The sequence below is a fragment of the Paenibacillus sp. FSL R5-0810 genome (assembly GCF_038002285.1).
Lineage (GTDB): Bacteria > Bacillota > Bacilli > Paenibacillales > Paenibacillaceae > Paenibacillus_AQ > Paenibacillus_AQ lactis.
In genome coordinates this window covers 4,270,041-4,327,495 of the sequence record NZ_JBBOCF010000001.1, presented here as the reverse complement: position 1 = coordinate 4,327,495, position 57,455 = coordinate 4,270,041, and the positions used below count along the sequence as shown (strand labels likewise).

Annotated in this window: 54 protein-coding genes and 2 pseudogenes (2 of these 56 cut by a window edge); 34 read left to right on the top strand and 22 right to left on the bottom strand. The window is 54.0% G+C overall.

Going from position 1 to position 57,455, the window contains the following annotated elements; translation table 11 throughout:
* Position 1, top strand: partial view of a carbohydrate ABC transporter permease gene (locus tag MKX76_RS19245; protein ID WP_341034463.1) — a 1-nt sliver only. The gene continues 818 nt to the left of window position 1, outside the view; only 1 of the gene's 819 nt is visible here; the start codon falls outside the window, past its left edge; only part of the stop codon is in view: it crosses the left edge, with 1 base visible at position 1.
* 213 nt (positions 2–214) lie between these two features.
* On the opposite strand, the gene MKX76_RS19240 is transcribed toward MKX76_RS19245, so the two are convergent.
* Positions 215–1,678, bottom strand: coding sequence for a carboxylesterase/lipase family protein (locus MKX76_RS19240; protein WP_007132458.1), 1,464 nt, complete (start codon positions 1,676–1,678; stop codon positions 215–217).
* Positions 1,679–2,042: 364 nt separating this feature from the next.
* On the opposite strand from MKX76_RS19240, the gene MKX76_RS19235 reads away from it, so the two are divergent.
* The 4 genes from MKX76_RS19235 (at position 2,043) to MKX76_RS19220 (ending at position 5,605) form a co-directional block, all read left to right on the top strand.
* Entirely contained in the window at positions 2,043–3,041 is a 999-nt protein-coding gene (locus MKX76_RS19235) for a Gfo/Idh/MocA family protein (protein ID WP_007132457.1), read from the top strand.
* Positions 3,038–4,024: a Gfo/Idh/MocA family protein gene (locus MKX76_RS19230; RefSeq protein ID WP_341034462.1), complete on the top strand. Its 987-nt coding sequence runs from the start codon at positions 3,038–3,040 to the stop codon at positions 4,022–4,024. Before MKX76_RS19235 ends, MKX76_RS19230 begins: the two co-directional genes overlap by 4 nt.
* A gap of 232 nt (positions 4,025–4,256) precedes the next feature.
* Positions 4,257–5,162 carry an AraC family transcriptional regulator gene (locus MKX76_RS19225; protein ID WP_341034461.1) on the top strand — a complete coding sequence of 302 codons (906 nt, stop codon included), beginning with the start codon at positions 4,257–4,259 and terminating at the stop codon, positions 5,160–5,162.
* A 104-nt stretch (positions 5,163–5,266) separates the two neighbouring features.
* Complete coding sequence (locus MKX76_RS19220; protein WP_341034460.1) at positions 5,267–5,605, top strand: hypothetical protein; 339 nt, start codon at positions 5,267–5,269, stop codon at positions 5,603–5,605.
* Between the two features lie 512 nt (positions 5,606–6,117).
* Here the strand turns inward: MKX76_RS19220 and MKX76_RS19215 are convergent.
* The 8 genes and pseudogenes from MKX76_RS19215 to MKX76_RS19180 all read right to left on the bottom strand — a co-directional run bounded on the left by MKX76_RS19215 (position 6,118) and on the right by MKX76_RS19180 (position 14,644).
* Positions 6,118–6,960 carry an undecaprenyl-diphosphate phosphatase gene (locus tag MKX76_RS19215; protein ID WP_007132453.1) on the bottom strand — a complete coding sequence of 281 codons (843 nt, stop codon included), beginning with the start codon at positions 6,958–6,960 and terminating at the stop codon, positions 6,118–6,120.
* A 135-nt stretch (positions 6,961–7,095) separates the two neighbouring features.
* Positions 7,096–7,707, bottom strand: coding sequence for a DedA family protein (locus tag MKX76_RS19210; RefSeq protein ID WP_251535946.1), 612 nt, complete (start codon positions 7,705–7,707; stop codon positions 7,096–7,098).
* A gap of 55 nt (positions 7,708–7,762) precedes the next feature.
* Positions 7,763–9,700: an ABC transporter permease gene (locus MKX76_RS19205; RefSeq protein ID WP_144878033.1), complete on the bottom strand. Its 1,938-nt coding sequence runs from the start codon at positions 9,698–9,700 to the stop codon at positions 7,763–7,765.
* The gene (locus tag MKX76_RS19200; RefSeq protein ID WP_251535944.1) at positions 9,675–10,445 is read right to left on the bottom strand and encodes an ABC transporter ATP-binding protein; all 771 of its coding nucleotides are present in this window, start codon (positions 10,443–10,445) and stop codon (positions 9,675–9,677) included. Before MKX76_RS19200 ends, MKX76_RS19205 begins: the two co-directional genes overlap by 26 nt.
* Before the next feature lie 100 nt (positions 10,446–10,545).
* Positions 10,546–11,541: a HAMP domain-containing histidine kinase gene (locus MKX76_RS19195; protein WP_340897459.1), complete on the bottom strand. Its 996-nt coding sequence runs from the start codon at positions 11,539–11,541 to the stop codon at positions 10,546–10,548.
* Positions 11,538–12,229 (bottom strand): annotated as a pseudogene (locus MKX76_RS19190) (response regulator transcription factor). Before MKX76_RS19190 ends, MKX76_RS19195 begins: the two are co-directional and overlap by 4 nt.
* A 208-nt stretch (positions 12,230–12,437) precedes the next feature.
* Positions 12,438–13,994, bottom strand: a complete 1,557-nt coding sequence (locus tag MKX76_RS19185; protein WP_340897458.1) for a sensor histidine kinase — start codon at positions 13,992–13,994, stop codon at positions 12,438–12,440.
* Positions 13,991–14,644 carry a response regulator transcription factor gene (locus MKX76_RS19180; RefSeq protein WP_341034459.1) on the bottom strand — a complete coding sequence of 218 codons (654 nt, stop codon included), beginning with the start codon at positions 14,642–14,644 and terminating at the stop codon, positions 13,991–13,993. The genes MKX76_RS19185 and MKX76_RS19180 overlap by 4 nt, the downstream gene beginning before the upstream one ends.
* A gap of 241 nt (positions 14,645–14,885) precedes the next feature.
* Here MKX76_RS19180 and MKX76_RS19175 point away from each other — a divergent pair, with 241 nt between their 5' ends.
* The 4 genes from MKX76_RS19175 (at position 14,886) to MKX76_RS19160 (ending at position 18,111) form a co-directional block, all read left to right on the top strand.
* Positions 14,886–15,650 (top strand): pirin family protein, encoded by a 765-nt coding sequence (locus MKX76_RS19175; protein WP_007132445.1) that lies wholly within the window; start codon positions 14,886–14,888, stop codon positions 15,648–15,650.
* 345 nt (positions 15,651–15,995) lie between these two features.
* The gene (locus MKX76_RS19170) at positions 15,996–16,844 is read left to right on the top strand and encodes a C40 family peptidase (protein ID WP_144878039.1); all 849 of its coding nucleotides are present in this window, start codon (positions 15,996–15,998) and stop codon (positions 16,842–16,844) included.
* A gap of 209 nt (positions 16,845–17,053) precedes the next feature.
* Complete coding sequence (locus MKX76_RS19165) at positions 17,054–17,251, top strand: YwbE family protein (protein WP_007132443.1); 198 nt, start codon at positions 17,054–17,056, stop codon at positions 17,249–17,251.
* Between the two features lie 281 nt (positions 17,252–17,532).
* Positions 17,533–18,111 carry a hypothetical protein gene (locus MKX76_RS19160; RefSeq protein ID WP_144878040.1) on the top strand — a complete coding sequence of 193 codons (579 nt, stop codon included), beginning with the start codon at positions 17,533–17,535 and terminating at the stop codon, positions 18,109–18,111.
* 117 nt (positions 18,112–18,228) lie between these two features.
* On the opposite strand, the gene MKX76_RS19155 is transcribed toward MKX76_RS19160, so the two are convergent.
* Both MKX76_RS19155 and MKX76_RS19150 read right to left on the bottom strand, forming a co-directional pair.
* Entirely contained in the window at positions 18,229–18,573 is a 345-nt protein-coding gene (locus MKX76_RS19155) for a hypothetical protein (RefSeq protein ID WP_007132441.1), read from the bottom strand.
* A 76-nt stretch (positions 18,574–18,649) separates the two neighbouring features.
* Positions 18,650–19,135, bottom strand: coding sequence for a GAF domain-containing protein (locus MKX76_RS19150; RefSeq protein WP_007132440.1), 486 nt, complete (start codon positions 19,133–19,135; stop codon positions 18,650–18,652).
* Positions 19,136–19,321: 186 nt separating this feature from the next.
* Here MKX76_RS19150 and MKX76_RS19145 point away from each other — a divergent pair, with 186 nt between their 5' ends.
* A complete protein-coding gene (locus MKX76_RS19145; protein ID WP_007132439.1) occupies positions 19,322–19,627 on the top strand; it encodes a hypothetical protein in 306 nt (101 codons plus the stop codon).
* 110 nt (positions 19,628–19,737) lie between these two features.
* Here the strand turns inward: MKX76_RS19145 and MKX76_RS19140 are convergent, their stop codons facing one another.
* Positions 19,738–20,727, bottom strand: coding sequence for an alpha/beta fold hydrolase (locus MKX76_RS19140; protein ID WP_144867622.1), 990 nt, complete (start codon positions 20,725–20,727; stop codon positions 19,738–19,740).
* Between the two features lie 222 nt (positions 20,728–20,949).
* Here MKX76_RS19140 and MKX76_RS19135 point away from each other — a divergent pair, with 222 nt between their 5' ends.
* From MKX76_RS19135 to MKX76_RS19115, 5 genes are all read left to right on the top strand, one after another.
* Complete coding sequence (locus tag MKX76_RS19135) at positions 20,950–21,528, top strand: GNAT family N-acetyltransferase (RefSeq protein WP_144867620.1); 579 nt, start codon at positions 20,950–20,952, stop codon at positions 21,526–21,528.
* Between the two features lie 2 nt (positions 21,529–21,530).
* A complete protein-coding gene (locus tag MKX76_RS19130; protein ID WP_007132436.1) occupies positions 21,531–22,289 on the top strand; it encodes an energy-coupling factor transporter transmembrane component T family protein in 759 nt (252 codons plus the stop codon).
* Between the two features lie 265 nt (positions 22,290–22,554).
* The gene (locus tag MKX76_RS19125; protein WP_050954094.1) at positions 22,555–23,085 is read left to right on the top strand and encodes an ECF transporter S component; all 531 of its coding nucleotides are present in this window, start codon (positions 22,555–22,557) and stop codon (positions 23,083–23,085) included.
* Positions 23,082–24,749, top strand: a complete 1,668-nt coding sequence (locus MKX76_RS19120) for an ABC transporter ATP-binding protein (RefSeq protein ID WP_341035062.1) — start codon at positions 23,082–23,084, stop codon at positions 24,747–24,749. The genes MKX76_RS19125 and MKX76_RS19120 overlap by 4 nt, the downstream gene beginning before the upstream one ends.
* 155 nt (positions 24,750–24,904) lie before the next feature.
* On the top strand, positions 24,905–26,425 hold the full coding sequence (locus MKX76_RS19115) for an MDR family MFS transporter (protein ID WP_144878043.1): 1,521 nt from the start codon (positions 24,905–24,907) through the stop codon (positions 26,423–26,425).
* A 185-nt stretch (positions 26,426–26,610) separates the two neighbouring features.
* On the opposite strand, the gene MKX76_RS19110 is transcribed toward MKX76_RS19115, so the two are convergent.
* Positions 26,611–27,078, bottom strand: coding sequence for a MarR family winged helix-turn-helix transcriptional regulator (locus tag MKX76_RS19110; protein ID WP_007132432.1), 468 nt, complete (start codon positions 27,076–27,078; stop codon positions 26,611–26,613).
* 250 nt (positions 27,079–27,328) lie between these two features.
* On the opposite strand from MKX76_RS19110, the gene MKX76_RS19105 reads away from it, so the two are divergent.
* Positions 27,329–28,063 (top strand): ATP-binding cassette domain-containing protein, encoded by a 735-nt coding sequence (locus MKX76_RS19105; protein WP_028407416.1) that lies wholly within the window; start codon positions 27,329–27,331, stop codon positions 28,061–28,063.
* A 14-nt stretch (positions 28,064–28,077) separates the two neighbouring features.
* Entirely contained in the window at positions 28,078–29,373 is a 1,296-nt protein-coding gene (locus MKX76_RS19100; RefSeq protein ID WP_341034458.1) for an ABC transporter permease, read from the top strand.
* 167 nt (positions 29,374–29,540) lie between these two features.
* Here the strand turns inward: MKX76_RS19100 and MKX76_RS19095 are convergent, their stop codons facing one another.
* A complete protein-coding gene (locus MKX76_RS19095) occupies positions 29,541–30,809 on the bottom strand; it encodes a BaiN/RdsA family NAD(P)/FAD-dependent oxidoreductase (RefSeq protein WP_007132429.1) in 1,269 nt (422 codons plus the stop codon).
* 211 nt (positions 30,810–31,020) lie between these two features.
* Between MKX76_RS19095 and MKX76_RS19090 the strand changes: the two genes are divergently transcribed.
* The 5 genes from MKX76_RS19090 (at position 31,021) to MKX76_RS19070 (ending at position 36,018) form a co-directional block, all read left to right on the top strand.
* Complete coding sequence (locus tag MKX76_RS19090; protein WP_341034457.1) at positions 31,021–32,460, top strand: histidine kinase dimerization/phospho-acceptor domain-containing protein; 1,440 nt, start codon at positions 31,021–31,023, stop codon at positions 32,458–32,460.
* The gene (locus MKX76_RS19085; protein ID WP_341034456.1) at positions 32,418–32,747 is read left to right on the top strand and encodes a sensor histidine kinase; all 330 of its coding nucleotides are present in this window, start codon (positions 32,418–32,420) and stop codon (positions 32,745–32,747) included. The genes MKX76_RS19090 and MKX76_RS19085 overlap by 43 nt, the downstream gene beginning before the upstream one ends.
* A 322-nt stretch (positions 32,748–33,069) precedes the next feature.
* Positions 33,070–33,504, top strand: coding sequence for a BrxA/BrxB family bacilliredoxin (locus MKX76_RS19080; protein ID WP_007132426.1), 435 nt, complete (start codon positions 33,070–33,072; stop codon positions 33,502–33,504).
* Between the two features lie 111 nt (positions 33,505–33,615).
* Positions 33,616–34,425 (top strand): ammonia-dependent NAD(+) synthetase, encoded by an 810-nt coding sequence (gene nadE, locus MKX76_RS19075; RefSeq protein WP_007132425.1) that lies wholly within the window; start codon positions 33,616–33,618, stop codon positions 34,423–34,425.
* 384 nt (positions 34,426–34,809) lie between these two features.
* Positions 34,810–36,018 (top strand): IS4 family transposase, encoded by a 1,209-nt coding sequence (locus tag MKX76_RS19070; RefSeq protein WP_341034455.1) that lies wholly within the window; start codon positions 34,810–34,812, stop codon positions 36,016–36,018.
* Positions 36,019–36,528: 510 nt separating this feature from the next.
* Here MKX76_RS19070 and MKX76_RS19065 read toward each other — a convergent pair.
* On the bottom strand, positions 36,529–37,389 hold the full coding sequence (locus tag MKX76_RS19065; protein WP_341035061.1) for an IS3 family transposase: 861 nt from the start codon (positions 37,387–37,389) through the stop codon (positions 36,529–36,531).
* 11 nt (positions 37,390–37,400) lie between these two features.
* Positions 37,401–37,697 (bottom strand): transposase, encoded by a 297-nt coding sequence (locus tag MKX76_RS19060; protein ID WP_341034454.1) that lies wholly within the window; start codon positions 37,695–37,697, stop codon positions 37,401–37,403.
* 471 nt (positions 37,698–38,168) lie between these two features.
* Between MKX76_RS19060 and acpS the strand changes: the two genes are divergently transcribed.
* From acpS to MKX76_RS19045, 3 genes are read left to right on the top strand one after another with little or no spacing between them, the layout of a single operon-like run.
* Complete coding sequence (acpS, locus tag MKX76_RS19055) at positions 38,169–38,570, top strand: holo-ACP synthase (RefSeq protein ID WP_028406117.1); 402 nt, start codon at positions 38,169–38,171, stop codon at positions 38,568–38,570.
* Between the two features lie 19 nt (positions 38,571–38,589).
* Complete coding sequence (gene mutY / locus MKX76_RS19050) at positions 38,590–39,927, top strand: A/G-specific adenine glycosylase (protein ID WP_341034453.1); 1,338 nt, start codon at positions 38,590–38,592, stop codon at positions 39,925–39,927.
* Positions 39,928–39,958: 31 nt separating this feature from the next.
* Positions 39,959–41,191: an MFS transporter gene (locus MKX76_RS19045; RefSeq protein WP_144878047.1), complete on the top strand. Its 1,233-nt coding sequence runs from the start codon at positions 39,959–39,961 to the stop codon at positions 41,189–41,191.
* Positions 41,192–41,404: 213 nt separating this feature from the next.
* Here the strand turns inward: MKX76_RS19045 and MKX76_RS19040 are convergent, their stop codons facing one another.
* The gene (locus MKX76_RS19040) at positions 41,405–42,013 is read right to left on the bottom strand and encodes a superoxide dismutase (RefSeq protein ID WP_007133067.1); all 609 of its coding nucleotides are present in this window, start codon (positions 42,011–42,013) and stop codon (positions 41,405–41,407) included.
* Positions 42,014–42,296: 283 nt separating this feature from the next.
* Between MKX76_RS19040 and MKX76_RS19035 the strand changes: the two genes are divergently transcribed.
* The 4 genes and pseudogenes from MKX76_RS19035 (at position 42,297) to MKX76_RS19020 (ending at position 48,316) form a co-directional block, all read left to right on the top strand.
* The gene (locus tag MKX76_RS19035) at positions 42,297–44,870 is read left to right on the top strand and encodes a hypothetical protein (RefSeq protein WP_341034452.1); all 2,574 of its coding nucleotides are present in this window, start codon (positions 42,297–42,299) and stop codon (positions 44,868–44,870) included.
* Between the two features lie 36 nt (positions 44,871–44,906).
* Positions 44,907–45,599 (top strand): annotated as a pseudogene (locus MKX76_RS19030) (ABC transporter ATP-binding protein); the annotation flags it as partial.
* Between the two features lie 266 nt (positions 45,600–45,865).
* Positions 45,866–47,194 carry an ABC transporter permease gene (locus MKX76_RS19025; RefSeq protein WP_341034451.1) on the top strand — a complete coding sequence of 443 codons (1,329 nt, stop codon included), beginning with the start codon at positions 45,866–45,868 and terminating at the stop codon, positions 47,192–47,194.
* Between the two features lie 36 nt (positions 47,195–47,230).
* Complete coding sequence (locus MKX76_RS19020; protein ID WP_144878049.1) at positions 47,231–48,316, top strand: efflux RND transporter periplasmic adaptor subunit; 1,086 nt, start codon at positions 47,231–47,233, stop codon at positions 48,314–48,316.
* Positions 48,317–48,462: 146 nt separating this feature from the next.
* On the opposite strand, the gene MKX76_RS19015 is transcribed toward MKX76_RS19020, so the two are convergent.
* Positions 48,463–49,260: a nucleotidyltransferase domain-containing protein gene (locus tag MKX76_RS19015; protein WP_341034450.1), complete on the bottom strand. Its 798-nt coding sequence runs from the start codon at positions 49,258–49,260 to the stop codon at positions 48,463–48,465.
* 404 nt (positions 49,261–49,664) lie between these two features.
* Here MKX76_RS19015 and MKX76_RS19010 point away from each other — a divergent pair, with 404 nt between their 5' ends.
* The 5 genes from MKX76_RS19010 to folE all read left to right on the top strand — a co-directional run bounded on the left by MKX76_RS19010 (position 49,665) and on the right by folE (position 54,165).
* Positions 49,665–50,093 (top strand): GNAT family N-acetyltransferase, encoded by a 429-nt coding sequence (locus MKX76_RS19010; protein ID WP_007133060.1) that lies wholly within the window; start codon positions 49,665–49,667, stop codon positions 50,091–50,093.
* Positions 50,094–50,478: 385 nt separating this feature from the next.
* Positions 50,479–51,081, top strand: coding sequence for a signal peptidase I (gene lepB / locus MKX76_RS19005; protein ID WP_028406124.1), 603 nt, complete (start codon positions 50,479–50,481; stop codon positions 51,079–51,081).
* Between the two features lie 41 nt (positions 51,082–51,122).
* Entirely contained in the window at positions 51,123–52,991 is a 1,869-nt protein-coding gene (queG, locus tag MKX76_RS19000; RefSeq protein ID WP_144878051.1) for a tRNA epoxyqueuosine(34) reductase QueG, read from the top strand.
* A gap of 147 nt (positions 52,992–53,138) precedes the next feature.
* Entirely contained in the window at positions 53,139–53,375 is a 237-nt protein-coding gene (locus MKX76_RS18995; protein ID WP_007133057.1) for a YneF family protein, read from the top strand.
* A gap of 196 nt (positions 53,376–53,571) precedes the next feature.
* Positions 53,572–54,165: a GTP cyclohydrolase I FolE gene (gene folE, locus MKX76_RS18990; RefSeq protein ID WP_007133056.1), complete on the top strand. Its 594-nt coding sequence runs from the start codon at positions 53,572–53,574 to the stop codon at positions 54,163–54,165.
* A 176-nt stretch (positions 54,166–54,341) separates the two neighbouring features.
* Here folE and MKX76_RS18985 read toward each other — a convergent pair whose 3' ends face one another.
* The 4 genes from MKX76_RS18985 to MKX76_RS18970 form a co-directional block, all read right to left on the bottom strand.
* Positions 54,342–54,614, bottom strand: a complete 273-nt coding sequence (locus MKX76_RS18985; RefSeq protein WP_007133055.1) for a hypothetical protein — start codon at positions 54,612–54,614, stop codon at positions 54,342–54,344.
* A 35-nt stretch (positions 54,615–54,649) separates the two neighbouring features.
* Positions 54,650–55,924, bottom strand: coding sequence for a lipase family protein (locus MKX76_RS18980; RefSeq protein ID WP_341034448.1), 1,275 nt, complete (start codon positions 55,922–55,924; stop codon positions 54,650–54,652).
* Between the two features lie 23 nt (positions 55,925–55,947).
* A complete protein-coding gene (locus MKX76_RS18975; RefSeq protein WP_028406127.1) occupies positions 55,948–56,244 on the bottom strand; it encodes a hypothetical protein in 297 nt (98 codons plus the stop codon).
* A gap of 376 nt (positions 56,245–56,620) precedes the next feature.
* A protein-coding gene (locus tag MKX76_RS18970; RefSeq protein WP_341034447.1) for a Fe-Mn family superoxide dismutase crosses the window boundary here: on the bottom strand, positions 56,621–57,455 show its 3' portion. Its footprint extends 374 nt past the window's final position; only the last 835 of its 1,209 coding nucleotides appear in the window; its start codon lies beyond the right edge, outside the window — the gene reads right to left on this strand; its stop codon occupies positions 56,621–56,623.

The window sequence follows — 57,455 nt, the reverse complement described above, 5'->3', positions numbered from 1 at the left end:
GACGGAGAGATGGGATAATAAAAAATTAAATATGCTGTACGCCAAAAAAAGCTGTACGCCCTCGCGCTAAGTGGTTCATGCGCGGCGTACAGCTTTTGTTCGGTTAATCGATTGGAAAGCTTGTTCGAGATCCGGCTGCCCGAATGCTGTCTCGGTCCCGGTGCTTCTCAAATCGGGATTGACTAGGGAAATCATTCCGCCTTGCCCCGTAATTCTACAATCCCAGCATCATGCGCTTGTCCGAATCCGGATCGCTGGCAACCTCGCTGTGGCGGTTGAAAATCATCGTCGACCGTTCGCTCCGGTCGTACTGTGGCCAAGGCAGCGACGGCGTGTCCGGGGATCCGGTGCGGGCGAATGCGGCCCAGGCATCCTGCATCCGTTCTGCAAGCGACTGCGTGTCCCGGTCAACTTCAACGCCAATGTTGCGAAACAGTCGTACCGTGTTGAACACGAACGGGATTTCCAAAGCATGCATCGCTTTGCCGAGAACCGGATGCTCCGGGAGCGTCCAATCGAACCGGTACATCCAGACCGGAGCCTGCCCGCTGTGAGCTGCCGCGAATTGAACGGCAGAGCGCCAGAAATAGAGGTCGGTCATGATTTGGGCATGGCCATCAATGGTGTAAGGATATTGCTTCGTAAAGGCGCCCGCGTCCTGAATCCCGGTCATCGCTTCGACAGCATGCACCAGATGCTCTTCCTTGATCAGCGGCGAGTTAGGCCGGAAGAACAAAGCTCCCTCCTCGAGATTCGTTCCGATGAGCAGCGGCACGGATGCGGCTGACCCGGCCTGCACCGCCTGCAGCGGCTCTAGCGGCAGCGTGTCCGGCTCGACGACAGGCTGGAAGATCATGTTCACGCCGGGCCCGATCCGCTTCTTCAGTCGTTCCCCGGCCTCGAAAATCTGCTGCGCAGTCATGGCCTCCAGCTGATCCAGCCCATCGGCGGTTACGCCAAGCTCCTGGAGCAGGCCGTCGGCAATCTGCTGCGCCTGTCCCGAAGGCAGCGCCTGCGAAGCTCCACTCTGCATGATAGCTTGATGAAACAGCCCCTTGGCTGCCGGCATGGCGAGCAGCGCGGCAATGCTCATGCTGCCAGCCGACTCGCCGAAGACGGTAACCCGGTCAGGGTCCCCGCCGAATGCGGCGATATTGTCCTTAACCCACGTCAGCGCCGCAATCTGGTCCAGCAGACCGACATTGGAAGAGAGGGCTTCGTGAAAAGGGCTGAGATGGACAAAGCCGAACGGCCCCAGTCGGTAATTGATCGTGACCAGTATGACGTTTCCTCGCGTGGCGAAGGAATGGCCGTCATAAGTCGGCAGGCTGCCCGAGCCCGTTACAAATGCGCCGCCGTGAATCCATACCATGACCGGCAGCGGCTCCCCGGCTTGATGCCCGGGTGCCCATACATTCAGGTACAGGCAATCCTCGGACATCGTCTTCGTAACCGCACCGGTCATCATGCTGGAGGAGGATTCCACGGGCTGCGGGCACATTGGAGAGAACTGGCGTGCATCCAGAATCCCTTCCCAGGCTGCCGGCGGTACAGGAGGGCGGAAGCGAAGTTTGCCGATCGGCGGCTCTGCATAGGGGATGCCTCTCCATATGCGGACGCCGTTCTCCAAACGGCCTTCAATTCGTCCATACTTGGTTGATACAACGGGATTCGTCATATTGTTCTCTACACCCTTTCTCTCTTTCTTGTATCGGTAATTGTGTCTAAACATGAAGGATCCGGCAAGCGGCGCCCGAATTCGGAAGGAGGAACGGTAAAAGTCCGACGTGCATTGTTACTCCCCACCTCTTGCCCTGGATCGAAAATTCTGTGTTTATGGAAGCATCTATATACACTTTACCAAGTTAACGACCGGGTTTCAAAAAATGACATAATCCGTCTTCTTGAGCAGGAATGCGAAGAACGTTGAAGAATGTTATGTAGGTCAGCCATATTTTCAAAAGAAGGCACTACCGTCCTGGCCACCAACAAAAAAACGGTGCGAGGAGATCATCATTCAAGGATAATGGAGGTAATTTAACGTGAACATAGCGATCATAGGCTGTGGAACGATGGGAATGGCTTACGCGGGCAATCTTGCAGCCATGCCTGGAGTCAAGGTTACGGGTGTTGTAGACATTAACGCCGGGCGGGCGGAGAAGGCTGCAGCCGTGTCCGGTGCGAAGGCATATACGGATGTCGATACGCTCCTTCAGCAGGAAGAGTTGGAAACGGTTGCGATTTGCTTGCCGACCTATCTGCATAAACCGTTTGTCCTGAAGCTGGCGGAGAAGGGACTCCATATCATCTGCGAAAAACCTGCGGCGCTCACGCTAGAGGATGCGCTTGAAATGAAGGCTGCATGCGAGAAGCACGGCGTCCGGTTATTCATCGGGCATGTCGTGCGCTTCTTCCCGAATTATGCAAATGCTTACCGTCAAGCGCATTCGGGCGTGATCGGAACGGCGAAGATGGCCCACTTCAAGCGATACGGCTCCTATCCGAAGGGAATGGACGGCTGGTACAGCAATCATGATCAAAGCGGCGGTGTCATTCTGGATTTAATGATTCATGATATTGATTTTGCCTGCTGGTTGTTCGGCGAAGTAGAGTCCGTCTTCGCTTCCGTGATCAAACGGGAAGAGCCTGAGATGGAATATGCCCAGGTCACGCTTCGATTCAAAAGCAGCGCAATTGCGAACCTAACCGGATACTGGGGTTATCCCGGACCGTTTACAACCCAGTTTGAAATTGCGGGAGACCAGGGGATCATCCGGTTTGACAGCAATCAGGTGCAGTCGCTGGATATCAAGCTTGCCGCCGGACCGTCGGGAGAACAGGCAGCCGTTCAGATTCCTTCAAGCCCCAGCCTCCACGATCCGTATTATGATGAGGTGCAGCATTTCATCAAGTGCATTCAAGACGGCAGCGAACCTAGGGTCAGCGCGGCGGATGCCTGCTATGCGGTAGAAATCGCTTTGGCGGCAGAGCGTTCGGCCCGGACGGGACAGCCTGTGATTATGGGAGGGAATGCATCATGAACAAAATTAAAGTCGGATTTATCAGCTTTGCCCATATGCATGCGGTCAGCTATTTGAATTCCATGCAGAAACGGGAAGACGTTGAGGTGGTCGGCATTGCCGATGAGAATGCGGAGCGGGTACGCCCTTACTCGGTGGAGCGGGGCATTCCGTATTATGCGAATTACGATGAACTATTGGCACAAGATTTGGACGCCGTTGTGATCTGTTCCGAGAATGCCCGTCATGCGGAGATCACGAAGCGGGCGGCGGCTGCGGGCAAGCACGTTCTCTGCGAAAAGCCGCTCGGGCTGTCCGAATCCGAGATGCTGGATATGATTCAGACCTGCAAGGACAACGGCGTGCAGCTGATGACGGCTTTCCCGTGCCGGTTCATTACGTCGGTCCGGCAGGCGAAGGAAGCGATCGACGCCGGTCAGATCGGCGAGATCTTGGCGATGAAGGGAACCAACCGGGGCACCATGCCGGGGGGATGGTTTATCGAGCGCGAGCATTCCGGCGGCGGAGCGGTGCTGGACCATACCGTTCACGTAATGGATTTGATGCACTGGTTTACCGGCAGCGTCGCGGAGGAAGTGTACGCCCATGCGGAAACACTGTTTCATGAAACCGATATTGACGATGCCGGCATGGTCCATGTCAAATTTGCAAACGGCGTTGTGGCTGTTCTTGATCCAAGCTGGTCCCGAAACCGGACCTTCCCGACATGGGGGGATGTCACGCTGGAGATCATCGGTACCAAGGGCGTGATTAACATCGATTCGTTCGCCCAGAAGAACGATGTGTACAGCGATATCACGGGCAAAGCCGCCTGGAGCTTCTGGGGGGACGATATGGATGAAGGGCTCATTAACAGCTTCGTGGACAGCATTCGGGACGGCAAGCCGGTTGCGATTTCCGGTGAAGACGGATATTATTCGGCGCGGGTGGCGCTGGCGGCGTATGCATCGGCAAGCTCGAAACAAACGGTCCGCCTGAAGTAAGGGATTTCCCCGCACCTTCCGGTTCAGAAACCTAAAGTTCCAGCGGTATCTGTTCCGGGACTGCCTCAGTGGCAAATAGGCGAATCAACGGGTTTTAGCTGCATACCGCACCGCATACCCTAAAAATTCGAAGAAAGGCCTCTTTGATTGAAGAGGTCTTTCTTTTTTGGCAAAAAAGATCAAAAATGACGACGCTCGTTTTGTTATCCTTAGGGGCAAAGGAGGGCCCGCCTTGAACACGAAACAGATTATCCAAAAAAGCATTGCGTATATGGAGCAGCATCTGGAGCAGCCGCTGACGCTGGCGGATATCGCCTCGTATGCCGGATTTTCACCGCACCATTTTCACAGACTGTTCCGGCGAGAGGTCGGCTTGAATATTGCGGACTATTTGAGAAGACGCAGGCTGGCTTTGGCAGCGCAGCTATTGCTCCACACCGAGACGCCGATCATCGATATTTCGCTGCACTGCCACTTTGAGAGCCAGGAGTCTTTTACGCGAGCGTTTAAGAAAATGTACGGCATTCCGCCCGGACGCTACCGGAAAATCTTCTTGCTCCACGCGCAAAGCTCAATCCAAGCCAAGGGAGATGATAACATGAATCAACAAGCAAACAATCCATCCGCTCTAAAGGGCTGGTTCCTGAGCGGAAGCCACCCGCAGGATTATGAAATGGGAGTCGATCGGACCGTCGTGCACCAAGGTAGCGCATCCGGTTATTTACGCGCCCTGACGCCGATGGACCCCGGCGCTTTCGCCACGATGATGCAGCAGTTCAAAGCCGATAAATACAGGGGGAAGCGGATGAGATTCTCCGGCTTTGTCAAAACCGACAACGTCGCCGAGTATTGCGGCTTGTGGATGCGTATCGACAACCACGCCGAGGACGTGCTGCAGTTCGATAACATGCACGACCGCCGCATCACCGGAAGCACGAATTGGAACCATTACGCCATTGTGCTGGATGTACCGGAGGAGAGCGCCACGATCTCGATCGGCGTACTCCTGATGGGAGCGGGCCAGGTATGGGTGGACAGCTTCCGATTCGAAGAAGTGGACCTGAGTGTCCCAACCACCCATTTGGACGTACATTATGAGCTGTTGGACGAACCGTCCAACCTGTCATTTGAAGAGTAGGGCGATTGCGCCCATTGGCGCCAGCGAACCGGATCATTGGCACCGAAAAATTGGGGACTGACAAAATGCACTTAATCACCGTTGAGGAAAAGGAGAGCGCAGGCATGAAAGTCATTACATTATGCGGGTCGACCAGGTTCAAGCCTCAATTCCGGGAGGCTGAGGCGGCCCTGACGTTGAGCGGGCATATCGTGCTCAGCGTCGGTTTTTTCGAGCAGAGCGACGGCATCGACATCACGCCGGAGCAGGAGGCGCGGCTTAAGGAGCTGCACTTCCGTAAAATCGACATGTCGGACGAGATCTACGTCATCGATGTGAACGGATATATCGGTGAGAGCACCCGGGGCGAGATCGAATACGCAAGCTCGCAGGGGAAAGCGGTGTGCTACTATTCCAAGGAGCCGCTGATCCAGCCAGAGGGTGTAACCAATACGGATAGGTGAAGCCCTGCTAAACGGTGAGCAGACCGTAAGGGGCGTAACCAAACCGCATTGGGTGAAACTGGTCTTCGCTATAGGTGGAGCATACGATGCGGAAGCTTTCGGAGCGAATATGCGTGCGGAGACAAGAGAGAGAGAAGGGACTCCCCTTACGTACTGCCCTAAGTGCAGCTATTGACTTCCCCAAAGCCCTGGCACAACAAATAGCCTCCCTCGAAACGCTCATTAACAACAAAAAGGAGGGCAAGAGGTGAAATCTTGCCCTCCTTTATTTCCCCCAACATAGGCAGCGGGATGTTGCAGCTCTTCTTGTGCGCACCAGCGGAGCGGACGAATCGATTCCGTAGAAGCGTAGCGTTCGCCTGAAAGCTTTCCGAAGGAAAGCTCGCATCGGAAGCATAGGCTGTCGACGGATTTCCCCTATACCAATGACAATTCGAGAAATTCGTCGACAACAGCGATCGCAGGAACGATACGTACGCGAAGCGTCTCCGGCGCGTGATACTCTCGTATTCTTACAGATAAAGCACAAGCGCAATAACCGCTGCCAGCACAATACGGTAAATCGCAAACGGCACCAGCTTGATCCGGTTAATCAGCTTCAGGAAGAAGCGGATCGAGATCAGCGCGAACACGAAGGCCGCCAAGAACCCGGCGATGAAGAACGGCAGTGCATCCATCGTGAAATACTCCCAGTTTTTCAGCAAGGACAGCAGGCTTGCCCCGAACATGATCGGCACAGCCATGATGAATGTGAAGTCGGCCGCTGCGCGGTGGCTCATGCCGAGCATGACGCCTCCGGAGATGGTGGAGCCTGAACGGGAGAAGCCCGGCCAGAGCGATAGACATTGAATCAGGCCGACACTGAAAGCCTGCTTGTACGTAATTTGATCGACCGTTACGACCTTCGCTTCCTTGTTCGAACTCATTTTGTCAGCGAGGATCATAAAGATCGCCCCGAGAACAAGGCCGATCAGCACCGTTTCCGTCGAGAACAGATGCTCGTCGATGAAGTCTTCGAACAATACGCCCAGCACGCCAGCAGGAATCAAGCCGACGATCACTTGGCTCAGCTTCAGGCGGCCGGTACCGGCGGGAGCGCCAGCTTCGGGCTTTTTGCGCTTCAGGCCGAGAAGATCAAGAAAGCGATCTTTAAACACGACAACGACCGCGAGGATCGAGCCAAGCTGAATGACGACCTTAAAGGTGTTGGCTACGTATTTCGTAAGAAACTCTTCGGATTTCAGCCACATGTCGTCCACGATGATCATATGGCCGGTAGAGGAAACGGGAGCGAACTCGGTCAGTCCCTCGACGATTCCCAGAATGATTGCTTTGAGGATAGTTATAAAATCCATGACCTACAGTCTCTCCCTTACTAAAAAATAAAAATGTAAAAATGCAGCGCCGTTAATGATTTATCGCATGAAGAAGCCGGAGGTCGACCGGTCACGCGGACCTCACGTACCATAATTGTTCACATGATGCGATTATTAAGCGGATTTTCTCCGCTTGCGGAAAAAGATAATCAGGAATGCGATAACGGCCACAGCTATTACAGCATAAGCGATATTGGAGTATACGTCCATGAAGGCGACGATATCTTCCCAGGATTCGCCAAGCGCGGCGCCGACCGAGACCAGAATGACGTTCCAGATCAAGGTGCCGATCGTGGTGAAGAGGAGGAACATGCCGAATTTCATGTTGGACATGCCCGCCGGGATGGAAATCAGGCTCCGGATCAGCGGAATCATGCGGCAGAAGAGCACCGTCCAGTAGCCGTATTTATCGAACCATGCATCCGCTTTGCGGATATCTTCTTTTTTCACACGGAGAATATGTCCCCAGCGATCCACGATCTTCTCGAGCCGCTCCACGTCCAGCAGGCGGCCGATACCGTACAGGATGACGGCTCCGACGACGGAACCGATGGTCGCGGCGAGAATAACGCCGGGGACGCTAAGCTTGGTATAGGTGGTCATAAACCCACCGAAGGTGAGAATCACCTCGGACGGAATCGGAGGAAACACGTTTTCCAGGGCGATCATCAGGAATATCCCGACATAGCCGAATTGCTCCATAATATCCGTAATCCAGTTTTCCAAAAGTTACACCTCTTTCACATAGTTAAAGGCCTGGGAGCGTCGATCGCTGGTCCTCTTAGATCAGGGTCTGCTTCAGCTTGCGCAAATACTGGCTTCGAATAAAGTAGAAGTACAGGATCTGCATCATGAGGAAGCTCAGCAGCACGATACCCATTTCGGCCGCAATGGACAGATAGAAATAGCTTTGCAGCGCGATGAACGCAAAGATGCTGTGCGTGATCGCAAGTCCGATCGGAACGAAAAAGAGCAGAGCCAGCTGTCCGGTGACGATTCGCCGAAACTCCCTGTCCGTCATGCCAAGCCGCGAGATGGTGGCATAATGCCTGCGGTCATAGTCAAGATCGGCATACAGGCGGAAATACAGGAAGCTGCCGGCAGCGATAAAAAATACGGTTCCGACGAGCAAAGCGGCAAAAAGCAGCATATTGTACAGGCTATCGCGCAGGGCGAAGAGGGTTCCGCTTACGGTAAGCGCGTAAGGACGGTTCATTTCATAACGGACGGCCCCTCTGGGCGCAAGCTGGGATGCGACGCCCTCCGTCTGCCGGAAATCCTCGATGTAAAAGCCGGTGTACCGTTCTGTCCGGGAAGGAGGGATGCGCTCAAACATGTTATCGCTGATGACCAGACCGCCAAAGCGGTCGTCTCCATCCAGCTTCGGAAGCAAATATTCCGGGACGCCGGCATGCTCCGAATACCCGACCTCGCGCAGCCGGATATCCGTATCCGGAATCTGGTACGATACATGGTGCCGGGTCCGGATATAGGCCCGGTCGTTCTGCGATGCGACAAGGACAAGGGCAGCGTCAGCCTCCAGCGGAGGCTCGTTAAACGGCAGTCCGGCCATCAGGACAGCCTCCTTGTAGTCGGAGAAGGACAGCAGGGTGAGCGGGACCTCCGACCGGGAAGAATCGGGATTGGCTTCGGTATATTTAACGTGAAACGACAACGTTTCAAACGGTATTTTACGTTCATCCAGCTCCTGCCGGATGGTCTGAAGATGCTCCCTCTCGGCGGTGTTTCCTTCCTTGGCGATGTAGCCGATGGAGGCAGGGAAATCCTCGTTAAATTGCTTGGTGAGCACCGGGATGGAGGCGAACACGCCGACCGAGCAGAACGAGACGGCCAGCACGATGGTGACCATGGCAAACATCTGGGCATTGTCCTTCAGCCTGTAGTGCAGGCTGGACAGCAGGATCAGCTTGGTCCGTTTCCAGGTAAATCGGCGGCTGTTCTTCATTCGCCGCACCAGGGCTACGCCAAGCTGCGAATAGAACAGGTAGGTGCCGAGCATCGTCATTAAGGTTACCGGAAACATCCGCAGAGCAAGCGTAGACGCCGTGGTCGTGGCCGCCAGCGTGTAGCTGACGATCAGCAGGACGGCTGCGAGAACGGACAGCCAGGGCGACGTCTTCGGAGCTGTCTTCGGACGCTGCCCGGATTGGAACAGGTCGATGAGCGCCTTGGGCCGCATGAGCCTGGAGGTGAACATTGAAATCACGATGAACAGCAGCACATAGCTGGCGATGGTCAGCCCCAGCGCCCGCAGCGACAGGCGAAACGGCAGGGGAGGCACCCCGAGAAAAGCCGAGCCGGCCATGAGGAACAGCTTGCCGGTGATGATGCCGGACAAGATCCCGGTCGCGATGGCGCTTATGCCGATGATCATGTTTTCCAGGAACACCATCTGGTTGAATTGGCGGTCAGTCATGCCGTGCATGAACAAAATGCCGAACTCGCGCTTTCGCGTCTTCAAAAACGCCCCCACTGAATACAGCACGAAGAAGAACGAGAACACGTACATGATAAGCTCGGCGCCAACCATGGCCTGAATAACAACCGGATAGAACATTTGCCGAGAAAGCTCCGGATGAAACAAAAACAGGGAGCACACAAAGAAAATCATGACCGAAAATGCACTGCTCAGGAAGTAGGCTGCATACGTCCGTTTATTCCTCAAGACATTTCTAAAAGCGAATTGTCGAAAGGTCATGGCTTCCTCCTCCCAGCAGGGCGAGCATATCGATAATTTTCTGGAAAAAAGCCTGGCGGTTGTCGCCGCAATACATTTCATTATATAATTGCCCGTCCTTGATGAACAAGACGCGGTCGCAATAGCTGGCGGCAACCGGGTCGTGCGTCACCATCAGCACGGTGGCGGAAGCCTCCCGGCTGGCGGCGGACAAGGTCTGCATGACGTCCTTGGATGCCTTGGAATCCAGATTCCCTGTCGGCTCGTCGGCCAGGATGAGGGACGGCTCTTGAATGAGCGCCCGGGCAATGGCGGTCCGCTGCATCTGCCCCCCGGATATTTCATAGGTGCGCTTGTGCAGGATAGGCTCGATAGCGAGCTGACCGCAGATTCGTTTCAGTTTAGCTTCCATTTCAACTAAAGGCATCCCCTCCATGGTTAGCGGCAGCACGATATTTTCCTCGACTGTCAACGTATCGAGCAGGTTGAAATGCTGGAACACGAAGCCCAGCTCCCGGCGCCGGAACAGTGCCATCTCGGTCCGGTTCAGCAGATGGGGATTGCGTCCGCCGATGATGACCTCGCCCGCCGTCGGCTGATCGATGGTGGCGATCAGGTTCAGCAGCGTCGTTTTGCCGCTGCCGGACGGGCCCATGATCCCGACGAACTCTCCTTTTTCAACCGCGAAGTGAATGTTGTTCAGCGCTTGGAACGCCACTTTGCCTTCGTAGATTTTGGATAGGTGCTTGACGCTAAGGATCGGCATAACTTCACTCCTTGTGTACGTTGCTATCATTGTAAAATACCTGCATCCGGCTCCGCCATGTCCGTAACTTACAGTTTCCTTACAACCTTGTAAGGTTTTTTTAGCGAACGGAACGTTCAAAAATAATGCGGACCGTGGTGCCCTCACCCACCTTGGATTCAATCTCCAAAGCATGACCGAGCTTGTCCAGTATCTGTTTCACAAGATAAAGCCCCATGCCTGTCGACTCCTGGAACCGGCGTCCGTTCTCTCCGGTGAAGTAAGGGTCAAAGACGCGCGGCAAGTCGCTTGCGGGAATGCCTATGCCTTCGTCCCGGATTTCCAGCACGGCCTGCTCACCTCGCGCATAGCCGGTCAGATGGACCGTGCCTTGCTCCTTTAGCGTATACCGAACCGCGTTCGTCAAAATCTGCGTGAGCACGAAGGACAGCCACTTCTCGTCCGAGGCGGCCGTCAAGCCGCTCTCGATCCGTACGGCGGGATAGATTCGGCGCCGGATGAACAGCCGTTTCTGTTCGGAGGTTACCCCGCGGACGACCTGCTCCAGCGGCAGCTGCTCAACATAGAAATCATGCTCGAAGGTATCGAGCCTTGCAGTGTATAAGACAAGGTCGAGGCCTTTTTTGAGCCGGTCGAGCTCGTCGCCGATGGCGGCGAAGCGCGGGTCGTCATCGTCCTGAAGGATCAGGTGGATGACCGAGATCGGTGTTTTCATCTGATGAGCCCACTGGTTGATAAAGTGGAGATGTCCCTCGATTTTATGCTTATAGTTGTGCAGTTCGGTCGAGTACTGGCGGAATTGGCTGCGCAGAAGCTGCTGCAGGGCTTCGGCAAGCGGCGTATGGGAGGATTCGGCCGAGGATTCGCCGGTAACGGCTTCGCCCGCGATCGGCTGGGCAAGCCGGCGGTAGAAGGAGCGGTTGGCGATATAGCGGAATGCCAAATAGCCCAGCAGCAATAGGAGGCTGATCATGTAGGCGTACAGGACGACCTTGCCGTTGCGGTAGCCGTCCAGCCGGTAGATAAGCGATACGAGCAGCAGCTGGGCGATGTAGACGACGATTAAAGGACGCTGCTCTTGCAGGAACAGTCTCATGCGTCATCCCTCCAGTTCGGTATGAGGCGATAGCCGCGCCCGCGTACGGTTTGGAGTCCTTCTTGGATGCCAAGCGCCGCCAGTTTTTTGCGAACACGGGTGATGTACACATTTAGCGTATTATCATCAACGAAGGCCTGGTCATCCCAGATTTTCTCAAGCAGGCGGTCACGGCTGACAACCTGCTCGGGCTTCTTCATCAGCTCGTCCAAAATTTTAGCCTCCGTATGGCTGAGCTCGGTATGAGCCTGATCCAGCGACAGGGAGAGACGCTCGACGTCCAGCGTAAGGCCAGAAACGGACAGCGTCCGTTCGTTGTGCCCGGCGCGTAGGCGCGGCGAAGCTGGCTCTTGATCTTGGCCATGGCGATCTCGTAATCGAACGGCTTGGTAATGTAATCGTCCGCACCGTTTTCAAGCGCCATCACTTGGTCCATCTTGCCGTCGCGGGCCGAAATGAAAATAATCGGGCAGGTGGAGAGGCTCCGGAACTGACGGCACCAGTAATAACCGTCGTACTTGGGCAGATTGATATCCAGCAGCACGAGATGGGGATCGAAGTCCTCGAATTGATCGCGGACCGTTTCGAAATCATCCACGGACTGGGTCGTATATCCGAATTTATGAAGATGCTCTTTCAGCAGGCTGACGAGACGGGTGTCGTCCTCAACAATCAAGATTTTGAACATATCGATAAAATTCCCTTCAATTGACATTGTACTAACGTCTGTTATTGTACCAAATTGTCAGGTTACAGGGAAAAGCAAAGGGACTGTCCAACCGGATTTTTTGGAAATGAAAAACCCTGAAGACAGCCCCTATGCAGGCTCGAAGTATGGCCACCAGGCCTCACGAGCGCAAATACGAAGAACGATGGAGATTATCTCGCTTCGGTCCCTATTCCGCCGGCCATTCCGCGCGAAATGCACTTCCCTTACCGAGGGTGCTGGCGGCGGTCAAGCTCCCGCCGTGCGCAGTCATGATGGAATGGGCAATGGCCAGTCCGAGGCCAGCCCCGCCCTGGATGCGGGCTCTTGATCGGTCAATGCGGTAAAAACGTTCGAACAGATGGGGAAGATGCTCTTCCGGAATGCCGGGCCCATTATCGCTTACGATGAGCACGGCGTGATCTCCTTGCTGCTTCAAGGCTACGGTAATAGCGCCATCGATTGGGTCGGTGTGCTGGACAGCGTTTTGAAAGAGGTTGTAGATGACCTGCTTCAGCTTGTCGGGGTCGCAGCGGCCTTGGACAGGAAGGGGCTGAAACGCTACGGCTCTGTTCTGGGCGAGCATTCGCAAATGCGGCTCCATTTCGCGGAGCAGCAGATCCAGTCTTGCGTGTTGAACCTGAAGCTTCGGCCTCTGGTCAAGCTTGGCCAGCAGCAGCAGATCCTCGACCAGCTTCTTCATTCGCCGGGATTCCCCGTGCATGCTGGAGAGCGCCGCATGCAGCTGTTCCGGGTGATCGGCCGCCCCGCGCAGCAATACTTCCAGGAAGCCGTGAATGGAGGTAAGCGGCGTTCGCAGCTCATGCGAAGCATCGGCAACAAACCGCCGCATGTGCTCTTTCGCCTCCCGTTCGGCTTCGAAAGCATGCTCCAGCCGTTCGAGCATGCCGTTGAACGACTCGGCCAGACGGTCGATTTCCTGCTGGCCTTGGGCTGCCGGAAACCGTTCCGCCAGATTCCCGGCATCGGTGCGCTTGACCGTATCCACGATCCGGTTCAGGGGCAGGAGCGTCCGGCGAAGCAGAGGCAGATACAGCGCCACGCCCCCCGCCATCGCGAGAAAGGCGAGCAGAGCGAAGATGACCAGCTGCCGCATCAGCACGGCATGCAGCGCGTCCGTATCGATCCCGAGCTGAAGCAGGCCGGTGGGGGATCCCGGAGTTCCCAGCGGCCGGAATACGATCAGCTGCTCGTTGCCATCGGCATCGTCGACAACCTTGTATTTCACGGGCCGGTGCTCCTTGAACTCCTGAAGGATTTGACTATAGGTATCTGGTGATAGCTTGGGAGCGGACCGTCCGCTGCTATCCGAGGACAGATCGGTATGGCTGCCGTTCGTTTCTATTCGGGCAAGCGACATGTTCGGCAGAAACATCAGAGGTCTCTCCGAACGCGGCGGAGATGTCCAGCCCTTGCCTGCATGATCCGCCGTATCCTTCGAACCGCCTGTCATTTCGTCCTCCGTATTGTCGGCGCCGGGGCCGGATATCGCTTGCCGCGCGGCGTTCCCAAGATCCGGATCCCACAGCTCCCTTGGGATCGAGCGAAGCTGCAGGGCCAGCGCTTCCGCCTGGTTCTGCAGCATGGCGTTCTTCATCCAGACATATTGCAGCATGCCGATCAGAATCAGCAGCACCGCGAGGACAATGAGGGATCTGGACAGCAGCTGCATGCGCAGCGATCTAGGCCCTTTGAGCCGCAGCCGTCGCTTGGTTTGCTGGCTCATGGCAGGTCCACGCGGTATCCCGCCCCGCGCAGCTTCTCACGCAGCGATCGGATGTACACTTCCACGATATTATCCTCTCCGCCGAAATCATAGTTCCATATGATATTCAAAATATTCGTCTTGCTAAGCACGGTGCCGTGCTTGGTTACAAGCAGCTTCAGCAGCTTATATTCCGTAGGCGACAGCCCGAGGGCCACTCCGCGAAAAGCGATTTCCTTCTTGCGATCGTCAATGACAAACGGCCCCAGCCGAATTTCTCCGAGCAGGCTGGGGAACTGATTGCGAAGCCGCGCCTGGATGCGGGCAAGCAACTCCTCGAAGCTGAACGGTTTGGCCATATAATCATCGGCCCCGATCAAGAGTCCTTTGACTCGGTCATCGATTTCATCCTTCGCCGTCAGCATGATGATCGCAATGTCCGCTTCTTCCTCCTTTAACCTGCGGCACACCGTTAGACCGTCGGTTCCGGGCATCATGACATCAAGAATAATGACATGCGGCTGATAGCTGTGCACGGCCGCCAGCGCGCTTTCCCCGTCAAACGCCGTCTTTACATCAAAGCCCTCATTGCGTAATCCGAGCTCCAAAAATTGCAGGATATGCGGCTCGTCATCGACGAGCAATACGCGAATTCCGTTGAATGATTCCATCTCTTACAGCGCTCCCCTATCTGTTAGCTAAAGCCTATCATAAGTAGTCTAACTGAAGCCGAGCTGAACCTAACCTGAAAAAAAACTAAAAAATCGACTGCTGCATTAAAACGGAGACAGGGAAAAATAGGATGTTGATATATAATCTGTTATCAGCGATGCTATCTTGAAGTCGAGATGATCTGGGCAAGTCACCTGTTCATAGGGAATTTGCGGGATAGGTTAAAGGGGGAGACTGAACATGATAGGCAAAGTATATATGCCGGAGAACTATGGGAAAGGCTCTTTAGACGGAGGAAGAATTGCCGAGCTGAAGCCGATCGGCCTCTCAGGGGAAGGGTCAGCCGTGAATCGTGTCGGGCCGATATTCTACTGGTCTTGGTTTCGTTCGCCTATCGAAGGCACTGTGGGAGAACATCCTCATCAAGGATTTGAAATCGTAACTTATATGATACAGGGCACTGCGGTGCATCAGGATTCGCAAGGCCTGCGCGGCGAAACGGGAGCCGGAGGCCTGCAGCTGATGAGAGCGGGCTCGGGGCTGAAGCATGAGGAGCATTATACCGGACCGGATGCGGAAGGCTTTCAAATTTGGCTTGAGCCTTATCTGCGCGATTCGCTGAAGCAGAATCCGGCCAGCCGGCAGTATCGGCAGGACGTGTTTCCGGTGAATCGAATTCAAGGGGGCTCGGTGACGACGTTAATTGGCAGCGGTTCCCCGGTCGACGTATCGGTGGATGCAAGGATGCTGGATATTCAGATTTTAGCCGGACATGAAGCCAAGTATGAATTGAAGCCCGGAAGGTATGCTGCCGCATTGACGGTTCGGGGGAAGGGCAAATTCAATTCAGGAGAGGACGAGCTGGTTTTCCATCATCGGGACTTTGTAGTCATGAAATCAGAGGAGGGAGAATGGCTGACCCTTAAGGCTCAGGACAATCTGCGCATGATTCTTATCGATGTGCCGGAAGATCCTGGATACCGGCTGTACGCCAAGAGGCCATAAAGCCCTAAAGATTACAAAATTGTAGTGGAATAAGATATAAGTCGTGCGATAAACTAGAGTTTGTCTGATAGGAAAACGATCGGACAAGCTCTGATTTTATCCCTTCCGCATTCGAATACTACCGTAAGAATAAAGACCCAGCATACCGAAGAACGTTTAGGACGCTTCCGGTGCATGGGTTATTTTGGCATTTATTTCTTCAAATATGTGTTATTTATTCAAAATACAGGTCTAAAAAGCGACTAAAGTCCTCCTCTTTACCAATACTTGGCATGCTATTTTATGAAAATAGTTGCATGCGTCCCGAGACATAGCCTGTCTATAATGATTGCGGGATCACGAAATATGACAATTTCGTCATTCCTAAAATCAAACGAGACGGGGGAGATTCATATTTTCTCGAAAACAAGTGTTAAAAGATTGATGGCCGGAGCACTACTGTCAGCAGCTGTTCTTGGTTCTTACGGATATGGGTCTGTGAATGAGGTTGCTGCTGCAAGCGTGCAGTCTGCAGCTAGCGGCGTAGCGAATGCGAATGTATATATGCGCAGCCAGCCTTCGACGTCGGGCAAAGTGCTTGACCGTGTCTATAAAGGCGACAGCGTTCAAATTCTGGGTGTCAGCTCGGGATGGTATAAAATTAAAAATTCGGACGGCAAACAAGGGTATGCTTCTTCCAAGTTCATTACCCAGAAAAGCGGCTCCTCAAACTCCAATTCCGGAAGCGGTTCGGAAAGCGCTGCCAAGCCGTCCGCCAATGCCAGTGTTGAAAAAGTCATCAGCGCAGGCATGAAGTACCTGGGTACACCATACGAATTCGGCTCCAACCGCAGCTCAACCAAGACCTTTGACTGCTCGGCATTCGTCCGCCGCGCATATATGGACGGAGCCGGCATTACACTCCCGGGCAACTCCCGGACTCAAGGCCAATGGATCAAGGATAAAGGAACCGATGTATACAACATCAGCCAATTGAAGCGGGGCGACCTCGTGTTCTTTATGAGCTACAGAGGCTCTTCGGCATCCGCGTATGCCGGTGTAAATAAAGCAACTCAGCGAATTACGCACGTAGCGATTTACTTAGGCGATAACAAGCTGCTGCATACGTACTCCAAAAAATCCGGAGGCGTCCTGGTAGGCGAGTTCAGCAGTTCCTGGAAGAACCGCTTCCTCTATGGCGGCAGCGTACTGTAACACCAATATGAATCGTCATATCTTTATCATATGTGTCTGACAATAGGGCCGTTCCTTGAATGGATGTTCGTATCCAAGAAGGGGCGGCCCTGCTGTGCGTAGGGAAGGCATAAGACGGGTATTTGCAATTGAAAGCCGTATTCAGTATGGTGTACATAACTTTCATTGCATCAGAGGCTATACACCACATGAACAGGAGTGATCAGAAAATGAATGGCGGACAGCGTTCCAACATCAAGCCGGGACTTGAGGTGGATATCGTATTGAAGCAGGATCAGCGAACAGGGAAGCTTACACGCGGCGTGGTTAAGGACATATTGACCAATTCTCCCAGCCACCCGCACGGCATCAAGGTTCGGCTGCAGGATGGACAAGTCGGGCGCGTTAAACATATCTACGAGCCGTAAACGCCTCGGCCCATGGGCCGAGAAAGATTCTTTAAATCGATGATGCACAGCGTCTTACCGATGATGGCCATTCGTGGTCCGGTTTTTGGTGCAGGCCCGCGTTGCCGCTTGAAAGTCCTTGAAAGTCCCTCATAGAGTTCACGATATGGTCATGTGAAGCTAAGTTTGGAAGCCGTTATTGGAGCTCCTCCATGTGGGAGGGATTTCCAAAAACGGTTTTTTTTAATTGAGCATGCAACATTGTTCCCGCTTCGGCCGTCTGGAGGTTGAGGTGATCAAATATGCGAAAATACCTGATAGCTGCGGCTATTGTGATGCTATTTATAACGGGATGCGCCCAGAAAGGAGAACCTGCGCCTGCCAAGCCTGAGCCTGCCTCAGATCAAGCAGTCCGGCCCAGCCGTACCGAAATGAAGGAAGGGGATTTCGTCTACCGACTGGTCAGCGAAAGCGAGCGTTACGGTCAAGGAGAGAAGCTAAAGATTTATGCAGAGCTTGAATATGTCGGGGAACAGGATGAGATTACCATTGGCCATGCCGCCTCTCCTTTCTATTTTCCGATGAAGGAGCTGACCCGAAATTACAGCATTGACTATATGATGAACGAGCCGTACATTACAACGACCCTGAAGAAGGGGGAGCCGTTGCGGGAGGATTATACAGGCAGCGGAGGTTATAGCGAACAGGATACGAAGGATTATCAAAATTTCATACGTTCCTTGAAGGATGGATTTCCCGAGGGACGTTATGTCGTGTATGGCTCGGCTGATTTCGTGATTCACCCGGCCGAAGGAGAGACGGGCGAAGAACCCGAAAAGTACAAGATTCAGGCGGAGATTGAATTTGAGGTAAGCCCGTAAGCAAGGCGGCGGGGGTGGACCGGAAGAAGGTTATATCGAAGTCTAGACTTAAAATAAGGGGCTCCCGGGTCGAGAAGAACCTTGAGGGAGCCCCTTATTTGTCTCGTGCTTAAAGGCTTATTGGAAGCCTTGATGTGTATTCGGGAAGCCTTGGCCGAAGGTAGGCTGGATATGCTGGGCTTGATTAGCCCGCGCCGAATATTCCACTTGCTTCACCAGCTGAGAGATTTGCTGGAACTGCTGAATCGCTGTCTGGTGCCCTTGCAGCGCGGACTGGATCATTTGCGTTGCTTGACGCTCGCGTTGTGCAAGCTCTTCCAGTCTGGCGGCGTTCTGCTGCTCCTGCTGCATCATCTGCTGGTACATGGCGGAAGCTTGCTGCGTTTGCTGCGTCAGCTGCTGCAGCAACTGCTCACACTGGCGGATTTGCTGCGAAATTTGCGTGTTGTTCGTTGAATACATGCGCGTATTCCTCCTCAAGAGTTTGTAGGTATGAACCCTTGATTATTGTGCGGAACAACACGGGGAAACATCCGGTCTACAGGGATAGAGAGCCTTCCAATATGTGGACGAATTCCTCCAGGAACTGCTGATCCTCTTGATCGAATCTTCCCTTCAACGGACTGTCGATATCCAGAACACCGTAAAGCGCTCCGTCAACGACGATCGGAACGACAATTTCGCTGTTGGATGCGGCATCGCACGCAATATGTCCCGGGAATGCATGTACATCCTCTACCAGGACGGTGGATTGCTTGGCAGCGGCGGTTCCGCATACGCCGCGGCCCATCGGAATCCGGATGCAGGCCGGCAGACCCTGGAAGGGACCGAGCACCAGCTCCTTGCCGTCATAGAGGTAGAAGCCGACCCAATTGGTATCTGTTAAAAAATGCTTCAGCAAGGCCGAGGCGTTTGAGAGATTGGCAATCGCATTGGGCTCGTCATGAATCAATGCCTTCAATTGTTGAAGGACCTGGGCGTACTGCTCGCTCCGGGTACCCTCGTATGGCGTATTTTGAAACATCGTGTTCCCCGTCCTTCCTTAATCATGTTATCGTTCACTCACGATAGTATAAGTATAAGATATTCGTCAAGCATTGGCATCCGGTCCGGGCCGTATCGATCAGAATCCGCTGATTCCCCGCACCTTCCGAGGGGTAATGAATGACAGAATAGGTGCCAACCTAATGTCAAGGAGGAGAGGATCAGAATGCGTGCAGACGTACAAAATTTGTTTATCGGTATTCACATGCTATATCACGCTCACGAACGGGACCTTACCGTCAGCGAAATGCAGCCCGAGCTCGAACGCCACGGGTATAAGGTTGGTGACCGGGAGGTCAAGAATGAGCTTGAACGCTTGACGCAGGAAAATTTCCTGACGGCTCATGGGGATGCATATAGTCTGACGGGGGCTGGCATCGAAGAATTCAAAGAGCTTCAGAGCAAGCTGAAGGAGCTCTGCAACGAGGTGCTGAAGCCGGTCAACGCGAAGAAAGCGGACACCATGGCTTAACGGACGGCTCCCCTTTTTCGAAAAAAACATGAAAGCAGCCCTGGATGATGGTCAGGCCTAGGCCGACGCGGGGCTGCTTTTTTGATTGCATGCTCCGTAATTCAAGATGTCTACACGCTTTCAAGCGAACGGTCCATCGGTACGGCGCTCATTTCTGCTTGATGCAGCCGGGGCTGCGGGCTGGCCTGGGGTTGACCCATATACTCCCGCAGAAACGATTGGACTCCGTCTCTGTAGCCTTTCGGGTCAATATGATAGGCATTGGCATGAATAGCTCCTTCGACAAGCAGCAGCTTCTTCGGCTCAGGCTTCGCCTCATACATTTCAAGACTCATCCGGGTTGGCACGTAATTGTCCTTCGCCCCATGAATAAACATGACGGGCAGCGTGCTTTCCCGCACTGCGCGAATCGGGCTGACCTGATTTAGGCTAAAGCCGGCTTTCCGCCGTATTCGGGCATCGACCCAGGATAGGAAAGGTCTGGCCGGGATTTTATTAAGCGAGGACAGCTGATGGCGGATGAGGTCCGTCAGGTCGGAATAGGGACAATCCGCTATGACAAGCTTCACTTGCGGATCCGCAATCGATAAATATTCCAGTACGGTGCCTCCGCCAAGGGATTGCCCATGCAGTCCAACGGCTATATCCTTCCCGTATTGTGAGGTAAGCCAGCGAATCCATGCCTGGATATCGTATTTTTCATAATATCCATACGTCGTGTATTGTCCTTCGCTGAGGCCGTGCCGGCGCTGATCAATCAGCAGCACATTGTAGCCTTCCTCCGTGAACATATCGATAAACTGGGTGGATACCGCCCGGGAACCGGTATACCCGTGAACGATGAGCATCCAGTGCTTAGAGCCGGGATTCGCTTCGATGGATGCGCCGCACAGCTTCAACCCGTCAAAGCTGGTTATGTTCACCTCTTGTTTGCTCAGCGAATCATACTTTTCACGCGTGTACAATCCCGCCTGCTCAAGGACGGTGAACAGCTTCAGGTCATTTTTGACTTTCATCCGCGTGATTTGGAGATATCCGATCTCCGTGATGGCTGCGGCGATAAGAGCAACAACGATCAGAACGACTAAAGTAATATACATATCGAATATCCCTCCTCTGTTCTATGCTGATGAACGGGGGATGCTACGCATATTGACGGATGCCTCCCGAATCCATCAATATAGATAGCATCGAAGCCCTCATGCGGATGTTTGCACATCCCGGGCCAAAGGAATCTTAAAGCTATACATCTTTAATACACGCAGTTAGTATCACCGAAAACGTTAAATACAAGTCAGCATTTTTGTAAAGGGGTGGACGCGGTGTATGCATGTGAAGGTCATATTCCGGAGCTCGCGGGCGATCGGGTCCGGCTCCGCAGGCTTACTGAGGATGACGCTGCGGATATGCTCCGGTGCTGGTCCGATCCAGATACGAGGAAGTATACCGAGCTGCCGGCTATGCACGCGGCTGCGGATGCGGCGGCGCTCATCGCATGGCTAAACGCCATGTCGGAAGAGGAGGATGCGCTCAGGTGGGGCATTGAGCTTACCGGCTCCGGACGGGTCATTGGCAGCTGCGGACTGAACCAATGGCAGCTGGCTGGGGCGTACCGGGGGGAATTCGGCTGCGAGCTGGCTAGCGATTGTCAGGGAAAAGGCTTTATGACGGAAGCGGCCGAGCTTGCGATGAGGTTTGCTTTTCAAGAGATGGGCCTGAATCGGATCGAAGCCTTTGTTCAACCGGGCAATGCGCGAGCGGTACGGTTTTTTGAGCGTTTAGGCTATACGCGGGAAGGCGTATTGCGGGAGTACCGGCATACCTCCACGGGATATGTAGATGCAGTAGTTTTTTCAATGTTGAAAAGGGATTGGAATCATCGCAAGGGAGAGGTTGGATAGGCATGTTGATTCAGTACAGGAGGGGAAGCTCTCTCCTTCATCGATACGATCCGTTAAGCAAGCTGGTCATTCTGCTGTGTACCGCGGTCATCGCCATGATGCTGGACCAGGCCTGGCAGCAGGGGGTGTTTCTGCTTCTATGCATCGGCACGGCGCGATTCGCCGGGCAACTAACCTGGAGAAGCTTGCTTCTGGGCATCCGGCTGATTGCCGTCGTGGCTATCCCGTATTTCATCTTGACCGGCTTGACGGTGAAGGGGGAAACCGTGTGGATGCAATGGGGACCTTTGACGATTACGACCGAAGGGCTGAATGCCGCGGGAGCGATGACGCTGCGGATGTTTACGCTGTTTTTATCCTCGATGGCTTATATCGTTACGACCGACCCGCGGGAGCTGGTGGCAGAGCTGAATCGCAGGCTTGGCGTTCCGTACCGTTTTGCCTTCGGCATTTCCGCCGCGCTCACGTTTATTCCGCTCTTGGAGCAGGAGGGAGCACAGATTCGGGCAGCTCAGCAGGTTAGGGGACACCAGCCTCCCAAGGGGCTCATGAGCCGAATCCGCTATGTGCTGGCATTCGTATCATCCGTGCTGTTAAATGCGCTGCGGCGGGTTCAGCAGACAGCCGGTGCAATGGAGGCCAAGGGCTTTGGAGCATATCCGGACAGAACGTTTCGCCAGACGGTTAACATTTCGCCGATGCATGTAATTTCTGCATTCGCCTACGTCTTGTTAACGGCATTATTGGGGTGGATTGTTTAAATTGTTAACCAGATTATATTAAAATGTGGTTGACGATAAGCACGGATATATGCAAAATATGACTTAGCAAAGCGTCCAGCTCGGCCCGAAATCTGTAGTCTAGCAGCTTAATTTTCGGACTAGCATATTCGGTTGGCTGCGGGACCCCTGTGAACCCTATCAGCTCGCGCTGGCCGATTTGGACGGTACCTAAGGAGGATTAATTTTGAATCATTCATCAACGAATCGAAAATGGTTTGCATTCACGACCCAGGAAATTATTCTGATGGCGATGCTGGCTGCGGTCAACGCCGTCATCACCGTGTATATCGGGCCGGTCAACAAGCTGCTGAGCAGCCTTGGCGGACCGATCGCGACATCGACGACCACAGGCATCTACATGGTGTACGGCCTGTTGGCTTATTACATCATCCGTAAACCCGGAACGGCGGTTGTCACTTATGCGATCGGAGGGACGATCCAGGCCATGACGGGAACGGTTTACGGCATTGCGTCATGCTTTGTCGCCGCCGCATGCTACATGGTCATCGCGGAGATTATATTTGCGGCTGTGCGTTACCGGAATTGGAGCACGGGTGTGCTTATGCTGGTCGGCGGCGCGATGGTGCCGCTCTGGTTCGTGTTTGCCGCGAATATGTTCGGCTACACAGCATGGCCGATCGGTGTTCTGGGGATTGCGCTGGTTGTGCGGATCCTGAGCGGCATCTTCCTGTGCGGCCTGCTGACGAAAGTGCTGGGCGAAGCTTTGGCGAAGACGGGGCTGCTGCGCAGATTTGCCGTCAGCGCGAAGGGATGATTCGCTTGATCGGAACGAAGGTGGAGTGCCGGGACGTCGGTTTTATGTACGACGGCGAGGAGCGGCCGGTCCTGCATCAGCTTAGCTTCACGGTGCAGCCGGGCGAGTGGACGGCCGTGATCGGGGCAAGCGGAAGCGGTAAATCCACGCTGTGCCAGCTGCTCAGCGGTCTTCTTCCGCGAAGCGGGGGCGGAACCCGGGAAGGCGTTCTGCTGCTGGACGGGATGGATCCTGCCTCAGCCCCGCTCGCCGATGTTACGGAGGCGATGGGGGTGCTGTTCCAGGATCCCGATGCGCAGCTTGTCCAGGGCATCGTCGAGGATGAGGCAGCATTCGGGCCGGAGAACCTGCGGGTTGCGCCGGAAGAGATCGAGCGGCGCATCGCGGCCTCCTTGACCGCGGTCGATCTGCTGGAACGGCGGTCCGATCCGGTGCGCAGCCTGTCCGGCGGACAGCGCCAGCGCACCGCCATTGCCGCGGTGCTGGCGCTGCAGCCGCGGCTGTACGTCTTCGACGACGCCTGCGCGAGCCTGGATACGGCTGCGCAGGCGAGATTCCTGCAGCTGTGCCAAGCGCTGCAGGGCGAGGGCCGGACGCTCATTACGGCGTCCGGCCGCTTTGACGATGCCGCGCGCGCCGCGCAGCGCGTCATCGTCCTGGACGGCGGCACCGTCGTGCTCGACGGGCCGCCGGAGGAGCTGCTGCGCCGCTGCGGGGAGCAGCTGGCGCAGCTGGGGCTGCTGCCTCGTCCCGCAGGGGAGGCAGCTGGCGGCGCGGCCACGAGGGGCGCCGTGGCGCCGCAGGTAGCTCGCGGCGGAGCCGCCCCGCCAATCGCCGCGCCTGTCACGGCGCCAGCGGAAGATGCCGCAGGCATGCAAGGCGCCGCGTCACAATCGGCGTCGGCTGCGCCCACCACCGCGGCCGCGCCAAATCCGCCCGCCGCAGCACCCGCAGCCAGGCCCCCTGAGCCGCTGCTCGAGCTGCGCTCGCTCCATTACAGCTATCCCGGCGAGCGGGAGGCGCTCAGCCCTGTCGATGCCGTTCTGGAGCCTCGCAGCTGGGCGCTGCTGACGGGAGAGAACGGCTCGGGCAAGACGACGCTGAGCCGTTTGATCATGGGCCTTTTGCCTGCGCCGAAAGGGAGTATTCTGTGGCGGGGGGAAGATCTCACCGGGATTCCGGTGCATTGCCGGGCCGAGCGGATCGGCTATGTGTTTCAACAGCCCGAATATATGTTTACGGCTCCGAATGTCTGGGAAGAGATGGTCTACAGCCTGCATGGCGGACTGTCTGCAGCCAAGCGCCCGGAGCTGACAGACGCCGAGCGGAGCAGAGCGAACCATCTGCTTGAAACGGCAGGCTTAGCCAAGCGCCTTCATATGTCCTCTTATCTGCTTAGCCAAGGAGAGAAGCGGCTGCTCAGCATGATCAGCCAAATGATCCTTGCCAGGCCGCTTTATATTTTGGACGAGCCGACCTCCGGCATGGACTATGCCGCTATGGAGCGCATCGTCCAGCTCTGCCGGTTTGTCATTGACGAGGGCGCTGCGATCCTGATGATTACGCACGATCCGGACATCATGCGGCCGTACGCCGATTCCGTGATTCATCTTCGGGGCAGAAACCAAGAAGAGTCTGTGCATATCCCCAAGCAGCATTTATAATAGAAATATTACATGTGCGAAAAGCGCTCCTGCATTTTTGGGAGGCGCTTTTTATACTGTTGTCAGCTCTTTTTCGCATATCCTTAATCGCCGGGGGATGGGCGCCCTGGGGCGGGCGGTCAAGAGCTGTTCAAAGTAAAGGGGACGAAGGATACGTGAATGCACTGAAACAAAATAAGCGGGGCTATATCCTGGTCGGTATTTTGCTGTCGACCTTTATGGCCGCGATCGAAGGAACGGTTGTCGGTCCTGCAGGACCGGCGATTATTAGCAGCTTCGGCAGTGTTAGTCTAATGAGCTGGATCTTTACGGCGTTCTTGCTAACGATGGCCGTCACGACGCCGATTTTCGGCAAGGTTAGCGATCTGTACGGGCGAAAGCCGGTATTTCTGTACGGCTCCCTCATATTCCTGGCGGGGTCGCTGCTGTGCGGCCTCTCGCAGAGCATGACGCAGCTCATTATTTTCCGGGCGATCCAGGGGATTGGGGCCGGGGCGGTTATCCCCGTGACCTTTACGATTATCGGGGACATCTACAACCTGGAGGAGAGAGGGAAGGTTCAGGGAATGATCAGCTCCGTATGGGGCATTTCTTCCCTGATCGGTCCATTGATTGGAGGATACTTTGTCGACTTTCTGTCCTGGCACTGGATTTTTGTATTCCATATGCCGTTCGGCGTTGTTTCCATCTGGTTGATTCTCCGCTATTTCCGGGAAGATCGTACAGCCCGCCAGGTTTCGATTGATTATACCGGCGCGGCATTGTTTGCGGTCGGCATGACGGCGCTTCTCTTCGCGCTGGCTGTCGGAGGGGGAGAGGGCTATTCCTGGACATCCCCGATGATGCTCGGCCTTATCGGAGGTTCCGTGGTGCTTCTCATTGCCTTCTTGATCGTAGAGAGCCGCGTAAAAGAGCCGATGCTGCCGCTGAATTTATTCAAGATCCGGGATATTTCCGTGTCCACGCTGGCGAATATTCTCGTAAGCGCACTGATCATCGGATTAACCACTTATTTGCCGCTATGGATTCAAGGCGTCAGGGGAGGCAATGCCACCTTGTCAGGTCTGTCGCTGGCTCCGATGTCCATCGGCTGGCTGATCGGATCGGTGATCGGGGGACGCCTGATCGTGAAGACGGGATCCCGCAAAACCGCTTTGATCGGTGTCGTTTTTCTCATCATCGGGGCCGTCGGGCTGGCATTTATGCATAAGGAGACGGCACTCGCCCTGCTGCTGACGTTTACGTTCATTTACGGGCTGGGCTTCGGGTATATTTCGACATTGTTTCAGATTATTGCCCAGTCATCGGTCGGTTATCAGGTGCGGGGAGCCTCGACGGCGCTGAATTCCTTTATCCGGACCTTTGGCCAGACGGTTGGCGTTGCGGTGTTCGGATTATGGGTGAATGCCGGGATTGCAAACCGGCTTGCAGCTGAACCGGATGCGGTCGGCATTACCAGTGACGATATTAACAAGCTGCTTTCTCCGCACGGGACGGCGGAGCTTCCGGAGGGAGCAGGCGGATTGCTGAGCGGCATTTTGGAAGGAAGCTTGAACTCTTTGTTCATCGGCATGGCCGTCATGGCTGTTGTTTGTATGCTGATTGTAGCGGCCTTCCGCAATGCGCCTCCTCAGCCTGAGGATGAGACCGACGGAGAGGCGTCACCGGGGAACTGACCACGCGGCTGTTTCATTAACATAGACAGACTGAATTTGCATGAGCGAAATGTCCGATGGATGTATTCATAAAATGTTCGTTAGGACTTTTTAAGATGCGGCTATATTAATCATTGAAAAATACGAAGAACCCTGTCTCCCATGGAGGACAGGGTTCTTTCCTATGTTGTCCTTTTTTCAGGACACTACCGACGTGCCGAAGAATGGGCTTGCTTCGCATATTCCCCCATTTTTCGAAGGAGCCGGATGAGCTGGAGCTTCTCCTCTTCATTTAACCCTTCCAGCGCATATAAGATCTGGCGTTCATGCTCAGGATAAAGCCTCTGCATAAGAGCTTCGCCTTGCGGGGTCAGCTCGGCATAGATCACCCGTCGGTCCTCGGGGCAAGGGCTGCGCCGCACGAGCCCCTTCTCTTCGAGTCGGTCGACGACATAGGTCACGTTGCCGCTCTGCAGGAGCAGCTGGGATCCGATCTGCTGAATAGGCAGGCGGCCTGCATTATGCAATATTTCCATGACGGCAAAAGACGTCGGGTTTAAGCCTTCGGTTTTACCGCCGTTTACGACATGCTCGCTCACGCTTTTGAACGAATTGGCAAGCACTTTGTACAGGCTCATCGCCAGCTGAGTCTTTCGATCCATGGATACCTTCATTAATTTTCCCCGCCTTTAACTTGGATATGACATGTCCACCATAATTCCTTCAAATCTAAGATTACTCGAATCACAGGCCGTTGAAACATGCGATTTGTCACAGTCCAATAAAAATATTTTCAATATCCGGCCCGGTGCCCTGCTACGTCTCCGGTCCGAACGGCCAATCAGAATTGATCCTCTTGCAACGAATTCCATCCCTTTACGTATTACCTGAAATAGGAATTCAAATGGATGGGGGATTTACGAGATGGAAATGATACGGGAGAATCATGAATCACAACCAGACCCCGTTCTCGCCGTGAACATTCAGGAAGCCGGATACGAGCCCGGGCGGCCGCGGATACGCGATATCTCGTTCCGGGTCGCTCCCGGCGAGCTGCTCGGGCTGATCGGCCCCAACGGCGCAGGAAAGAGCACGACGATCAAAGCGGTCCTTGGTTTACTGAAAGATTGCAAAGCCGAAGTCAGGATTGCCGGCGATCCGCCAAGATACGCATATGTCCCGGAGCAGCCCGTATTTTACGAGGATTTGACGCTTTGGGAGCACCTGGACCTGGCTGCGGCCGCATATGGGATCGACGATGGACGGTTCGAGGAGCAGGCGGAGACGCTTCTACGGCAGTTTGGCATGGAGTCGGTACGTCATGAGCTCCCCGGAGGCTTCTCCAAAGGGATGAAGCAGAAGATGATGCTCATGATCGGCTTCCTGTCCAAGCCGGATGTCTATATTGTGGACGAGCCGTTTATCGGACTTGATCCAAGGGCAACGAGGGATTTTCTGAACCTGCTTTTGGAGGAGAGGCAGCGCGGGGCAGGTGTACTGATGTCCACCCACGTCCTAGATACCGCGGAAAGAATCTGCGACAGCTTTGTCCTCATTTCACAAGGTCAAGTAGCGTCACAGGGAACACTGGATGACATCCGGCTCGCAGCGGACCTTCCGGGTGCCTCTTTGTTTGACTGCTTCGATGCACTGACATGAACGGGGAGGAGGACATGATGGTACGGTCGCGACATGTGAAGAACCCGGGCTCCCTGTTCTGGACAAGAGTACGATCCCATTGGAAGCATCAGCGTGCAAGTCTCGCTACCGTGGCAGATTGGACGGTAATGCTGTACATCATTGTGCCGGGTCTGCTGCTTGGCGGAGGGCTTTATCGGGAGCTATGGACAAGACCGCTTCCCGTCTGGGTTGATTATATCCCGGTGCAGGGAGCTGCTTCGCTTCTGCTGCTGATGTTCTTCGGCAGGGTGCTGCTGTTTCTCGAGGAGGCCGACGTGCTGTTCCTCCGCCAGCATCCGCAATGGATCAAGGGCTTGATGGTCCGCGGGATGGGATACAGCATTTGTGTTTCCGCGGTTAAAGGGCTGCTGTTCACGGGGCTTGCCCTCCCGTTTCTTGTAAGAGGCTATGGATTTGGCGAAGCGACATTAATCCCCCTGCTGCTGGCAGCCGCAGCCTGCGCCTGGTGCGCCAATCTGGCGGGTAGGATAATCCGTTCTCGTTATAAGGGATGGGCAAGGCGGCTTGGGGGCTATTTCAGCCGCTGGCTCTTCTTCGGCACGTTCATGGTAGGCGTGACCTTCGGGCTTAAAACGCCGCTTGTTTTATGGTTTGGCGCTGTGATTTTTCTCGTGCTGCTGCTCCTGCTCGGCAGGTACCGATTGCGCATGAAGGGAGACTTCATCTCCGATACGCGGGAGGATGCGAGCACGCGTATCCAATTAACCGAGATGATTATGATCCAAGCGGTCGGCAAGCCCCCAAGCATCCGGAGCAAGACCTGGTTGTTCCGCAAATCGGGGCGCATTTTTAAGGGGGCCGCAGAGAAGCGGCTGGCGGATGCCGGTCTGAAGGCGATCCTGCGCAAGTCTGAAAATCTGGCCGTGTACCTCCAGATCACATTGCTCGGAGTTCCGGCGATCTGGATGCCGCCGCATGTAGTCAAAGTGATCGTCTACATTGCCATGGTCATTCTCATATCGTATTGGCTTCATACCCGTTGGGCGCAGTTTGCCAAAGCGGATTTCATGCATATCCTTCCGTTCAACAACCGCCATTACCGGTCGGCAGGCGTGGTCGTGGTTCGGACCCTGCTGGTATTGCCGGCGTTACTATATTCGTTGGTAGCGGGCCTGACGCTCTTTCCAGGAGCGGCCGGGTGGTTGGCCGGGCTTGCATGTACGGCTGTGGCCGTCATCGTTGCACCGACCCTGACGTCCTTGCCGGTCTACAAGGAGGAACGGACTTTAAGAGAGAACGAGGAAGAAGTCGGCGACGAATCGGCATGAGTGGTTCGATCGGTACCATGAATTGCCGCTTCTTATAATAGTAGGATTTGCATTTGGAGAATGAAAATAAGCGCTGGTCAGTCCTTAAGGAGCTGACCAGCGCTTTTCCATGTTGATGGGGCAGTTAGGGCGTCGGCTTTTAGGATACGCCCGAAGGAGGGCGGTAACTATCCGGAAGCGGCCTCTGCAGCGTGCTTGCCAGCCGTGTATCCGGTGGAGAAGGCTGCCGTGATATTGTATCCCCCGGTGTAGCCGTGGATGTCTAATATTTCACCGCAGAAAAAGAGGCCCGGCATCAGCTTGGACTCCATGGTTTTCGGTTGGATCTCCTTAAGGCTTACGCCGCCTCCCGTTACGAACGCCTCCTTCAGCGATCTCGTTCCGGAAGCCCGGAACATGAATTTCTTAAGGGTGGCGGCCAGTCCGGCTACAGCGGTTTTGGAGATGCCGCTGCAGACCGTATCGCTGTCGATCCCGGCCTTGGACAGCAGCAGGGGAATCATGCGTTCAGGCAGATATCCTTTGAGCGCATTCTTAATGCTTTTCCGCGGCTCCTCCTCAAGGTATATCCTAATTTCACGTTCCATTTCCGGAGCAGATCGGTCCGGGAACATATCGATGGCCATGTCCACATTCACGATATCGAATTTCCGCTGAACCTGGCGGATAAACTGGCTGCATCGGAGGGCAATCGGACCGGATACGCCGAAGTGGGTGAACAGCATGTCGCCGCGGTGGGCAATGATCCGCTTACCCTTCGGGTTCCAGACCGACAGCTCTACATCCCTCAGCGAGAGTCCTTGCAGCTCCTTGGAGGCAATCCATGGCTCCGTAGACACGATCGGCACCTCCGTCGGGTACAGCTCGGTGATGGTATGGCCGGCTGCCTCGGCCCACGGATAGCCATCGCCGGTGGAGCCAGTTTGAGGTACCGATTGGCCGCCGGTCGCAACGATCACGCAAGAGGATGTTATGGTCCTTCCTGATTTTAATTCTATGCCCGCCGCATGATGGTTCTCGAATAGAACCCGGTGCACGGGGCTGTTCGTCAGGATATCGGTGCCCAGCTCACGGACCTTGCCGATCAAGGCGTTGACAACGCTTGAAGCCTTATCCGTTACCGGGAACATCCGCCCGTTGTCTTCCTCCTTAAGCGGGATGCCGAGCCCTTCGAAGAAGGCCATAATATCCCGGTTATTCCAATGCTGAAAAGCGCTGTACAGAAACCGGCCGTTACCCGGAATATTGGCGATCAGTTCATCCTGCTCTTTCGCGTTGGTCACATTACATCTGCCGCCGCCCGATATGCCGAGCTTACGGCCAAGCTTGTCCCCTTTATCCACGAGTAAAACGGAGGCTCCTCTCTCTCCGGCCGCCACGCAGGCCATAAGCCCGGACGGTCCGCCCCCGATCACAATTACATCATAATCCGGCATGTTTGCTCTTAGCTCCTTTAAGGGTATATCACTAGTAGATCATCCTTATTATATACGGTAACCGTGAATTATCCTAAGTCCTTCAGCATAGGACGAAAAGCCTTTATTCTTCGTCATTTCAACATGAACTTACAAGATATTGTAATCTGGTGTCGCCTGTGATTTAATCAAAAATATTAGAGGCGTTGTCGAATTGAGGTGATTTAGCGTTGTGCTGAGCCTATGGAAAGATATTCTGCTGCAAGTTCTGCTGTATGGTACGCTCATCTTTCATCTGCCGCTTCTCCTCGACAGACATGTAAATTGCCTGTACAAGAAGAAACCGGATGTTGTGCTGCGATTCCGCGATCATATCGTCATCGCATGCGGAATCAGCATCATTCTATGTGTCCTGCTCTCGGCAATGAGCGATTATTATGTTCCGATTCATCTTGGAGTCGTTCCCCTGTATTTAGGCATTTTATATGGGAGCCGGTTTTCCGGGTTATGTCTTGCAGTCGTATATATAACAACCCATGGGCTGATTTACGGGTTGCCGTTGGCCTGCCTCTTGTTAAATATGCTAATCATATGCTACTCAATGCTGCCTCGGGTATCGACTCATTTCAAGAAGGGCTCGATCCTTGAAAAAATATGCTGGCTATGGAGCGCCCTTGTTCCATCCATGCTTCTCATTGTGGGCCACGAGGCCGTTGACGGAAAAGTCAATAATCATCACCTGAATCCCGATATGATTCTGGTAGCGGTTCTCTATATGCTGATCGGCATGTTCCACTCCGGATTGATTGTATACTGGATTGAAATGAACGCGGAGCGGCTCGCTTCCAATCGATATAACAGCCCTTTGATGAGCAAGGAATCCGTGAGTCCGTTTCTGGATCTCATCCCGCTGGGCATTATAGCTGTTGACCTGAAGGGCAATATCATAGCAGCCAACCACCATTTGATCACGGACTTGAGCAAAGCTGCTTATCCGCATCTGTCAAGGAGCGATATCGTCGGAAAACCGTTACACGAGGCTTTGGACGGTATGTTTCAGAAGGAGCATTTGCTAACGAGGATCGAGAAGGCCCTTCAAGGTATCGAAACGCCGGGAGAAATTGTCCGTAACGCCTCCCGAGTCTACTCGACAGGGATTTACCCCCTTATACATAATCAAACAGGCAAAATTTCGGGGGCGGTTGGGATTATTGAAGACATAACGGAACTTGATAAGCTGCGCTCCGAGTTTATCAATGTGGAGCGTCTCAGCTTAGTCGGTCAGATGGCGGCCGGCATTACGCATGAAATTCGGAATCCGATGGCAGTTGTGCGCGGATTTTTGCAGCTGATGCAGGAGAAGAGCCCGGATACCCTTGATCATTATTACCGTATTGTGATGGAAGAGCTGGACCGTGCGAACAGCATCATTAACGATTTTCTGTCCTTGGCCCAGAATCGTACGGCCGAGAAGGAAGAGTGTCATCTTCACGATATCATTCACGAGCTGAGCCCGCTGTTATGGGCGGACGCCAATTTGCGCGGACAGTCTATCGAGCTCAAGCTGGGATCGATGATGCCGAAGCTTCTTTTGAATCCAAAAGAGATGAAGCAGCTGATCCTGAATTTATGCCGCAACGGAATGGAAGCGATGGGGGAGAAGGAACGCTGACGATCGAGACCCGCCTGGAAGGCGAACAGGTCAAGCTATTCGTCAAGGATACCGGGATAGGAATTCCGGACGATGTGCTGCAGCGGTTGTTCGAGCCCTTTTTTACAACGAAGAATAAAGGCACCGGGCTTGGGCTGGCACTGTGCATGAGCGTGGTCCAGCGGCACAACGGAACGATTGATGTCAAATCCAGTGAAGGACAAGGCACGGTCTTTATCATATCGCTGCCCGTCCGCACCTCTCCGCAGACGATGATTGAACCCCAAAGCGCAGCTGCATTCGAATAATCGGATGGACGGATTGGCATCATAAGACAGAGCCAACGGTAAAGGAGGGATTCGGATGAGCAAAAACAATTCCAAGGAGCAAGAGCAGCAAAAGCGTGAAAACAAAGAGCGCCGCGGTGAGCCCATCGTGGACAAAAAGCAGGACGGGATTAATTACCCGGCCACCTAGGCTTGCATCACCTCTTTATCGGCGGGCGGCATCCTACCTTGGATGCTGCTCGTTTTGTATTTTCTTGCTTTCACTCTTCGTGATTGTATAATATAGATAGCGATGAGTTGTTATCAATCGAATAATCTTGTTTATATAAGGAGTGAAGCAGTTATGGGTATGTCTTTTGACCGATATATGCGCGACATGGTTCAGCCAATGCGCGATGAGCTCACGGTTCTGGGGATCCGCGAGCTGACAACGCCGGAGGAAGTGGAAGAGCAGTTTGAGGCAGCGAAAGGAACGGCGCTCGTTGTTGTCAATTCCGTTTGCGGCTGTGCGGCTGGTCAAGCGCGTCCAGGCGTTGCACTTGCACTGCAAAACGAGGTGAAGCCGGATCATTTGTTCACGGTATTTGCCGGGCAGGATAAGGAAGCAACGGCGAAGGCCCGTGAATATTTTGCGCCATATCCGCCATCCTCGCCTTCGATTGCTCTTTTGAAGGATGGGGAGCTGGTACATTTCATTGAGCGTCATCAAGTTGAGAACCGCTCCGCCGAGGAGATCGCAGCTGATCTGACAGACGCATTCAATCGCTACTGCCAGTAATCCGGCAGCAACAAAGCCCCCGAAGCGTTCGGCCTATTCCGAAGCCGCGGGGCTTTTGTTGTAAGTGCCGTCTTTGGAGAAGAGAGAAGCCATTCTGAAAGGAGTCTTACGATGAGTCTACAGGAACAGATTATTGCCGAACTGGGCGTCAAGCCATCGATCAATGTGGAGGAAGAAGTCCGCAAGCGGGTGGATTTTCTGAAGAGCTATGTTACCAATTCCGGCACGTCGGGGCTGCTTATCGCGATTAGCGGCGGGATCGACAGCGCGGTTGCGGCAGGCCTGTGCAAGCGGGCAACCGATGAGCTTACGGAAGAGACCGGCAAGGAATATAAAACGCTGGGTGTATTTCAGCCATACGGCGAGCAGGCCGACATCTCGGACAGCTATGCGACGGCGAAGGCTTTTAATCTGAAATATACGGTTGAGACCAACATCGAGGAAGCCGTCAACGAGATTGCGCTTGAAGTGGAACATGGTTTGAAAAACATCGGAGTCAACAAGCATATCAGCATCCCCGGCAAAGGCAACGTGAAGGCCAGAGTGCGGATGGTTGTCCAGTACGCGCTTGCGTTCGAACAGAATCTGCTCGTCGTTGGGACGGATCATGCATCCGAAGCGATTACCGGCTTTTACACCAAATGGGGCGACGGCGCGGTGGATATAACGCCGCTTAGCTCCTTGAACAAGCGTCAGGTGCGCCAGCTGGCTTCCTACTTGGGCGTGCCGCAATCGATTCTGGACAAGGCGCCTACGGCAGGCCTATGGGAAGGGCAGACCGACGAGAAGGAGCTCGGCATCAGCTACGAGGATAACAGCGACTATCTGGAGGGCAAGCAGGTAGCTCCGGAGGTCCAGGAGAAGCTGGAGAGCTACTATCGCAGAACGGCGCATAAACGGAATACGATCCCGGGCATTTAATAGCCCGGAGAGAGCGAACAAGTCCCGAAAGGGACTTGTTTTGCGTCTGGGGCCCTGGAGAGAGCGAACAAGTCCCTTTTGGGGACTTGCAGCGGGCTTGTGGGCCCGGAGAGCGTGAACAAGTCCCTTTTGGGGACTTCCTGTGCGCCTGTGGCCTCGAAAAGCGTGAACAAGTCCCTTTTTGGGACTTGCTGTGCGCCTGTGGGCCCGGAGAGAGCGAACAAGTCCCTTTTGGGCATGAGCGTTGCATAAAACCTATCACAACTTTTGCTGAAGTTACTATTTCTGTAACTACCTGTATCTTTTTCATGGACAAAACAAAAAAAGGCTCCTAATTTAGAAGACGTAGCACGTTGTCCACGACCTCTAAAAAGGAGTCCAACCATGGATAACGTAACCCAAAACACTGTCGTTCGTCAACTGCTTTCTTTACTGCCTTTGGATGTACACGATCGACTCCTTCATGCCGATCGCTACGCCAAGAAGCTCACCATCAACAAAAGCATTCTCATTTTCATTCTGGCTCAGTTCAACCATTGGCAAAGCTATATCGAGATGGAAGAACAAATTTATGCACACTCTGAAATTCGGTCCATCCTTGATCTGCCCAGCATCAGCGCAGCCCAATTGTCACGGAAACTCAGCGAAATCCCGACGGAAATCTTGCACATGCTTTTTCTCCATAGCGTTGCCCGTGTCCAGAAGCTGACGGCTCACCAGCAGGGCATTTCTTCAACCATTGGACCTCTGGCACTCATTGATTCGTCGAAAATCACACTCCCCTTGGTACTTGGGGATTGGGCCAGAGTTTCGCATACCTCCAGTGGGGTAAAGCTGCATGTGCGGCTCGTAGCCGCTTCACCCGAAGTGGTATATCCGGACGCTGTCATCCCATCGACTTTAAACGTAGGCGACCGAGCCGGGGCGGTCGAACTGGTCACCGAGCAGGCGGCAACTTATGTCATGGACCGTGGTTATGATAGCTACAAAAACATGGATAACTGGATGGAGCGCGGCATTCAATTTGTCATGCGAATGAGAGATCGCACCTCAATCCATGTTGTGGAGGAACGAGAAATCCCTCCGGGAAGTCCGATCACACGAGATGCTCTTGTGAACGTAGGTAGCGGTTGGCGCAAGATGAAGGAACGGGTCCGGCTCGTAGAGTTTTATGATGAGCAGAGGCGCTTTTATCGCCTACTTACCTCTCGACAGGACATAAAGGCCGAAGAAGTAGCTCATATCTACAAATGCCGATGGCTTATTGAACTTTTCTTTAAATGGATAAAGCAGCATCTGCGCCTGAAAAAACTGCACAGCTATAAGCCGCAAGCGATATGGAACCAGATTTACCTTGCGCTGATCGCTTACGTGCTGGCACAGTATATGCAGCTACGTCTAGAAACCAAGAAAAGCTTTTGGCGTGTCCTTGAATTGTTTCGAATTCACATGTATCATCCGTGGTCCCAGTTCTTGAACGCTCTGTTTCGAGCACCTACGCGAACAACTTCTGGAAAGCCACGCGGTGCACCAAGGAAGGTACCTGAATTACGAACGAGCATTGGCATTTTTAAAACAAGCAAAGTGACTTAGGAAACGAAAATCTCGCACAAAATACATTTTATGGGAAAACGTAGCTACATTTAAGAAGTGTTGGATCTTTTAGTGTAATTCTCGAAAAAACAACTGTAAATTAATTGTTCTTATTCAGATTTCATCCAAGTGCTTGCAGATGTAAAGATTTATGCAACGCTCATGCCTTTTGGGGACTTGCAGCGCGCCAGTGGGCCTGGAGAGAACGAACAAGTCCCTTTTGGGGACTTGTTTTGCGTCTGGGGCCCTGGAGAGCGTGAACAAGTCCCTTTTGGGCACTTGCTGCGGGCTTGTGGGCCTGAAAAGAGCGAACAAGTCCCTTTTGGGGGCTTGCTGTGCGCCTGTGGGCCCGGAGAGAGCGAACAAGTCCCTTTTGGGGACTTGCAGCGCGCCCGTGGGCCCGGAGAGAGCGAACAAGTCCCTTTTAAGGACTTGCAGCGGGCCTAGGGTCCCCAAGAGTGCGAATAAGTCCCTTTTTGCTCTTCTGTCAAGAAAGTAGACACCTCTAAGCTAGGCTATGCACTCGTAATAGCACTGCTCAAAACGCACCGGGGACATATACCCAATCGTACTGTTAGAACGTTTTCGGTTGTAAAAAATTTCAAGGTACCGGTACAGCTTTTGCCTGGCTTCCTCTTTTGTTTTAAACTTAGGTTTGCTGTAAATGAATTCTCGTTTCAGGATACTGTGAAACGCTTCAATACAGGCGTTGTCATAGCAGTTTCCTTTGCGGCTCATGCTGGGCTTCATGTTAAATTGCTTCAACTGTTCACGGTACTCTTTAGCGGCATATTGCGAACCGCGGTCGGAATGGTGAATCAATCCCTTCGGTGGCTTCTTCGCAGCATACGCCATCTTTAGGGCATCGAGGGTAAGGTCTGTGGTCATCCGATCGCTTAGCTTCCAACCGACGATTTGTTTGGTGTACAGATCCAGGATGATCGCAAGATAGAGTTTCCCTTGGCGGCAGGGGATGTACGTGATGTCAGCGACCCACTTTTCGTTGAGCTTTGTGGCTTTGAAATTTTGTTCCAATACGTTAGGGGCAATCGGGAGATCATGCTTGGAATCGGTCGTAACCACTCGGAACTTACGGGCCATGCATGAACGAAGGCCATGTTCGCGCATAATGAGGCCCACCGTACGTTCCGATACCGTCCATCCTTCCTCCACCAGCTCGTTTCGTATTCGGGGACTGCCGTAGGTTTCATCGGAGTCATAGAAGTGCCATTTCACGCGTTCAGTCAGCGTTGCCTTACGTTTTTCCCGTTCAGAAGCTTCAGAGGTACGCCATTTGTAATAACCGCTCCGAGACACGTGAAAGAGAACGCACATCTTCTCCAATCGAAACTCGGAGCGATGATCTTCGATAAACTGGAACCTTAGTTCTTTTCTTTGCTGAAGATGTGCATGGCCTTTTTTAGAATCGCAATTTCTTCTCTCAAATCATCAATTTCGCGTTTTTGGTCTTCGATAAGTTGGGTTTGCTGACGTAAGGTTTCCCCATGATTGACAGGCTCGTGCTCGAATGCTCGATACTTTTTGACCCAGTTATGTAATGTGCCTGGATTAATGTTCAAGTCATCGGCGATCTGCTCCAGCGTCTTCGACTGTTCTTGCACGTACTTTACGGTTTCACGCTTAAATGTCTCGTTATAATGCTGCCTGTTGCCACTCATATTTTTGACACCCTTTCGTCTGCTTTGTTTCATTATCGTTTTATCACTAAGGGGTGTCCACTTTTTATTCTAGCTGCATTTTGGGACTTGCAGCGGGCCTGTGGGCCCGGAGAGCGCGAACAAGTCCCTTTTTGGGACTTGCAGCGGGCCTGTGGGCCTGAAAAGCCCGAACTAGTCCTTTTTCGGGACTTGCTGCGCAGCCTGGGCCTTTTAGCGCCCAGGGCACTAACTCTCTATTACACTCCCACATTCAATGGGCTGACCCATCAGTAGATGTACTGCTGGGTCAGCCCTGTTTTGTTTACTATCGATCCTAATTTGTGCACCCGGCCTTAAACGCTCGAACGGTAATTTTTTTCAATAAATCATATTGTGCAACGAAAATCTCGCTTTTGGGGTACAAGCACTGATACAATAGTCTGAGGCAGAATAATGGTCGGACTAGAAATCAGAGAAGGGGCGCGAGCGATTGTGATTTATGGTATCGGACATGATGTGCTGGATATGCGGAGAGTGGAAATTTTGATGACCGGCCCGCATAGCGAGAAGTTTGTGGAACGGGTGTTGACCGAAGCAGAGCGGGAGATCGCGCTCCAGAAAGGCGCCAAGCGCACCGAGTTCGTTGCCGGCCGCTTCGCGGCGAAGGAAGCGATATCGAAGTCCTTCGGCTGCGGGATCGGAAGCCTCATCGGCTTCTGGGATATTGAAGTGCTCCCGCATCCGGGCGGGCGGCCGATCGCCAGCCTGTCTCCTGAAGCGTGGAGCCGTCTGTCGATCGGCGATCCAGCCGACTACGCCATCCATTTGACCATTTCCCACCAGCCGGAGCTGGCCTCTGCGTTCGCAGTCGTGGAAAGGATCAGGCAAGGATAACAGAAGGAGATAGACTAGCATGCACACAGAGCGCAATCACGATAGATATTTCAGCAGCGAGCTGCTGGATTGGTATGACGTTAACAAAAGGGATCTGCCTTGGCGAAGATCCCGGGATCCCTATCATATATGGGTATCCGAGATTATGCTGCAGCAGACAAGGGTGGATACGGTGATTCCTTACTTCCACCGGTTTATTGAGCGCTTCCCGACCATCGAGGCGCTGGCGGATGCGCCGGAAGACGACGTGTTGAAATGCTGGGAAGGCCTCGGGTATTATTCTAGAGCCCGCAATCTGCAGAGTGCTGCCAGGCAGATTACGGAGCAGTACGGCGGGGTCATGCCGAGCGGCAAGGAGGAAGTCGCCGGTCTAAAAGGCGTCGGGCCGTATACGGCCGGCGCGATCCGCAGCATAGCGTTCAACATCCCCGCCGCAGCAGTGGACGGCAATGTGATGCGGGTGCTGTCCCGATATTTTTTAATCGAAGATGACATTATGAAGATAAAAACACGAACCCGGATGGAGGAGCTGGTGCTTACGCTCGTTCCGGAGGGGAGGGCTTCGGATTTTACCCAGGCACTAATGGAGCTCGGGGCGCTGATTTGTACGCCGAAATCCCCCAAATGCCTGGTATGTCCGGTAATGGAGCACTGTGCAGGCAGGCTTGAAGGGAAGGAAGAGTCGCTTCCCGTCAAGACGAAGGCAAAGCCTCCGCGTCCCGAGCATCGACTGGCAGCCATCGTGGAAGGAACCGGGGTGCACGAAGGGAAGATCCTAATCCGCAAACGGCCGGCGTCAGGGCTTCTTGCCGGGATGTGGGAGCTTCCGCATATTGAAGTGTCTTCCGGTGCGAGCGCGGTATCAACCAAGGGAGCCACGGAGCAGTCCGGTCTGAGCGCGGTATCGACCAAGGGGGGTACGGTGGCATCAGATACGGCTTCCGTTCATTCCAAGGCAGTCGCGGAGCGGTCAGAGGTGACCACGGTGCCTTCGCAGACTGTCATGGTGCCGTCCAATGTAGCGGTGCCTTCTGAGAAGGCCGCGGTCATCCGGCTTACGGATGGCTTGCTTGCGGAAGGGGTTCCGGTACGGCCGATCGGCCATTACATGGATGCCGAGCATACGTTTAGCCATATCCAATGGAAAATGTCCGTCTACCGCTGTGTATGGCAGGAGGAGCCGGAATCACTCAGCGGGCTGCAGGCCGCTGAGAGCGCTGCTGCGTATGAAGCGGGGGAGACGAACGATTTTCGCTGGATCGATGCCGGCGATATGGAGCGATACGCCTTTCCGAACGTGTTCATCCGCATCCTTACTTCCTATTTCTCCAAGATGGATGGTGCCGGTTCGCGATAGAGGATAAGACGAAATGGAGCTGTGATGCTGCTTGCATAGCTGGAAACATGCGTTGTTATATATCGCCGGAATCGGCGTTTCGAACTTGGGGAATTGGATTTATCTCGTTGCTATCAATTTGCTTGTGTTGAATATGACGGGATCGCCGGCCGCAGTGGCCGGCTTGTTTATCATCCGTCCGCTTGCTACGCTGCTCACCAATTCCTGGGCGGGGAGCATCATCGACCGGGCCAACAAGCGCACGCTGATGATCGTGACGGACGTGATCCGTGGAGCGCTCATCGCCCTGATCCCGTTTATGACGTCGGTGTGGGGGATTTATACGATCATGTTTTTAATCAGCGTGGCGGGCGCCTTCTTTGGACCAACCTCGATTACGTACGTCACGAAGCTCGTCCCGGCTGAGCAGCGAAAGACCTTTAACGCCTGGTCCAGCTTTGCCTCGTCCGGCGCGGCTCTGTTGGGTCCGGCTATCTCGGGCGTCCTGATCGCATACACGGATATCCGCATCAGCATTATCATCAACGCCGTTTCCTTCTTCCTGTGCGCGCTGGCGATTTATTTCCTGCCGGATGTGGATGCACAAGGGAGCAAGGCCGGCAAACGGGCAGCCATGACCTTGAAGACGCTGGTTCAGGATTGGATTGCCGTGATTGACTTCGGGAAGGCTGCGGCTTATTTTGTGCTCATCTATATCTTGTTCCAATCGGCGATGCTGCTGGGCTTCGCGCTGGACTCGCAGGAAGCGACCTTTATCAAGCAGGTCCTTCAGCTGGGTGACGAGGATTATGGCTTGCTTGTGAGCGTAGCGGGGGCAGGGTACCTCGCAGGCTCCGCCGCCGCATCGTTGACCGTAAAATGGTTGTCGGTCCGCATGCTGATCGGAGCGGGAACGCTGCTGTCGAGTGCCGGCTATTTCGTGTTCTATGCCTCGAACGGATATGCGGTGGCGGCAGCGGGATTTGTCATTTTCGGTTTCTTCTCATCGTTTGCGAATGCAGGTTATATGACGTTTTTTCAAAACCAGGTTCCAATCGATCTCATGGGACGTTTCAGCAGCGTGACGCGTTTGTTGGAAGGAATCGTGCAGATTTTGCTTACGCTGCTGCTCGGCGTTGCCGCAGATCTTTGGTCCCTGCAGACGGTATGCCTCATCGGTGCCGGTGCGGCATGCGCGGTCTCAATAATCCTGCTTATTGCGGCCTATGTCCCGTCCAGGGCTCGCCACTACGAGTCCCAGCCGTCCGCCCGGGCTTCAAGCTGAGCGACCACGGAGGCAGAGGATCTGCCAATCTGCTTGAACGCACCTCGATAAAAACACTAAAAAAGTGGAGAACAGCTGCTCGTTTGCGAGCCGGGCCGGTACTCCACTTTTTTATATCCTCGCACATAAAGAAGAGCTGTCCCGCAGCAGAATGATCTGCTTGCGAGACAGCTCCTTATTATAATCGGCTTCGCTTAGTGTGAGAACGCTGGATTACTTCGCGCTTTCGTAGCGTTTGCCGACTTCTTCCCAGTTTACAACGTTCCAGAATGCGGAGATGTAATCAGGGCGTTTGTTTTGATATTTCAGGTAGTAAGCATGCTCCCAAACGTCAAGGCCGAGGAGAGGCGTTTGACCTTCCATGAGCGGGCTGTCTTGGTTCGGTGTGCTAGTTACGGCCAATTTGCCGTCTTTCACAACGAGCCATGCCCAACCGCTGCCGAAACGGGTTGTAGCTGCTTTCGTGAAGTCTTCCTTGAATTTATCGAAGCCGCCGAGCTCGTTGTTGATCGCTTCAGCCAGAGCGCCGGTAGGCTGTCCGCCGCCGTTTGGTCCGATAACTTCCCAGAACAGGGAGTGGTTAGCATGGCCGCCGCCGTTGTTGCGGACTGCCGTGCGGATGCTTTCAGGAACGGCGTCCAGATTCGAAATCAGCTCTTCAAGGGATTTGTCTTGAAGCTCTGGAGCGCTCTCCAGGGCAGCGTTCAGGTTGGTAACGTACGTGTTATGATGGCGATCGTGATGGATCTCCATCGTTTGTGCGTCGATGTGAGGCTCGAGCGCGTCGTTTGCGTAAGGAAGAGGTGGTAATTGGAATGCCATAAATGAAAACCTCCTGTAAATTAGTTTTTTGGTTATGATCAAGGCCGTCCTTGTTCAGGAAGTCCTTATCATCCGGGCACTGCGGTATGTAACATAGGCTACACTACTTATATTAAACCGTTTGGGGGGATTAAATCAACTTTTATGTTTGAAAAGTCTGAAAGTTCGTTGGAACAGCAGTCCAAACTTTCTCCGCGAATCTATCGTTATTCTAGTATAGCCATCACCATCCGTCGATTGGAATCGATCGGGGTGCTTGGGCGGAAAGGAGCAGTTTCATAATATGAATAAAAAAAGGTACACAGCGGCAGCCATTCTGCTGGCTGTAACATTGGCGGCCGCGCCGCATGCCGATGCGGCTGCGTCTAAGACGGCGTCATCGCAGGCTGTCGGATCTGCTGCGGCCCAAAGTCCGGCTCTCGACTGGCGCGTGAAGCTCGGCGGCGGCGTCACGGCGACGCTTGAGCAAGCCGACGTATGGCAGCAGAACGGAGACAGCGTGGCCGTATTTACCCTCCAATACAAAAATGGAGGAAAAGCCGCGGCCAGGCTCGTCACGTACTTCCCCAAAGCGGTGCTTCCCGGAGGTTCGGTCAAGGCCGCCAATCCGATATCCAAAGACCTTGCGAAGAAGAAGGTCGAGCCGGGTCAAAGCCTGACCGTAACCTATTACGTCAAGACGGACACTCCTTCCTTGTCCGGCATGAAGCTCGCTATGGACGTATGGAACCCGAAGGTCAAAGGCTATTTGGAGCGTGTCGGGTCATACAGGCTGCCTTCCAATTATTCGGCCGCGGTTGCTTCAGGCGTGAATGCAAAGCTGAGCCTGAGCGGAACTCCGGTTACCGTAAAATCGGAATCGCTGGAGATCATCAAATATGACGGCAAAGTCATCGCGAGGGTAGGCATGTCGATGACGAATAACGGCAGCAGCGCATGGTCGGACCGCGGTTATGACCCGTTCCTGGTCACGAAGAGCGGCAGCTCCTTCCGGCTTCAGCGCGAGGCAGGGCCCGAGGGGACACCGATTCAGCCGAAAGAACGGAAGCTGGTCTATTACATAACAGAAGTTCCAACGTATCTAAAACCGTCGGGCTTGCGTTTTTTATGGACGGAAACCGATGAAGCCTTGAAGCTGAGCCTGCCTGTAGGCTCGTTCCGGCTGCCTGCTGCCACCGCTCCTAAATGGGACGTGCCTGCAGGTGCGGCCAAGTCCCTGACGATTAGCGGCCAGCCGGTCGAAGCGAGAATCCGTCAAGCCACGCTGCGCTCTTCCGGGGACCAGGGGATATGGAATATCGAGATGGCTTTCAAGAACAAAGGGAAGAAAACCGCCAAGGTTCCGGCGTATGAGTATGCGATCAAGGCGTCGGAGGGCTCCTATCATCCTTATGCGCCGGGAGATCCGGGCAGCCTGATGCTGACGCTTCGGCCGGGGCAAGAGAAAACCTTAACACTGGAAATCTCCCTGCCGATGGAGCTCAAGCAGGACCGCTTGAAGCTGCAGATGATCGAAGCATCGGGCGATGAGCGCACACCTTCACCGCCTGCGGGTCAGGAGGAGCCGGGGGGAAGCACAAGCACGGATGCTCCAAGCAAAGCGAGCCTGCCTTTGGCCTACTTCAGCATTCCTTATCAAACGGAACGCCAGTCCTCCATCGGGGTTGAGTATGCGCCCCAGAGTGCCGGCGGGTTTGCTTACACGCTGGAATCCATTCAGCGCCTGCCATGGCAGGATACGGATCTTATTGTAGCCAAACTGCGATTGCGTAATACCCATGAGACGAACGCCTTGCAGCTGCCTGAGCTGAAAGCGGATGTCACCGCGGACGAAAAGACCGTACTCGCAAGTCCCGAGGTCATAGCCGGGGAGCAGGGCTCCTTGATCGCGCCGGGAGCATCCACCGAGGTGTCCGTTCTGGCCAAAATTCCGTACACGAAGGATATCCGCACACTTCGCTTCAAGCTGTTTGCCCAGCAGGAAAGCGTAAAGACGCCTTTCCTTACCCTGACGACGCCGGGACACACGCAGTCGATTGAGCTGCTGGAGAAAGGGAAGCCGTATACCGTCACGACGGCCGGGAAACGGGCAGAAGCGCAGGAGAGGCGGACCCTGATTTACGAAGGAGCGGATTCGGATATCATTTATTCCGAACTGACGCTGACCAGCGGGGAGGCGCGCCGGGTACAAGCGGCTTTGCTGAAAGGATATTTCCAAGGAACGGACGGGAAAATTTACGAGGCCGATACCGTGCAGCCGGAAACGCCGATTCAGCCGGGAGGCAAACAATCGGTCGTATTCTGGGCCAGAGTGCCGAAGGGGACGGCCGGAAGCCTGGGACTTGCCTTGGGCACTGCGATGTCCGGGGGCAAGCTTGCCGAGCCGGGCAAAGACGTGAGCGGCGTCCTCGGCGTGAAGAAGATGCAGCTGAATCCGGTTCGTCCGGCCGCAAGCTCCAATCTGACGGGGCTCGACTGGTATCCGTACAGCATTTCCGTGACGAAAGCGATGGGGCATTTGCAGGAGGGCAGCTCGAGCATCTCCATGAATGTGACGGTGGACGTGAAGCGAAGCGACAGCATTATCGCTGCGGATGCCGGCCACAAGCTGATTTTGACGATTAAGGACACCCTGGGACAGACGCAGGAGCGTATCCTTACGCCGGGGACGGATATCCAGGTTCCGGGCACGAGGACGCTTTCGTTTGAAATGACGGATGAGCAGTACAAAAAATTGAAAGGCGGATGGTTTACCCTGACGCTCGCGGACGAATTCCAGAATGAACGGATCACCCTCGGCACTCAAAGCTACAACGTGACGTTCTATCCGAATGTTGTGGAGCCGCCGGAAGAGTAAGAGGGAAACCAAGGACCAGGGAGAGGAAAGGCGAACATGTTGCGTTTGGAAAATGTATCGCACAGCTTCAAAAACGGCAGCGAGGTATTAAAGGTGCTTCATAATATCGAGTTCGAGGTCCAGGAAGGCGAGATGATCGCCCTTCTTGGCAGCTCGGGATCGGGCAAATCCACGCTGCTGAACCTGATGGCCGGGCTCATGAAGCCGACGGAGGGCCATATTTATATCGCCGGCCAGGATATCGTCAAATATAGCGAGAACAAGCTTGCCGTCTTTCGGCGGAAGCATATCGGATTTATTTTTCAAGCTTATGAATTGATCCCTACGCTGACGGTGAGGGAGAATGTAGAGCTTCCGCTCGTCTTTCAATCCGTCCCGAGATCGAAGCGCCGCAAGAAAGCGATGGAGCTTCTGGAGATTACGGGGATCGGCGATAAAGCCGAGATGTATCCTTCCCAGCTATCGGGAGGGCAGCAGCAGCGGGTCAGCATCGCGCGGTCGCTAATCACGGAGCCTTCCGTTATTTTTGCGGATGAGCCGACCGGCAACCTCGACACCAAGACGGAAGAGGAGATTCTTCGCATCATGATGACGCTCAACCAATCGATGAACACGACGTTCGTTATCGTCACGCATGAAATGGAAGTTGCGGCTCAAATGAAGAAAACGATCATGCTTCGCGACGGCTACCTCGTCACCCCGGGGGAAGGATCGGGACCGGAAGCGCCGCGTCAGCCTGAAGTCATTGCACTCGCTGCTCGCGAGGAGCCAGATGAGCATATGCCTGAAGTCGTTGCACCCGCTGCTAGCGAGGAGCCAGCCGTGCATTCGCCAGAGGTCATCGCACCCGCGATTACCGAGGAGCCCGAGGCGCGTCAGCCTGAAGCCGGCGTTCCCGCAGCTTCCGAGGAACCCGCAGCTGCTGCCCAAGAGCTGCAAGCCGTCCCGTCCGGGCCGGAGAAGGCAGGTGACGAAAGCTGAAATTTGTAGACAGTATGCGGCTTGCCTGGGGCCAGATCAAGCGCCGCAAAGTGGTGACGGCCCTGTGCATGACCGGGATATCGATCGGTTGTGCGGCGATCATTGTAGCGATCAGCATCGGAAACGGCGCCCAAAGCTACCTGGAGAAGGAGATCATAGGCGGCTTGAAGCTGGATGAGATTACGGTAACTCCTCAAGGCTCGGGCGGCTCTGCGGATGGAAGCAGCGGGCCCGGCGCGGAGCGGGGGCTATTGACCGATGACAAGGTTCGAGTGATTGAGGGCTTTCATCATGTGAAGTCGGTCGTTGCCGCCAAGCAGATGGGGTACTTCCGGTTCCTCTCGTCCGATAATTTGGTTCATGACGGCATCAATATCATGGCCGTTGATTTGACGAAGCTTAAGGAGCAGGGCAACCGTTTCGCGCAGGGCGGGCCGCTGGATCAGATGGGTGCGGTGGTGCTCAACTATGGCGCAACGTCAGGCTGGAAGGATGCCGAGACCAGCGAAAGATTAATGAACATGATAAACAGCGATCCCAATAATCCGAAAATATGGGAAGAGTTATATACGTACGACAGCGCCATTACGGATATGATGGGCAAGAGCATCCAGCCCGAGCGGATGGAGGGCGAACAGAAAGCGCTCGGCCCGCGCCTTTATATCGGGGGCGTGCTCGATGTTCCGAAGGGACAGAATGCCGAGTTTGCCATCTACGACCGCCAGGCCTATGTATCGTTCGAAACGGCGGATTGGTTGAATGACACCTTGAATTCCAATAATGGAGCCGCCATGAAACAGCGGACGTACGATACGTTAACGGTCAAGGTGGATGATCTTGGGCATATCCAGCAGCTGGAGGAGCTCATATCGAAGCTGGCCTTGAATGCCAGCGACAACTTGTCCGCGCGCGATCAGATCGCTTCCCAGCTGAATACCTTCAAAGCGATTGCGCTCGGCGTCGGCGTTTTCATTCTGCTGCTGGCGTCCATCTCGATCATTGTGGCCATGACCATGTCGACGCATCAGCGCCGCCGGCAAATCGGCATCATGAAGGTTCTGGGGGCGAATTCGGGTCAGATCCGCGTCATGTTCATCGTTGAAGCGAGTCTGCTAGGTTTCCTTGGCGGCTTGCTTGGCATCGTATTCGCATATTTTATCGTTAATGGGCTGAACTCGTTCATTACGGCTTCCGCGGGCATGGCGGGGCTGCAGATTGAGGTGACCCCGAATACGCTGCCGATCGGCATCGCATTCGCTGTGACGACGGGGATTTTTTCAGGGATTTATCCGGCGATCAGCGCCGCCAGAACCAATGCGCTGCTCGCGATCAAGCGGGATTAGGAGACTACCGGATCGGAAAGGACGCTAATATACGGTATGAAAAAAATAATAAAATGGTTGGTTATTGCAGCGGTCATCGGCTTGGTCGGCTATTGGGGATACGGACAGGTAAAGCCGAAGGAAGCGCCGATACCCATGATGGAAGAGCCGCAGGTGATTTCATTTCCTGTCACCGAGGAGACGATCGTGACGACTGTGCAGGTCAAGGGCACCTCGGAATATGGAAAGGAAACGAATGTTTACGCCCCTTTTGAAGCGAAGGTGGAATCCTGGAACGTTGCGAACGGGCAGCAGATCAAGAAAGGGGATACGCTGTTCAGTCTAGAGCAGAAGACCATTCACCAGCAGCTTCAGCAGAAGGAGGCCGAGCGGAAGAAGCGGAAGCTGGAGCAGGAGCTGAAGGAGTTCACGCTCAATCAGGATTTGGATAATGCCCCGGTTGGAGCGACGGAAGCAGAGCGCCTGAAGCTGCTGGCCGATCAGGAAACCGCCAAGCTGAGCAGTGAGCTGGACGGGGTCAACGAGATGATCGAGGCTCAGACGATCGCAGAATTGAATGAGCGTCTGAAGCAATCGATATACCGGTCGCCGTCGGCGGGCATTTTTCTATTCGACAATTCGCAGAAGCAGCCCCAGTCGGTGACGGCCAATCAATATATCGGCAAAATCGTTGATCTGAACTCGCTTCGGTTCGCCGCCTATGTCGGGGAGAGCGAGGTGTTCAGCATTAAGCCGGGGATGGAGGTTGAAGTGAAAATGCCTTCCATTAAGGACATGAAGCTGAAGGGAAAAGTGGAAGAGGTGGCCAAATTCGCGGAGACGACTTCCCAGGAAAAGCAGACATCCCAGACGCCGCAATTCAAAGTGATCATCTCCCTGCCGAAAAACGACCGTTTGATCGGCGGACTGACCTTGACCGGAGACATCGTTACCGAACGCAAAGAGAAGGCGGTTGTCGTGCCGAAGCTGGCTGTTATGACCGAAGGCGACATCTCTTATGTGATGGTCGATAAGGGCGGCGGTCAAATTGAGCGGCAGGATATTGAGACAGGCATGCAGACGCTGGATAAAATCGAAGTGCTGTCCGGACTGAAACCGGGGGATACCGTGGTTCTTCAATAGGAAGAAAGACCGATTATTCATAGCAGGAAGAGCAGCAAGCGGGCGAAGAGATGATTCGCACGTGCGGCTTCTTCCACACATACCAAGAGGCTGTTCCAGGTCTAATGACCTTTGGGACAGCCTCCTCGCGTTTTTTCTGTTTATGATTAACTATTTTTGATTATCGTGTCATAAATATGCTCCAAATAAGAAATGGAGATCTGCTCGGCTTCTGATCTGGCTATGAAGGTATCCGAGGCTGGCCGCAAGCGTTTATACATGCGGATCGTGGTTTTCAACGCATGGTAGCAGCTGTTGGCGTCATGAACAGGAAGGGTCCGCTTAAGCTCCTCCAATTCGTTCTCTGCATGCTCCTCCAGCCTTCGGACCCCTCTGGGCAAATGTCCCTCTTGCATTAGGATCAATGGGCCTAATACCGTGCCGCGAATAAAGGTGATCAGGTCGATGGCCTCAAAGATCTCCCCTCTCCCCAGCTTTGCGGCGCCGTAATGGATCCATACCCAGAAGCGATCCTCCATCCATTGCGGATCGGGAGTTGGATACGAGGGGGAGGTCGCTTGAAGGATCGAGCTGATCTCTCCCGTTCGCTCCCATATGATGAGCGGATTCTCAATCCGCGTTGTAAGCTCCGCCGAGGTGATAAATTTGAGATCGACATGGAGCGGCTGCGGGCCATATAAGCAGATAACCAAGCGGGGTTCGCCGACATGCTCTCCAGTAAAGGCCGATAGCAGATGGCCTAGCCCTTCTGCAATTTGAATCCGTTCCTCCATGATTGAACTAAGGTAAGCAGCGTCGTACACGATAACGAGGTCCAAATCGCTGTATTCATCCATCGTTCCCGTCATCATGGACCCGCCAGCAAGCAGACCCAGCAGTCGATGGTCTTGGCTGAGCTTCGCCTTGGCTTGTGCCAGGAATTGTTCGTGTAAAGGCAATTGCATTGAAACCACTCCTTAACATAAGACCCATTCCTTAAAATGGGTATTACGCCAATCTACCACCCTCTCAGGCCGGACTGTCAATTATATCCTTCGAAACAAGGGAATTCAATTCCTTGTCCATAGCATAAATCTTAATATCAAGCTAATCCTTTCCTTTGAATTTTTAACATCCTTTTAACAAATATAAGAAGTTTTATCTAAGTTATAAAATGTAAACGCTTCAAATGAAGCGCTTTCAGAAGAAAACTCGTGAATTTAGGAGAAAGTTGTGGTTTAATGGACAAGGAAACAGGATTTTCGGGTTTTTTGTAGTAAAACATTAATGTCAGGTTTGCGTAAACGGAATACTAGTTCTTTGTAAACCGGGTAAACCGCATCATGCTAACGAAAAGGGAGATTTTGAAATGCATGTTCGTTCCTTTCAGTTGAGTGACTGTAACCCCGTAACCGAGCTATTACAGATTGCTTTATCGGAAGAATGCTACGAAAACACGATGGAGCCCTTCTCCAGGCAGCTTGCTTGGGACTCCGACCTGATCATGGTTGCGGAGGAAGACGGCGAAATTGTCGGTGTCCTAATCGGGACCATCGAGCGCAATCATGGCTGCTATTATCGCATTGCTATTCATCCTGATTACCGTAGAAGAGGGATCGGGAAAGCCCTGGTATCCGCTATGGAGCAGCGTTTCCAATCACGCAAAGTAAGCCGGATCCTGGTAGCCGGAGACGAGCATAATGCCGCAGCGATGCCGTTTTATGAAGCGATGGGCTACGGAGCCAGCAAGATTCTGCAGTCGTTTCAGAAGCTTAGCATTGTGGTGGGGCCCCGGTAAGAGCCTCTTGGCGTTCTATGCGGGCGCACGGCAGCCTAAGACCTCTACAGAGATAAATCATTAAATTTTTCCATAGTGTGTGATTTCAAAAAGCCAACTTTTCAGCGCGAATGAAGGCGAAGGGCCCTCAGAAGCACAGCAGCGGCAATCGCAGGAACGCTGGAGGAGCAGCGATTTTTCGAGCATGCATGCCGGATTCGCTTAGGAATCTGCCGCCTGATCTTCTTCGTGATCAAAAGGGGACTTTTTGAATGACCTCTATATGAAGCATATCTTTCAGCCGTTGCAAATGGAGGGGAGATATGCTTTTCTATTAATGTACCCCAATTTTGAAGGTGCCGCCTGTCGAGGTTCGAAGGTGAAATCGAAGTAAAGTAGGTGTAGTATGGGACAAGTGATTCCTCCGGATTCAGCCGAGAACGGACAAAGCAGCGAGCCGCGCCAGCAGACTGGCGGAAAGAACGGCTGGGCCGCCGAGCTATGGGATTGGGTCAAGACAATCGCAATTGCCTTTGTTATTATGGTGCTTCTTAATATGTTTGTGTTTAACTTGTCGACGGTTAAGGGCGAATCCATGCAGCCAACGCTGACCGCATCGGAGCGGCTGTTTATCAATAAAGTGGTCTACCGCTTTGCAGACCCCAAGCATGGTGATGTCATCGTGCTGAAGGACCCGAGCGACGGTCCGGATAAGAAAGAGTTTCTTGTTAAACGTATTGTCGGCGTTCCCGGGGATACAATTGAGGTGAAGAATCAGAAGCTGTATGTGAACGGTGTCCCCCAGGACGAGGAGTATACGGACGTTCCCATTGAGGATCCGGGCTTTAAACCGGTGAAGCTGGAAGAGGGACGGTATTTCGTGATGGGCGACAACCGCCACCTCGGAAAGAGCAAGGACAGCCGCATGTTCGGAAGCGTTAAGGAATCGGATATTGTGGGCAGAGCCGAATTCATATTCTGGCCGCTGTCGGAAATTAAAAAGCTGTAGCCAAAAATAAAGCTTCAACCTAACGAAAGGAGGCGCTGGAGATGACCTACACACTTGGCTCGTACGCTCCTCCGCCTTCGGTATGGGAGGAGCTCAAGCAGGAGCTTAAGACTGCTGCGCCGGAGCTGGGCATCGATGATATCGGGTTCGCTTCGGCGGAGCCGTTCGTATCGTTACGAGGCATATTACAGAACCATCGCGACAAGGGCTATGAATCGGGATTCGAGGAGCCTGATCTGGATAAGCGGGTCACGCCTGCCTTGCCGGGAACCGAGCCGGCTTCGCTAATCGCTATTGCGGTGGCGTACCCCTCCAAGATGGAGAATCCGCCGAAATCCGAGCCCGGCAAGTACCGGGGGATAATGGCCCGTTCTGCTTGGGGAAGAGACTACCACCATGTGCTTCGGGAGGCGATGAGCCGGCTGGAAGCTTTTATTCGGGAGCGGGTGCCGGATGCGGTGCTGGAAAGCATGGTCGACACGGGGGCGCTGGTCGACAGGGCGGTTGCGGAGCGGGCCGGAATCGGCTTCAGCGCCAAGAACTGCGCGATCATCTCTCCCAAGTTCGGGTCTTGGATCTATCTTGGCGAAATGGTCACGAATATTCCGTTTCCGCCGGATCAGCCGGTTACGGAAGACTGCGGCGAATGCACCAAATGCATCGACGCCTGTCCAACGGGCGCGCTGGTCGGACCCGGACAGCTGAATGCCCAGCGGTGTGTCTCTTTCCTGACGCAGACCAAAGGGTTTCTGAGCGAAGAAGTGATGCGCAAGATCGGCAACCGTCTGTACGGCTGCGATACTTGTCAAATCGTTTGTCCGAAGAATCGGGGGAAGAACTGGACGCATCATGAGGAGCTCCAGCCCGATCCGGAAAAAGCCAAGCCGCTGCTCCTGCCGATTCTGGATATGAGCAACCGCGAATTCAAGGAGACGTTCGGCGATACGGCTGCGGCCTGGAGAGGCAGAAAGCCGATCCAGCGCAATGCCGTCATTGCCCTTGGCAATTTTAAAGACATTTCGGCAGTACCGAAGCTGAGCGAGGTGCTGCTGAAGGATCCGCGCCCTGAGCTGCGGGGAACCGCCGCATGGGCTCTGGGCCGCATTGGAGGCGAAGAAGCGTTGAACAACTTAGAGAAAAGCATGAAAACCGAAGGGGATGCCCAAGTACGGGACATGCTGCAGCAAGCCTTAGCGAAACTCAATGCCGATGCAGCGACATCGGAGAATACACGGAGCGAATCGGCTGCCCCGGTGACGGAGGCAGCGGAGGAACAAGGCTCTGCCGGAGCGGCGGCAGGGAAAGCTTCAGCCGGGAATGCAGCCGCCGAGCCGGAGCAGCCGCGGCCTGCTATCCAGGGGGTTGAGCCGATGGCCGTTCCCGAGGGAGGGCCGGAGGTATTGTATTATGATGAGCTCCAATCCCCGATCGGAACGCTGACCGTCTGCGCGACGGAGAAGGGACTGTGCCTTATCGAATTCGGGAGCTTCCATGTGAAGGAAGCGGTCATTCAGCAGTGGTGCCGCACCTGGTCCGGCAACGGCGGCTATGAGCGGGATGAAGCCCGCCTGGCTCCGGTAACGGATCAGCTGAAGCGGTATTTTGCAGGAGAGCTGAAGGAATTCACCCTTCCGCTGGATATGCGGGGAACCTCGTTCCAGCTCCAGGTATGGGAGGCGTTGAAATCCATTCCTTATGGAACCGTATGTTCTTATAAGGACATCGCGGAATCGATCGGACGTCCGAAGGCGGTTCGGGCGGTCGGCGGGGCCAACAACAAAAATCCGGTGCCAATCGTCGTGCCGTGCCACCGCGTTGTTGGAGCGGACGGTGCGCTGATCGGCTACGCCGGCGGACCGGAAATCAAACGGACCTTGCTGGCGATCGAGGGCATTACGCTGGGCCGGTAAACGCGCGTCATTCTTCTTGGAATGCCTCGTATGGCCGCCCGCGCATATCCGGATTTTTCATTTGCTGTCCTTCATGGGACATGCTATGATAAGTTCGTGTATGTGCCATGAAATGGTAAATATTAGCATGATTAAAGGTGGTCAAGCATGAATATCGTCATTCCGATTGTTACGCTGATCGTGGGTCTGGTTGCGGGCTTCTTTATCGGGGCATTCTATCTGCGTAAGCAGCTGGAGAAGATGCAGAACGATCCGGAAATGCTGCAAAAAATGGCAAAGCAAATGGGCTACAACCTGAACAGCAAGCAGATGCAGCGCGCTCAGCAAATGATGAAAAACCAGCCGATGCCCGGCAAAGGGCAAGGCCGCAAACGCAAAGGCTAATGAATAGGAGGGCCGCCTTCGTTTATCCATTTGACGGAGGGGGCGCTTCTATTTAGTGAAGACTGCTAACAGCGGTTATATGTGGCTGTTCATTCGATCGCTTTCGGGTGCTGCCCGGCAGCGTAAGCATACGGATTGAACAAGCATAAAATACGGATACCGTTTACCTGGTTGTAGGCGGAAAGGGGGATGTACTGTGGCAGGTGTAAAGGATTATGTTAACGATAAAGTTGTAGAAAACCGGGAGCAGATCGAATACCATATCGAGCAAATTTTGAAGCTGATCGGTGAAGATCCGCAGCGTGAAGGGCTGCTGGAGACACCGGCCCGTGTCACCCGGATGTATGAGGAGATTTTCGCGGGATATTCCGTGGATCCGAAGGATGTACTGGGAGTAACCTTCGATGAACAGCATGAAGAGCTTGTCATCGTGAAGGATATCGTATATTACAGCCAGTGCGAGCATCATATGGCTCCATTCTTCGGCAAGGTTCATATCGGCTATGTGCCGAGCGGGAAGATCGCGGGACTGAGCAAGCTGGCTCGTCTGGTTGAGGCGGTTACGCGCCGTCTTCAGGTTCAGGAACGCATCACGTCGCAAATTGCGAACATTATCGTGGAGGAGCTCCAACCGAGCGGCGTAATGGTCGTTGTGGAAGGGGAGCATCTGTGCATGTGCGCCCGCGGCGTGAAGAAACCGGGAAGCAAGACGGTGACCTCTGCCGTACGAGGAACGTTCCAAAGCGATGCTGCCCAGCGTTCGGAGTTTCTGTCATTAATCAAGGAATAAACCATAGTGCAGTGAACAACGGCTGGACCCGTAGATGGTCCAGCCGTTGTTGTTATTCCACCGTTTCAGGAAACGAAAGGATTATGGGGGATGCTCCGTTCTTTTAGATTCGGCAGATCCATGATTGCTCTATAGGGGATGTCTTGGCGCTTAAGGTTAAACAGCATCGCGGCCGGCTACCTTGAGCCATCCACCTGCTTCATATGCTGGACGTACCGGATCAGCTCCGCTTTCTGCAGCTCCAGCTCATGAATCCGCCTGGACATCTCACTGAAGAAGAGCTCGATCTGATCGCGCAGCACATTGGCCGATTGCCCCCTCCAATCCGAGAGGCGGGCGTACATCGCCCTTGCTTCCTGTTCATCCTGCCGAAAGAGGGCAAGCAGCCTGGACAGCTCGCGTTCAGCCTGAAGCAAGTCATCCAGCTCTAGCAATATTTCCTGACTCATCAATTGATCCCTCCAGAAGACTTGTAAATGGGCTGTTATCCGCTGCGATCCGTCTGTTCGAACAGATCCGCCTTGAACTTAATGTACTGGACCATGTCGGTCGTATGCTGTATATGCCACTGGCTCAACGACATAATCGAAGCATCCAGCTGCTGCACAATCGGCTGGAGCCGTCTGCTGTGGCTGGAATACATCGTTCTGGCAAGCCGCTGACGGATCCACTCCAGCTCGCTCTGGCTCTGCTGGGCATTGGCCCTCCACGTTTCCGCAACGCTGCGCAGCTCCGCGGGGGTCACCTCAATGGTGCCGGCTCCTGCCGATTGGCCCGCCATTGCGGCTGCTCCGGCTGCGCCCAGAAGCGAGCCGTGGATACCAGCCATCATTCCGTTCATCATCCCATGAAGCGATTGGAAGAGCCCGCTGTCCGAAGGAACTCGGGGTGAATCGACAGGCTTACCGGTTTCACCGTCATAGAGCGGGTTGGATATGTAACCATTCTCGAATTTATAGCGATCGAGCTGGTGGTAATTGGGCCCGCCGAAGGTGTTGCCGATCTTGTCCCACAGGCTGACCCCGTCGTTGGCATCCTCATAGTTGGAGTCGATGTAATAAGTCGATCCCACATGACCCTCATACCCGCCGAAGGTGCCGCTGGCAACGATATCGCCCGGGTGGGCAAAGTTAATGATCTGGGAATCAAACTCGCCGTTCTCGGCCATTCTCCGGGCTTCCGGGGAAAGGCTCCCAATGACGGAGGGGGCACTGAAGGTGACGGCGGGCAGGCCGGTATAAGCTGCCGCATACTGGGCGTTGGCGCCGCCAAGCGAGTGGCCGGTCAGCGTGAAGTTTAAGTCCGGGTGCTTCTCCTGCATTTCCCTGGCATAGTCTTCAGCCTGAAACATTTGGTTTGTGCCGAGGACATCGGCTTTTTTCATAAGGTTTCTGGATTGTTCACCGACCCAATCGTTCAGGCCTGTGATTCCCACAGCGTCCTCGAATTTGGTGATCTGCTCATCGAACGGCCTTTCGATTTCTACCTTTCTTCCAAGCTCTCCAAGGCCGATCCCAACATCATTTAGCAGGTCAGGACCGGAGGTGGATAACTCGGCTTCTCCCTCGGTTCCGCGGTAAGCGATGACAGCCTCACCGGTCTGCCGGTTCACGAACGTAACGGCATCGAATCCCGAAACGGCATGGCTCTTCGTATCCTCCAGCACTTCCCAATCGGGCAGATCCTCGATCTGTGCGCCTTCCTTTAAGTCCTTATAAGCTAACCGTGATAACGTGTTATACGTTTCATCATCGACCATGACGCTTCCTCCATAATTGAAGTTTACTTCTTCTTATTGGCTTCAATGACTTCTTTCAGCTCCGGGCTCATGACAAAGTTCTTGGTTTCAAACGTCTTGTAGTTCACCGAAATGTTGAACGTCTGATCTTTATGCCCTTTGACGTGGCCCTCGACATCGATCTCATCCGCTACATAGGAAGGCATCTTCTTCTGACCTGTAACTTCGACCTCCAGGCCGTATTGATCCTTGAAAAATTGAATGGCGGTCTCCTTCGTTTGGGCCATGAGCTGATCCTCGCTCGCCGCAATCTCCGGATCGCCGGATTTACCGGATTTCATGCTTTGGCATCCTCCTATCATGAACGTGGCTAAAATAAAACAAATGAACAGGATCTTCCATCCGGAACGCATATCCATTCTCGTTTCATCCCTTCAGTAGACTCTTTGATCCTCATACCCATGCTTAGTCCCAGTAAAATGCTTACTGTATTATCATAGACTGGGAGACTGCAGCAAACAACGTATTAAATAACCAGAAACATGGTAATAAAGTCCTGTCGGGCCCGGTTCGGCAATACCTGATGTTGAGCTTTCCAGATTAGATAGAAGAAGATAAAAGCCCTCCCTAAGCCTCGGTTACGAAGCAAGGAGGGCGGACTCTGATAGCAGTCTCAATTTGACGGGCTGCCATGAAGCGGTTAGGATCGGTTCATCATTAAAACGGCTTCCATTTCAGCTTGCTTGCATGCTTGAACCGCTCGGCCACTTCGGGCCAGTACACGACGTTCCACCAATCCCTGATGTAGTCTTTACGCTTGCTTTGATGCTTCAAGTAATAGGCATGCTCCCATACATCGAGAGCGAGGAGAGGAACCACATCCCACTGGGAGAGGTTCTGATGCTTCTCGGCCTGTAATATTTCCAGACGATGGCTGCGCGGGCTCCAGACAAGGATGGCCCAGCCGCCGCCTTCCACCTTCTCAGCCGCCTCGCTAAAATGCTTCTTGAACCGTTCAAAGCTGCCAAAATCCTTCTTGATCTGCTGGGCAAGCTCTCCCTCTGGCATGCCGCCGCCCTTCGGGTTCATGATGCTCCAGAAAAGGGTATGCAGGTAATGTCCGGCGCCGTGGAAGGCGAGCTCACGCTCCCAATGCTTCACAAGCTCGAAGTTGCCGCTCTTGCGCGCTTCCTCAAGCTTTTTCTCGGCTTTGTTCAACCCGTCCACATAGCTCTGGTGGTGAACATCGTGATGGACCCGCATCGTCGCTTCATCGATATGCGGCTCGAGGGCGCTGTACGGGTACGGAAGCGGAGGGAGGCGGTGGCCGCCGATCGGGACCGGCTTGCTGCCCGAATCCGCTAAGCCGTGGATCGCGGCCTCGTGCCCAGCGGAGGCTGATGAAGCCGATGAAGCTGGTTCTTCCCGTTCTTCCTGTTTTTCTCGAGGCTCCCTATTTTCCGCTGGGGGCGCTGCCGCTTCTTCCATGAACCGTTCCACCGCTCCTGGAGAATTCAAAGTGTCCAGAACGCCAAGGAAGTACTCCGATTCG

Coding starts and splice junctions, on each gene's coding strand:
- MKX76_RS19240 (WP_007132458.1), bottom strand. CDS start 1,678: ATGACGAATCCCGTTGTATCAACCAAGTATGGACGAATTGAAGGCCGT.
- MKX76_RS19230 (WP_341034462.1), top strand. CDS start 3,038: ATGAACAAAATTAAAGTCGGATTTATCAGCTTTGCCCATATGCATGCG.
- MKX76_RS19220 (WP_341034460.1), top strand. CDS start 5,267: ATGAAAGTCATTACATTATGCGGGTCGACCAGGTTCAAGCCTCAATTC.
- MKX76_RS19215 (WP_007132453.1), bottom strand. CDS start 6,960: ATGGATTTTATAACTATCCTCAAAGCAATCATTCTGGGAATCGTCGAG.
- MKX76_RS19205 (WP_144878033.1), bottom strand. CDS start 9,700: ATGACCTTTCGACAATTCGCTTTTAGAAATGTCTTGAGGAATAAACGG.
- MKX76_RS19200 (WP_251535944.1), bottom strand. CDS start 10,445: ATGCCGATCCTTAGCGTCAAGCACCTATCCAAAATCTACGAAGGCAAA.
- MKX76_RS19195 (WP_340897459.1), bottom strand. CDS start 11,541: ATGAGACTGTTCCTGCAAGAGCAGCGTCCTTTAATCGTCGTCTACATC.
- MKX76_RS19185 (WP_340897458.1), bottom strand. CDS start 13,994: ATGAGCCAGCAAACCAAGCGACGGCTGCGGCTCAAAGGGCCTAGATCG.
- MKX76_RS19180 (WP_341034459.1), bottom strand. CDS start 14,644: ATGGAATCATTCAACGGAATTCGCGTATTGCTCGTCGATGACGAGCCG.
- MKX76_RS19175 (WP_007132445.1), top strand. CDS start 14,886: ATGATAGGCAAAGTATATATGCCGGAGAACTATGGGAAAGGCTCTTTA.
- MKX76_RS19170 (WP_144878039.1), top strand. CDS start 15,996: ATGACAATTTCGTCATTCCTAAAATCAAACGAGACGGGGGAGATTCAT.
- MKX76_RS19165 (WP_007132443.1), top strand. CDS start 17,054: ATGAATGGCGGACAGCGTTCCAACATCAAGCCGGGACTTGAGGTGGAT.
- MKX76_RS19160 (WP_144878040.1), top strand. CDS start 17,533: ATGCGAAAATACCTGATAGCTGCGGCTATTGTGATGCTATTTATAACG.
- MKX76_RS19155 (WP_007132441.1), bottom strand. CDS start 18,573: ATGTATTCAACGAACAACACGCAAATTTCGCAGCAAATCCGCCAGTGT.
- MKX76_RS19150 (WP_007132440.1), bottom strand. CDS start 19,135: ATGTTTCAAAATACGCCATACGAGGGTACCCGGAGCGAGCAGTACGCC.
- MKX76_RS19145 (WP_007132439.1), top strand. CDS start 19,322: ATGCGTGCAGACGTACAAAATTTGTTTATCGGTATTCACATGCTATAT.
- MKX76_RS19140 (WP_144867622.1), bottom strand. CDS start 20,727: ATGTATATTACTTTAGTCGTTCTGATCGTTGTTGCTCTTATCGCCGCA.
- MKX76_RS19130 (WP_007132436.1), top strand. CDS start 21,531: ATGTTGATTCAGTACAGGAGGGGAAGCTCTCTCCTTCATCGATACGAT.
- MKX76_RS19125 (WP_050954094.1), top strand. CDS start 22,555: ATGGCGATGCTGGCTGCGGTCAACGCCGTCATCACCGTGTATATCGGG.
- MKX76_RS19120 (WP_341035062.1), top strand. CDS start 23,082: ATGATTCGCTTGATCGGAACGAAGGTGGAGTGCCGGGACGTCGGTTTT.
- MKX76_RS19110 (WP_007132432.1), bottom strand. CDS start 27,078: ATGAAGGTATCCATGGATCGAAAGACTCAGCTGGCGATGAGCCTGTAC.
- MKX76_RS19105 (WP_028407416.1), top strand. CDS start 27,329: ATGGAAATGATACGGGAGAATCATGAATCACAACCAGACCCCGTTCTC.
- MKX76_RS19100 (WP_341034458.1), top strand. CDS start 28,078: ATGATGGTACGGTCGCGACATGTGAAGAACCCGGGCTCCCTGTTCTGG.
- MKX76_RS19095 (WP_007132429.1), bottom strand. CDS start 30,809: ATGCCGGATTATGATGTAATTGTGATCGGGGGCGGACCGTCCGGGCTT.
- MKX76_RS19085 (WP_341034456.1), top strand. CDS start 32,418: ATGCCGCAACGGAATGGAAGCGATGGGGGAGAAGGAACGCTGACGATC.
- MKX76_RS19080 (WP_007132426.1), top strand. CDS start 33,070: ATGGGTATGTCTTTTGACCGATATATGCGCGACATGGTTCAGCCAATG.
- nadE (WP_007132425.1), top strand. CDS start 33,616: ATGAGTCTACAGGAACAGATTATTGCCGAACTGGGCGTCAAGCCATCG.
- MKX76_RS19070 (WP_341034455.1), top strand. CDS start 34,810: ATGGATAACGTAACCCAAAACACTGTCGTTCGTCAACTGCTTTCTTTA.
- MKX76_RS19060 (WP_341034454.1), bottom strand. CDS start 37,697: ATGAGTGGCAACAGGCAGCATTATAACGAGACATTTAAGCGTGAAACC.
- mutY (WP_341034453.1), top strand. CDS start 38,590: ATGCACACAGAGCGCAATCACGATAGATATTTCAGCAGCGAGCTGCTG.
- MKX76_RS19040 (WP_007133067.1), bottom strand. CDS start 42,013: ATGGCATTCCAATTACCACCTCTTCCTTACGCAAACGACGCGCTCGAG.
- MKX76_RS19035 (WP_341034452.1), top strand. CDS start 42,297: ATGAATAAAAAAAGGTACACAGCGGCAGCCATTCTGCTGGCTGTAACA.
- MKX76_RS19025 (WP_341034451.1), top strand. CDS start 45,866: ATGCGGCTTGCCTGGGGCCAGATCAAGCGCCGCAAAGTGGTGACGGCC.
- MKX76_RS19020 (WP_144878049.1), top strand. CDS start 47,231: ATGAAAAAAATAATAAAATGGTTGGTTATTGCAGCGGTCATCGGCTTG.
- MKX76_RS19015 (WP_341034450.1), bottom strand. CDS start 49,260: ATGCAATTGCCTTTACACGAACAATTCCTGGCACAAGCCAAGGCGAAG.
- MKX76_RS19010 (WP_007133060.1), top strand. CDS start 49,665: ATGCATGTTCGTTCCTTTCAGTTGAGTGACTGTAACCCCGTAACCGAG.
- lepB (WP_028406124.1), top strand. CDS start 50,479: ATGGGACAAGTGATTCCTCCGGATTCAGCCGAGAACGGACAAAGCAGC.
- queG (WP_144878051.1), top strand. CDS start 51,123: ATGACCTACACACTTGGCTCGTACGCTCCTCCGCCTTCGGTATGGGAG.
- MKX76_RS18995 (WP_007133057.1), top strand. CDS start 53,139: ATGAATATCGTCATTCCGATTGTTACGCTGATCGTGGGTCTGGTTGCG.
- MKX76_RS18985 (WP_007133055.1), bottom strand. CDS start 54,614: ATGAGTCAGGAAATATTGCTAGAGCTGGATGACTTGCTTCAGGCTGAA.
- MKX76_RS18980 (WP_341034448.1), bottom strand. CDS start 55,924: ATGGTCGATGATGAAACGTATAACACGTTATCACGGTTAGCTTATAAG.
- MKX76_RS18975 (WP_028406127.1), bottom strand. CDS start 56,244: ATGAAATCCGGTAAATCCGGCGATCCGGAGATTGCGGCGAGCGAGGAT.